We start from the raw sequence: 56364 nt of genomic DNA, 5'->3' as shown, positions 1-56364 counted from the left end.
CAGCAGCACGTCTTCACCTTCATGGCAGGACGGGCGCCCGAAGCAGATCAAGCAATCTCGGCGGCGGCCACCTGGATGCGGCCTCACCTCGGGTTGTCCTGAACCCGACGCTGCCGCACCGCCTCGTCCGCACCCGAACGAAGGAGCCTCTCCGTGTCCGACCCAGAATCCACGTCCGTGGACACCGACGCCGTCGTGGTCGGCGCGGGGTTCGCCGGCATCCGCATGCTCATCGAGCTCCAGAAGCTCGGCCTCTCGGCCGTGGCCCTCGAGGCCGGCTCCGACCTGGGCGGGACCTGGTACTGGAACCGCTACCCGGGCGCTCGCACCGACAGCGAGAGCTGGTCGTACTGCTTCCCGTTCCCGGAGATCGAGCAGGCCTGGAACTGGGTCGAGCGCTACCCCGGTCAGGAGGAGGTCCAGCGCTACATCGGCTTCGTCGCCGACCGCTTCGACGTCCGCCGCAACGTCCGCTTCGGCCAGCGGGTCACCTCCGCGCGCTACGACGACGCCGACACGCAGTGGGTCATCACCACCGAGGACGGCTCGTGCTTCACCTGCACGTACTTCTTCACCGCGCTCGGGCACCTCTCCGTGCCCCAGGAGCCTGCCTTCCCCGGGCGTGACTCCTTCCAGGGCGAGGTGTACCAGACCTCCCAGTGGCCGAAGGAGAAGGTCGACTTCACCGGCAAGCGCGTGGCCGTCATCGGCACGGGAGCGTCAGGTATCCAGGCGATCCCCCACATCGCCGAGGCGGCCGGGCACCTGACGGTCTTCCAGCGCACCCCGAACTACGTCATGCCGGCGCAGAACCACGACCTCGACGACGACTTCCGGCGCACCATCAAGGACTCCTACCCCGAAGTCTGGTCGATGGCACGCAACCACGTGTTCGGCTTCCCGATGGGCCCGGCCGGACGCACGTACGACGACGTGGCCGACGACGCCGAGCGCGACCGCATCTTCGAGGAGGGTTGGCAGGCCGGCGGGTTCCACTTCGTGTTCGAGACCTTCGACGACCTGATCCTCGACCAGCGGTCGAACGACGCTGCCGCCGAGTTCATCCGGAAGAAGATCCGCGAGACCGTCCACGACCCCGCCACCGCTGAGCTGTTGAGCCCGCGCGGCTACCCCTACGTCTCGAAGCGGCCCCCGTCGGGCACGAACTACTACGAGACCTTCAACCGCGACAACGTGTCACTGGTCGACATCAGCCAGAACGCGATCGAGACCCTCACCGAGACCGGATTGCGGACCGGGGGCCAGGACCACGAGTTCGACGTCATCGTGTTCGCAACGGGCTTCGACGCCGTCACCGGGGCGATCTCGAAGATCGACATCCGCGGCGAGCACGGCGTCGAGCTCAAGGAGCAGTGGAGCGGCGGTCCGGAGACGTTCCTGGGGATCGGCAGCGCCGGTTTCCCCAACATGTTCACGATCTGTGGACCGCAGAGCGCCTACGCGAACATCCCGGTCATCATCGAGAAGGTCGTGGAATGGTTGTCGCGGGCCATCGAGCACATGCGTGAGCACGGCTACCGGTCCATGCAGCCGACCCCGCAGGCGGTCGAGGGGTGGACCAAGCTCGTCGCGGACATCTTCGGCATGACCTTGCTGCCCGCGGGCGAGTCGGCGCACTCCTGGTACCTCGGTGCCAACACCCCGGGGAAGCCTCGACGCGTCCTCTTCTACTTCGGTGGGGCAGCCGGCTACTTCCAGGAACTCGACAAGGTCGCCGACGCCGATTTCGAGGGGTTCGAGTTCTCCCGGGCCCCCGCCGTCGCGGCCCGCTGACGCTTCTCGGCAGAACGAGGTCCGATGTTCGTCGTCGTCAGCACCTATCACCGCGCGTCGGGCCCGCGGCGACACAATCGAGGGAACGACATCATGACCGACCTCGCCGCGCCCCGCGGCTCCGCGACCCTCGCGTCGACCACGCTGCCGGAGCTGCTGTCCCACGCAGCCCGGGACGGCGAGGTCCCCTTCCTCCGTTGTCCGGAGCGGACCTGGACCTACACGGAGTTCGCGCACGTCGTCGACCGGTTCGCGAGCGGCCTGCGCGAGCTCGGGATCACCCAGGGGGATCGTGTCGCGATCGCCGCCCCCAACTCGGCGGAGTGGCTGATCACCTGGTTCGCGACGGTCAAGGTCGGGGCGGTCCTGGTGACGCTGAACGTGGCCTACCGGGAGCGCGAGTTCGACTTCATGCTGAACCAGTCCGGCTCGGTGATGCTGCTGACCAGCGCGCAGGACGGGGACTTCGACTTCGTCTCCTTCCTCGACCGTCTCCGTCCGCGGATACCCACCGTCCGACACTTCGTGTTCCTCGGCGGTGCGGGCTTCGCGGGCAGCCACCGGTGGGAGGACCTCCGCGTCCCCGGCGAAGGCCCGGTGGCCGACCCGGACACCGGTCCCGCGGCCCCCGAGGACCCTGCGGTCATCCTCTACACGTCGGGGACCACCGGCGAGCCCAAGGGCGCGACGCTCACCCATGCCAGCATCATCGCGTCCGCCCGCGCGCAGGCCGAGCACCTCGCCCAGACGTCCGGCGACGTCGCGATCGGACACATGCCGCTCAACCACGTCGGTGGGCTGACCTGCACGGTCACCGCCTCGATGGTGGTCCAGGGCAGTGTGGCGCTCCTGCCCCGCTACAGCCCGGCGCAGGCGCTGGACAGCATCGGGCGACACGGCGTCACCATCTTCATCGGCGTCCCGACGATGTACGCGAAGATGATGGAACTGCCCGAGTTCGCCGGTGTGGACGTCTCGTCGGTCCGCACGTGCGTCATCGGTGGGTCGAACGTCGAGCCGGCCATGGGCCGGCGCATCATCGACAGCTTTGACGGCGCGCGCCTGGCCAACCTGTACGGGCTGTCGGAGACGTCGGGTGGCTGCATCATCTCCGCTGCGGACGACGACCTGGACACCCTGGTGGAGACCCTCGGCGTCCCCATCGGGGACTTCGAGGTCCGCATCGCCGACGACGACAACCACCCCCTGCCGCCCGACGCCGACGGCGAGCTCCAGGTTCGGGGCGGCTGCGTCTCCCCCGGCTACTGGGACCTGGGAGCACCGTCGACCTTCCTCCCGGACGGCTGGCTCGCCACCGGCGACATGGCGCTGCGACGCCCGGACGGACGCGTGGCCCTGCGCGGCCGGAAGAAGGAGATGTACATCCGCGGCGGCTACAACGTCTACCCCGCCGAGGTCGAGAACGTCATCGCGGGCGAACCCTCGATCGCCATGTGCGCGGTCATCGGCGTGCCCGACGTGGTCAACGGCGAGGTCGGGCACGCCTACGTCGTCCCGGCGACAGGAGCCACCGCCGATCCGGAGGCGCTGCTCGACCTCTGCCGGACGAAGCTGGCCCGGTACAAGGTCCCCGCCCGGATCCTCGTCGTCGATTCGTTGCCGCTCACCCCTTCCGGAAAGATCAAGAAGGTGGCGCTACGGGACGCGATGGTCGCGCCGTAGCCGGTCGAGCAGCCTCGGCCGACTCCCTGAATCTCCCCGACCCGATCGTTCTCCCCGACACCCACCAGGAGGAATCGTGTCCACGGACAAGAACAAGGAAATCGTACGGAACGCCTGCCAGTACATCAGTGACCGGAACTTCCCCGCGTTGTTCGACCTCATCGACGAGGACGGCACCTGGACACTCCCGAACCGGCCGGAGCGATTCGAGTACGGGGGGCGCTACGACAAGCCGGGCTGGAGGAATCTCCTCGAGGGCTTCCTCAGCCCGTTCGACGAGTTCCGCTTCGACGTGCACACCCTCACGGCGGAAGAGGATCGAGTCGTCGTCGAGGCGACCACCGCGGGAGTCGGACCGGGCGAGGCCGAGTACAACAACAACTACCTGCTGATGTTCAAGCTGCGCGACGGGAAGATCCACGAAGTGACGGAGTCGCTCGACCCGTTCCAGGTCCTCGCCTATGTCGAGCAGATTCCGACCTCGTCGTAGGTCCTCGGTCGAGCTGCTGGGCCCACCGGGCGGCACGGAGGAGGACCCGGCGGCGGCCGGCCCGCGCCCGCGGTCGCCCTGACCGATACCGCCGACCGACACCGCCGACCGACACCGCCGACCGACAACGTGAGGATGTGGAGCAGTGAGTGCAGGACGCGTCCCGCCTCGCCCGCGGGTCCAGCGGACGCCGGACGAGAGCACGCGCACAGCGAGGTGGCCGACGTGGCTGTCCTGACCTCGACGCTCGAACCGACCTCCGATCGCTTCCGGATCGACCGCAGCGCGATGCTGGCGGCACTGGCGGACCTCGAGGTGCTGGCCGCACGGGTCCTTACGGCCGGTGGCGACCGAGCGGTGGCGAAGCACCGGGCTCGCGGCAGCCTGCTGGCTCGTGAACGGGTCGACCTGCTGGTCGACCAGGACGCGCCGTTCCTCGAGCTGTCGATGTTCGCCGGCGCCCACGAGCCGGACGAGCAACCGGGCGGACGCCTGATCACCGGGATCGGGCCGGTGCGCGGCGTCGAGTGCATGATCATCGCGAACGAGCCCACGGTGAAGGGCGGATCGCTCAACCCGTCCTCGGTGGCGCGCCAGCTGCGCGCGCTCGACATCGCCGAGCACAACCGGCTGCCCGTGATCAGCCTGGTGCAGTCGGGCGGAGCCGATCTGCCCCGCCAAGAAGAGATCTTCGTCAACGGGGGGCGGACCTTCCGCGAGCTCACCCGGCTCTCCGCGGCAGGGATCCCCACCATCGCGCTGGTGTTCGGCAGCTCGACAGCCGGCGGCGCCTACGTGCCGGGCATGAGCGAGTACACGGTGTTCGTCAAGGAGCAGGCGGCGGTCTACCTCGGTGGGCCGCCGCTGGTGAAGATGGCCACCGGGGAGGACGTCGACGACGAGTCGCTGGGCGGGGCCGAGATGCACGCCCGCGAATCGGGGCTCGCCGACTACCTGGCTGCCGACGAGCGGGACGCCCTGCGCATCGGACGGCAGATCGTCGCCGACCTCGGGTGGCGCAAGCACGGCCCGGGCCCGTCCCTGCCGGCCGACGAGCCGCTCTTCCCGGCCGAGGAGCTCCTGTCCTGTGCCGCGGCCGAGGCGCGACGGTCGGTCGAGGTCCGCGACGTCCTCGCCCGCGTCCTCGACGGGTCCCGGTTCGACGAGTTCAAGCCCCTCTACGGCACCCAGCTCGTCTGCGGGTGGGGCTCGCTCCACGGCTTCCCGGTCGGGGTCCTCGCGAACAACGGGATCCTGTTCTCCGAGGAGTCCCAGAAGGGCGCGCACTTCATCCAGCTCGCCAACGCGCGGGACATCCCGTTGCTCTTCGTCCAGAACATCACCGGGTTCATGGTGGGATCCGCGGTCGAGCGGGGCGGCATCATCAAGGACGGCGCCAAGCTGATCAACGCCGTCTCCAACTCCGCCGTCCCGCACCTCACGTTGATGGTCGGCGCGTCGTACGGCGCCGGGAACTACGGGATGTCGGGGCGCGCCTTCGATCCCCGGTTCGTGTTCACCTGGCCCAACCACCGCATCGCGGTCATGGGCGGGACCCAGCTCGCCGGTGTCATGTCGATCATCCGGAGAGCTGCCGCCGAGCGAGCCGCGAACCCCTACGACGAGGCCACCGACGCAGCGGTCAGAGCCGAGACCGAGGCGATGATCGAGGCGCAATCGAGCGCGTTGAACGCGACCGGGCACCTGTGGGACGACGGGGTCATCGACCCGCGCCACACCCGCACGGTCCTCGGGCTCGCGCTCTCCGCGGTGCATTCCGGCCCGGTCGAGGGCACCACCCGATTCGCGCCCTTCCGGATGTGAGGCACTGGTGACCACGATCCGCAGCCTGCTCGTCGCGAACCGGGGCGAGATCGCTCGACGCGTCTTCCGCACCGCCCGCGCGCTCGGGATCCGGACGGTCGCAGTGTTCTCCGATCCCGACGCGGACGCCCCCCACGTGCGGGACGCCGACGTGGCCGTCCCGCTCGGTGGCTCGACCAGCACCGAGACGTACCTCGATCTCGAGAAGGTGCTCGACGCCGCACGCCGGTCCGGAGCCGACGCGATCCACCCGGGCTACGGGTTCCTCTCGGAGAACGCCGAGTTCGCCATGGCGTGCTCCGAGGCCGGTGTCCTCTTCGTCGGGCCCGCCCCCGACTCCATGACGGAGATGGGGCTCAAGGACCGGGCGAAGGAGATCGCCCGCAAGGCCGGGGTCCCGGTCCTGCCCGACGCCGTCATCGAGGGCGACGACGAGACCTCGTGGCGCGAGGCCGGCGACCAGGTCGGCTACCCCCTGCTGGTCAAGGCGACCGCGGGTGGTGGGGGCAAGGGCATGCGCCGCGTGGACCGGCCGGCCGACCTGGTCGAGGCGATCCGGGGCGCCCGCCGCGAGGCAGGGTCGTCGTTCGGCAACACCACGGTGTTCTGCGAACGGTATCTGGCTGTCGCGCGACACATCGAGATCCAGGTGTTCGGCGACGCCCACGGCAACGCGATCCACCTCGGTGAGCGGGAATGCTCCGTACAGCGACGACACCAGAAGGTCCTGGAGGAGGCGCCGTCCCCCGTCGTCGACGCGGACCTGCGTGGACGCATGGGGGCAACGGCCGTGTCGCTCGTCCGCGAGCTCGGCTACCTCGGCGCGGGCACCGTGGAGTACCTGCTCGACGACAGGACGGGCGAGTTCTCCTTCCTTGAGATGAACACCCGCCTCCAGGTCGAGCACCCGGTCACCGAGGAGGTCACCGGCCTCGACCTGGTCCGTCTGCAGCTCGACGTCGCGCAGGGCAAGCCCCTCGGCCTCACACAGCGGGACGTGCACCAGCGGGGTCACGCCCTCGAGGTCCGGCTCTATGCGGAGGACACCACCCGCGGCTTCCTCCCCACGCCGGGGCCGCTGTACCGCTACTCGCACCCCGACCTCCCGGGCATCCGCTTCGAGGACGGCGTCGCGGCTCCGGGAGAGATCTCGGCCTACTACGACCCGATGCTCGCGAAGGTCGTCGCCCACGGGGACACCCGCACGGAGGCCGCGGCGAAGTTGGCCGCAGCCCTCGACGCCACGCAGGTCCACGGCACGGTCACCAACCGCGAGTCCCTGGTCGCGCTGCTGCGTGACCCGGACTTCCTCGCCGGCGAAACCCACACCGACTTCCTCGACCGGCACCCCGACCTCCTGCGCCCGCGGCGCACGACCCCCGATGTCGTGCACCTCGCCGCCGCGGTCTCGGTCGGCACCGCTCGCCGACGCGCCGCCGCTCCCGTCGCCATCCGTGTCGAGCCCGGCTTCCGGCTGATCCCCGGCCGCCCGCTCACGCCGGCGACGTGGACGGCTGCGGACGGCCCCGAGATCGCGGTCGCCTACTCGCTCGATGCGGCGAGCGGTGACACCGCCCTCACGCTCGAGGTGGACGGTGAACGCCACGAGCTCGGGCTGCGCGGCCTCGGTACCGACGAGGTCCGGGTGACGTTCGCGGGCCTCGAGCACCGCTGCACGGTCGTCGACTACGCCGACGGGTCGGTCTGGGTGAACTCCCCCGGGGCCCAGACGTCCTGGCGGCAGGAGCCGCGGCTCCCGGACCCCGACGCCGTCACCGCCGGGGGCGGTCCCGTCGCCCAGATGTCGGGGACCGTCGTGCACGTCGGAGTCGAGCCCGGTGACGTGGTGGAGGCCGGCCAGACGCTGGTCGTCCTCGAGGCGATGAAGATGGAGCATCCGGCCCTGGCGGCAGGCGCGGGCGTGGTCGACGCCGTCCTCGTCGAGGTCGGACAGTACGTCGAGGCCAAGACGACTCTCGTCACCGTGGCCCCGCGGGAGGACCCATGACCACGACACCGCTGCGGGTCGCCAACTGCTCCGGCTTCTTCGGCGACCGTCTCTCGGCGGCGCGGGAGATGGTCGACGACGGCCCGATCGATGTCCTCACCGGTGACTGGCTGGCCGAGCTCACCATGGGTGTGCTGCTCAAGCAGCGCCACCGCGACCCGGCGGCCGGCTACGCGCGGACCTTCCTCACGCAGCTCGAGGACGTGCTGGCGGACTGCCTGGAGCGCGGGATCCGCATCGTGTCCAACGCCGGCGGCCTCAACCCGCGCGCCTGCGCGGCGAAGGTCGAACAGATCGCCTCGGACCTCGGGCGCACCGTGCGGGTCGCGGTCGTGGACGGCGACGACGCCACCGAGCTCGTTCGCCGCGCCCGCGACGACGGTTGGACCGCTCCCCACCTCGACACGGGAGAGCCGTTCGACGAGCTCGCCGTCGAGGTCGAGGTCGCGTCCGCCTACCTCGGGTGTTGGGGGATCGCCGAGGCGCTCCAGGAGGGCGCCGACATCGTCATCACCGGACGGGTGAGCGACGCGTCGGTCATCGTGGGTCCGGCCGCCTGGCACTTCGGGTGGGTGAGAGATGAGTGGGACGCGCTCGCGGGAGCCGTCGCCGCGGGCCACGTCATCGAGTGCGGAGCCCAGGCCACCGGCGGGAACTTCTCCTTCTTCTCCGAGGTCCCGGCGCTCGAACGCCCCGGCTTCCCGCTGGCCGAGATCGCGGCCGACGGGTCCGCCGTGATCACCAAGCACCCGGGTACCGGCGGCGCGGTCACCGTGGAGACGGTCACGGCCCAGCTGCTCTACGAGATCGACGGACCCCGCTACCTCAACCCCGACGTCATCGCACGATTCGACACGCTGACCCTCGAGCAGGAGGGACCGGATCGGGTCCGGATCTCGGGAACGCGGGGCGAGCCGGCCCCGGACACGCTGAAGGTCGGTCTGATCACGACGCCGGGCCACCGAAACAGCGTCACGTTCGTGATCACGGGCGACGAGGTGCCCGCGAAGGCGGACCTCGCCCAGCGTGCCCTCTGGGCGGCCATCCCCGGCGGGGACAAGGCTTTCGACGAGGTGCATGTCCGCCTCCTGCGCGCCGACCGCCCCGACCCCGGGGCGCCCGACGAGGCCACGGCGTTGCTGACGGTCAGCGTCTCCAGCCGTGACCGTTCCTCCGTGGCGCAGCTGGCCCGCGCGGCCGTCGAGACCGGGCTGAGCAGTTACCCCGGCTTCCACCTCACCGCGCCACCGTCCGGCGGGTCGGCGTACACGGTGTTCTGGCCGACCCTGCTGCCCCACGCAGACTCCTCCCAGACCGTCTCGTTCGAGGGCCGCGAGTGGACGGCGGCACCCCCGCCCACCCGGCCCGCCCCACCCGCTCCACCCACCGCTGCGCCCTCGTCGGTCCGGTCCCCCGCGGGACCCACCGTCCGCTCGTCCTTGGGCACCGTCCTGGGCTCCCGGTCGGGCGACAAGGGCGGCAACGCCACGCTCGGGGTGTGGGCGCGCGACGACCGCACCTACGACTGGCTGACCGGCTGGCTCACGGAGGACCGCTGGCGCGAGCTGCTCCCCCAGGCCGGCGGACTGGCCCTGCGGCCGTGGTGGATGCCGAACCTCCGCGCCGCCGGGGTGACCGTCGTGGGTCTCCTCGGCCGGGGCGTGGGAGCGAACCTGCACCTCGACTCGCAGGGCAAGGGGCTCGGCGAGTACCTACGTGCGCGGCACGTCGAGCTTCCGGCCGCGCTCCTCGAGACACCCGGGGCCGTCTGAGGATCGAGCAGCACCCCGCACCGCTGGTGTCAACGAGCGCCCTGCACCAGACGCCCCGACTCGTCGAGCCGCATCCCGATGGCCTGGGCCCAGAGCCTGGTCAGGGTCTCGACAGCCAGCTCCTCGTCGTACGGGACGCCGTGGAAGAACCACAACAACGTGAAGTGCTCGATCATCCCGCCCAGCATCGACGCCGCCATCGCGGCATCGAGGTTCGGGTCGGCGAGCCCCTGCTCCTGGAGCCGTCGGATCCCGGCCTCGTTGCGGAGGAGGAACGGCTCGCGGATGCGGAGCTTCAGTTCGCGGAACTGGGGGTCGCGGTAGGCGAGCTCCTCGATCATCGCGATCAGCTGCGCATTGCGTGCCGCCACGACGAGGTACTGGCGGTTGCTCGCCCGGATCTTGTCGACCACGTCCCCGTCGGACTTCGAGCGCGCCTGGGACGCGTTGTACATGTCCCCGGTGACGGAGGTGAACAGCTCGTCGAGCACCGACTCCTTGGAGTCGAAGTAGTGGTAGAAGACCCCGTAGGACGTGCCGGCGCGCTTCGCGATGTCCGAGATGCGGGCATCGCGGAAACCCAGCTCCTCGAACACCTCGCGGGCGGCGTTGATCAGGGCCGCCCGGGTCCGCCGACCTCGCGTCGTCGTCGGGATCGACGACCCGCCGGACAGGAACGCCCCGGCCTGACTCGGCCCGGACCCACCGCGTGGGCGTCTCGGTGGGCCGGCCTCCGGTCGGGCCATGGGTTCCTCCCTCGCTCGCTCCGGTGATCCTACCGCGATGCCGTCGGCGCGACCCCTTCAACCGACAGCTGTGTTGACATCCGTGTCGACCCAGGGCGGGCCGAACGAGCAGGTGAGCGCGGACCGTCGGGGGGCGACTCGCGGGACAGTGACTCTCGAGTCGATCCGCAGCGGCCTACGTTGCCCTCTCCGCCCGGGGCGCGACGCATCGGTTGCGCTGGCGCCCGAGGCCGGTGATCTCGGCGGCGATGACGTCGCCGGGGACGAGCCAGCGGTTGCCGTGGTGGCCGGCATTGCCCGCGGGTGAGCCGGTGAGGAGGAGGTCGCCGGGGCGGAGGACGGCGGCGTGGGAGGCGTAGCTGACGAGCTCCTCGATGCCGTAGATGATGTCGTCGACCGTGTCGTCCTGCATCACCTGGCCGTTGACCGACAGGCGCAGTCGGAGCTGCCGTGGATCGGGGACGCACTCGCGTGGGACCAGGTAGGGGCCGGTCGGGAAGAACGTCGGGCGGCTCTTGCTCATGATGAAGTCGGTCATGGGCAGGTCGGGGCGCGCCATCACGTCGCGGGTGCTGATGTCGTTGCCGATGACGTAGCCGGCCAAGACGTCCACGGCCTCGCCGGGTGCGATGCGGTGGGCGGGGCGGCCGATGACCACACCGAGCTCGAGCTCCCAGTCGTGCTGGACGCCCGGACCCCAGAGGACGACGTCGTCCTCCGGCCCGGTGACGGCGCTGGGCAGGCCGGGGAACAGGAAGGGCGTGCCGGACGCGGCGCGGGCGTGGGCAATCCGGTCGGCCTCGGCCTGCAGGTCGTCCTCGCTCCGCTCGTCCCCGCCGTTGCGCAGCGTGCTGGCGACGATCTGGCGGACGTGGCGGAAGTAGTTGGCTCCCGCGCACAGGAGCTGCGTCGGCCGGAACGGGGCGAGGAGGCGCAGGTCGGCGAGGGCCGTCGACGGCAGGTCGCCGGCCTCCTCGGCGAGGTCGTGCAGGACCGCGAGCGTGGCGTCCCAGTCCTGCAGCAGGCCCTCGACGGTGACTCCGTCACCGAGGTGCGGGCGCAGGTCGACAACGGCGTCGTCGACGACGAGCCCCGGGAAGGTCGTCCCGTCGGCGGTGAAGGTGCCGAGCGCGAACCACATCACCGCGCCACCTTTCGCCCGGCGTCGAGTGCGGCGCCACCGGCGTAGTCGGCGGCGTCGCCGAGCTGGGACTCGAGCTGCAGGAGCCGGTTCCACTTGGCGGTGCGCTCCGAGCGGGTGGTGGAGCCGACCTTGATCTGGCCGGTGCACCATCCGACGGCGAGGTCGGCGAGCCAGTCGTCCTCGGTCTCCCCGGAGCGAGCGGAGAGCACGGTGGTGTAGACGGCGTCGTCCGCGCGGCGCACGACCGAGCGGGCGTCGCTGAGGGTGCCGATCTGGTTGGGCTTGACGAGGACGGCGTTGGCCACGCCCTCCGCGATGCCGCGCTCGAGGCGGGCCACGTTGGTGACGAACAGGTCGTCGCCGAGCAGTTGCCGGCCTGCCGGGCGGCGGCCCGGTGAGGTGGGCCGTCGACGTCGAGCGGGGACGGTGAGCGGTGAAGCTCGGGCAGATGGACCTCAACCTCCTCGTGGTTCTCGACGCCCTGCATCGGGGACCAGCCCGGCCTGCGCCAGCAGCAACACATCGACGCCGCCGCGCTCGGCCCCGCGTCGTCGGCGTTGAACCACGCGCAGATCGCCGAGATCGGGCCGCTGCTCACCGACCTCGACCTGCGGCTCGCCGCGATGGACCGGGCCGGGGTGGACATCCAGGCCGTCTCCCCGATGCCGCTCCCCCACGCGTGGGCGGATCGGGACCTCGCCGGGCGGATCGTCGCGGCCACCGACGAGGGCGTCGTCGCCTTCTGCGACCGGGCTGCGTCGCGGCTGCTGCCGATCGGGGCCGTGTCGCTGCAGCACCCCGACCTGGCCACCGCGCAGCTCACCAATGCCGTGCGCGAGCTGGGCATGCGCGGGGTACAGATCTCCACCACCGCCGGACCGGGCGTCGAGCTGGACGACCCGGCGCTGACCGGATTCTGGGCCACGGCCGAGGAGCTGGAAGCGGCGATCCTGATTCACCCGTGGGGCTGCTCGCTGGGCTCCCGCCTCGGCGACTACTACCTGTTCAACACGGTCGGCAACCCCACCGAGACCGCGCTCGCGCTGTCCCGGCTGGTGTTCTCCGGGCTGCTCGAACGCCACTCCGGGCTGCGGGTGTGGTCCGCCCACGGCGGGGGCTACCTGCCCAGCTACGTCGTGCGCGCCGATCACGCCTGGCACGCCCGCAGCGACGCGCGGACCACCGAGCTCCGGCCCAGCTCCGGCGGACCTTCGTCGACTCACTCGTCTACACGCCCGACCAGCTCCGGCACCTGATCTCGGTGATGGGCGCGGGCCAGGTGACCCTCGGCAGCGACTACCCCTTCGACATGGGCGTCGAGGACCCCGTCGACCGGCTGCTCGCCGCCGACCTCGCACCCGAGACCATCACCGCCATCCGCGGCGGCAACGCCGAACGCCTGCTCGGCCCTCTGCCCGCCGTGCTCGCCTGAGGAGGACCCGTGCGACTCGCCACGGTCGAGTACGAGGGCAGCGCTCGTACCGGCGTCGTCAGGGACGACGCGGTGCACCTGCTGCTGCCCGGCACCACGATCACCGGCCTGCTGGCCGGGGGCCCGGCGGCGCTCCAGCATGCCGACCGGGACGCGGCGTCAGCGCCGACCGTGCCGCTCGGGCAGGCGCGGCTGCTGTCGCCGCTCGCTCCGCCGACGGTGCGGGACTTCGTGGCCTTCGAGGAGCACGTCGAGGGCGTGCGGAAGTCGGTGTCCGACGAGGCCGGCGTACCCGACGCCTGGTACGACCCCTGCGCGACAGGGTCACCTACAACGGCGGCCGGCCCTTGACCCTGTCTCGCCTGAGGCCGGACCGGCGGGACTCCCTGGCACCCCGACGGCAGACGACGTCGGACGCTGCCGCCTGGTGGAGTGGGCGTCGTCGCCTCACGCACCTCGGGGTGGGCCGTCGCTGCCACTGCGTCGACCGGGGATCAGGAGGCCACATCCCGGTCGCACCGTGCTCGAACCGGGGCCGCGGCCCGTCGCCAGTTCATGCGCGACCAGGGCAGGGTGAGCTCGTCGAGGCGGGTGGCCGCACGCGGGCTGAGACTCGGGAACGGCTCGGCCTCACGGTGGCGAGCGAAGACGCTGTCGACGTAGCGGGTGCCGGTGTCCGCGCCGATCACGATCAGGGTGGTGTCGGCGGCGAGCCGTCGTTCCCAGCAGGCGGCGAGGTAGCCGGCGCCGGTGGAGAGTCCGGCGAAGACGGCGTGGCGGCGCAGCAGTTCGATGCTGCCGGACTGGGCGGCGGCGAACCCGATCCAGTGGATCGTGTCGTAGAGGGTGTGGTCGACGTTGCCGAACGGGATCGAGCTGCCGATCCCGGCGATGATGATGTCGGGGTCGGCGACGTGGTCGCTGCCGAAGGTCACGCTGCCGAACGGCTGGACACCGACCAGCGTGGTGGGGCGGCCCCACCCACGCAGGTACGTCGCGAGGGCGCCGGTGGACGCCCCGGAGCCGACCCCGCCCACGAGGGTCAGCGGTCCGTCGACCTCCTCGGCGATGAGACGGGCGACCGCCCGGTAGCCGAGACGGTGGACGTCGTCGTGGTACTGGCGCATCCAGTGGTGTCGCGGGTTCGCCGCGAGGAGCTCGCGGACGCGCGCCACGCGCCGGTTCTGGTCGAGTCCGAGGTCGGACGACGGCGGCATCTGTTCGAGACGGGCGCCGAGGAGCTCCAGCTGGATCGCCGTCGTCCGGTCGATGGTGGTCGAGCCGACGATGTGGCAGGTCAGGCCGTGGCGGTGGCATGCGAGGGCCAGGGCGATGGCGTAGATGCCGCTCGACGAGTCGACGACGGTGTCGCCGGGGCGTACGACACCCCGTTTCAGGAGCTGCTCGACCGCGGCGTCGGCCGAGAGCACCTTCATGGTCTCGAAGCGCAGGCAGATCAGCCGGCTGCCGAGCCGGACCAGGTCGGGTCGTCCGATGGCCTGGCTGACGTGGTCGTCCATGCTCGTTCTCCCTTCGGCTCCGGCCCGGGGGCGACGCTGAACGTCGTGGTGGGCCCGAGTCCGTGCTCGGTCAGGACGGCCGTCGCGCGGTCGAGGCGCCAGGGGGTGTCCGGGCGGCGCGGGTCGAAGACCAGGCCGGCCACGTTCCCGCTGTGGGCGATCTGGACGCCGTGCGCGCCGAGGTCCGCGGCGAGCTCGAGGAGCAGCTCGAGCTCCGGTGTTGCGCGGAGCCGTTGGTGTCGACGTGTGCTCGCGGTCGCGACCCGGCCGAGCAGGCCGCTGTCCCGGCGGGCGATCGCCTCGCGGAGCAGCCCGCGCAGGTGCTCGTAGGCGCGCAGGTCCTCCTCGGTGTGCTCGTCGTCGACCGCGGTCGCCACCGTGTCGACCGGACGGCCCCCGTCCGTCACGCACCCGGCCACCACGAGGGGCGGGAGTCGCGCTCCGAGGCGCTCCAGGACACGACCGCGGCGTTGGTCGAACAGGAGCGGTCGATCGTCGAACATCGTGGGGTCCGACGCCCACTCCGCACGAGCGGCGAGCCGAGCCACGTCGGTCGGGTCCAGCGGCACGCCGACCCCGGTGGCGACGGCGCGGATGGCGGCGACGACGTCGCTGGTCGAGGAGCCGAGGCCCAGGCCGACCGGGATGTCGCTCGCGAGCTCGAGGTGACCACCGACTGGCGGGATGCCCGCGGCCGCAGAGCAGTGCGCCAGGGTCAGCAGGGCGGCACGGCGGGCCTTCTCGCGATCGGCCGGCGCCGCGGTGACCTCGCTGTCCGAGACACTCGGGGTGAAGAAGGCGCGGGTGCCGTGGTGACGCATCGGCAGGGTGACCAGCCCGTGGCGCGCCCGTCCGTGCTCGTCGCGGAACACCCCCTGGAGCAGTTCGCCGTGATGGCCGGGAGCCGCGGCGGTACCCGTCCTCACGAGTCGGCGGCGCGGTAGCGGTAGAGCCGGGTCTCGTCGGCGCTGAACTGGGAGAAGGGGAACGGTTCCGCGCAGACGGCGGCGACGCCGTCGCCGAGGAAGGCGCGGGCGACCGCGCTGCCGGTCTGCGCGTAGATCGTGAGGGGGATCGCGCGCGCCCGGCACCGCGCCACGATGCCGTCGAAGGTGTCGTTCGACAGGGTCATCCCGGTGACGACGACGGCGTCGGCGGCGTCGATCACCTCGTCGCTGTCGCGCCGGACCTCGTCGCCCCACTGCGTGCGCGACAACGTCAGGTCGCACGGCAGGCACTCCGCGCCGCGCTCCCGGATCGCGGCCACCAGGGGATTGACCACCCCGATGAGCGCGACCGTGCTGCCGTGGTCCACCTCGAGCAGCCCGGCGATGGCGGCGTCGCGGGCGACGGCCCGGTCCTCCGGGGTCCCTGCCGGGAGGGTGACGGGTTCGGCGCGGGGGTCGTCCCGGTGGGGCGACGTCTCGGCGAGGTAGGCGTCGAGGGCGGCTACGCGCAGGCCGGGCGGAGTGTCGGGGGTGAGCAGGCTCGCGACGCTGCTGCCGGAGGCCGCCGCGACCTCGGGCCCGAGCTCCGGACCGTCGGGGCCGGCAGCCACCGCGCACGCGCCGAAGGAGCGCCCGACCCGCACCAGGACGTACTGGTTGCGGTAGGTGACGTCGCCGCCCGCGAGCCGTGTCCCGTGGCCGAGCCAGAAGACGCTGGTCGCGACGATCTCGTCGGGGACCGGTCCGCGACGGCCCGCGACCACGTCGGCGACGAGGCCCTCGACGGTGAGCGCGGCGTCGACCCCGGTCATCGCCGGGCCTCTGGCCTGAAGCGCAGCAGGTAGGTCAGCACGCCGTCCTGCCAGTCGTGGCGGTGGGCGACCTCGACGGTGAAGCCCGCGTCGAGACCGTGCCCGGCGATCGCACGCAGGTCCGCGGTGTTCGAGGCGATGACGAAGACCTCGCCGGACGGGGCGAGCACCTCGCGCTCGGCGAGCTGGGCGAACAGCTGCCGCAGCAGCTCGCTGCCGGTGCAGACGTTGCGGACGACGTCGGGGTCGTCGCTGACGGGCTGGCTCACCGCGGGCGGGTTGAACGTCACGACGTCGACCACCGTCCCCTCCGGCAGCCCGCCCAGGAGGTCGCCGGTCGCGGGCACCACCTCCGTGGGCGTTCCGGGCACGAGGCGCCGGACGTGGTCGAGGGTGGCCTGGACGCTGGGCTCGTGGACGTCGGCCGCGTAGACCCGCGCCGCCCCCGCCACGACGGCGGCGACGACCTCGGCGCCGATCCCGCACCCCATGGCGAGGTAGCGGCGTCCGCGGACGTCGATCCGGCCGTTCAGGACCCGGTCGTAGACCATCCGGCTCGTGGCGCCGGGCATGAACACCCCGGGAGGCACGTCGAAGGTCCACTCGTTCCACGTGCAGGTCCGGTGGGTGTCCAGGCCTCCGCGTGGCCGGTTGAGCGACACGATCTGCTCGGCGGGCAGGGGCGGCGGCAGCTCGTCCAGCAACCGTCGATCGGCCGCGGCGGCCGTGGTCTCGGCGTTCATAGCGAAAACGGTAATCGTTTTCACTTACAAAGAGAACCTCGCGCGGACTGTGACGACTGTCCGCTTCGTACCCCTCGCGTCCACGGCGGGTGGTGTGGTCTCATCCCGCCGGTAATGACAACCATTTCCGACAGCGAGGTGGACGCGGACATGCCCGGAACGGGCGAGCCGGACACGACGGACCGGTCCGTCCTACGGGAGCCGGCGTTCGTGCGGCTCTGGATCGGCACCACCGCGTCCGGGCTCGCGACCTGGGCGCTCCCGTTCGTGCTCGGCCTCGGCGTGGTGGAGGGCGTCGTCGGCGTGGGAGCCCTCGGCGTCGTCCTCGCCGCCCGCACGGTCGGGTTCCTCGTGGCCGTCCCGATCAGTGGGGTGATCGCCGACCGGTGGTCACGGCGCGCGGTGATCTGGTCGGCGGGGCTCGTGTCCGCGGTCGCCAGCGTCGGCATCGCCGTCGGACTGGGGTGGTCGCCGGCGCTCATGATCGTGGCCGCGGGGGTCTCGGGCGCCGGGCAGGGCGCGTGCCGGCCGGCGTTCCAGGCCCTGACCGCCGAGGTCGTCGACGCCGTGCGCCGCCAGCAGGCGAACGCCGCCCTGACCCTCGCGGTGCGCGGGACGACGCTCGTCGCGCCCGGCGGGACCGCGCTGCTCGGCGCCCTGGTCGGTGTCCGGTCGCTGCTTCTCGTGGTCGGGCTGCTCTGGCTGGTCGCAGCCGTCCTCCCGCCGTCCGGAGGTCCCGTGCGCACCGCGTCCGCCCCCGGACCGCGGGCGCTCGTCGGGGAGTTCGTCGAGGGACTGCGCGAGGCCCGCCGGCACCCCTGGTTCCTCGCCGGGCTCGGCGCGCTGACCACGGTCATCGCCACCGGCTACTCGGCGACGGGTGTCGCGCTCCCGCTGGTGAGCCGGGAGCAGTTCGGCAGCGAGGTCGTCCTCGCGGGAGCGCTGACCGGGTACACGCTCGGCGCGCTGCTGGGTGCGTTGCTCGTCGCCCGCTGGCGGCCGCGGTCGGCGGGGTGGGCCGCGCTGGCCGGGCTCGCCGTCTACGGGTTCGCCCCCCTGGCGCTGATGCTGCCCGTGCCCGTCGCGGTGATCGTCGCGGCGTACGTCGTGGCCGGGATCGGGATCGAGCTGTTCAACGTGCCGTGGTTCACCGCGACCCAGCGGGAGGTCGAGCCCCGGCTCCTCGCCCGGGTGTCGTCGCTGGACTTCCTGTTCTCCTACGGCCTGGCCCCGCTCGGTCTCGCCCTCATCGCACCGGCGATCGTCACGTTCGGCGTCACGCCGGTCCTCGGGGTCTGCGCCGTGCTCTGCTTCGCCGCTCCGGCCGTGGCCGCCCTGGTCCCCAGCTCCCGGCACTTCGCGGTCCGTCGGTCCGAGGTCCGGACCTCCGCCGAGGGGCGGTGACCGTGGTCGCCGGGAGAGAGCTCGCGCCGCCGCACGTCGCCGACGCCGCCGACACGCCGGCCGGACGGGGACCGCGCGTCGGGGTGATGGCGGCCGGCCTCGTGCTGCTCCTCGCCGCGTCGGTCCTGGTCGCGATCGGGCTGGGCGCCGCGTCGGTGTCACCGCTCGACACGGCCTCGTTCCTGTGGGCGTCCGTGTCCGGCGGCGAGATCGACGCCGAGCAGGTCTCGCGCTACCAGATCGTCTGGCACATCCGGACCCCGCGCGTCCTGCTCGCGGCCCTGGTCGGCGCCGGCCTGAGCACCGTCGGAGTGGTCATCCAGGCGCTCGTCCGCAACGCACTCGCCGACCCGTTCGTCCTCGGCGTCTCGTCGGGCGCCTCGGTCGGGGCGGTCGCGGTCATCGTCACCGGTGGCCTCGCCGTCGCCGGCATCCACGCGGTGTCGCTCGGCGCGTTCCTCGGGGCGCTCGTGGCGTCGGTGGCGGTCTACGGCCTGTCCCGCGGCCGCGCCGGCACCAGTCCCCTGCGCCTCGTGCTCGTCGGGGTCGCCCTGGCCTACGGGTTCCAGGCGGCGATGGGGCTCCTGGTCTACCTCGTCCCGCAGGGCGAGGCGACCGGCACCGTCCTCTTCTGGACCCTCGGCAGTTTCGGCGCCGCGATGTGGGCGTCGCTGCCGCTCGTGGCCGTCGCGGTGCTCGTGTGCCTGGCCTGGTCCTGGCGCCGGGCCCGGTCGCTCGACCTGCTCGCCCTCGGCGACGAGACCGCCATGAGCACCGGCGTCGACCCGTCCGCGCTGCGCCGGGAGCTGTTCGTCCTCACCGCCGTCGCGACCGGGGCGATGGTGGCGGTGAGCGGGGCGATCGGGTTCATCGGCCTCGTGATGCCGCACCTGGTCCGGCTCGTGGTGGGGGTCGGTCACGCCCGGGTGCTGCTCGTGGCGCCGCTGGCCGGCGCGGTGTTCACCGTGTGGGTCGACCTCCTCGCCCGCACCGTCGTGGCCCCGCGCGACCTGCCCCTCGGGGTGATCACCGCGCTCGTCGGGGTTCCGGTGTTCGTCCTCCTGATCCGCCGTCGCGGCTACGTCTACGGGAGCCGCTGACGTGGACCTGCGCATCGCCGATCTCTCGGTCACCCTCGCGGGCCGCGAGATCGTCCGGAGCCTCTCGCTCGAGGTCGGCTCGGGCACCGTCGTCGGCCTCGTCGGCCCCAACGGCAGCGGCAAGTCCACCGTCCTGCGCACCGTGTACCGCGCCCTGCGCCCCGACGCCGGCACCATCCGACTCGACGACACCGACCTGGCCACGCTCTCGCGGCGGGACGGCGCGCGCCGGATCGCCGCGATGCCCCAGGACGCCGGCGCCGACCTCGACTTCACCGTCGCCGAGCTCGTCGCCCTGGGCCGTGCCCCGCACCTCACGGGCAACCGGGCCCTCGGACCCGAGGACCGGGAGGTGTGCCGGCGCGCCATGGCCCGGCTCGACGTCCTGGACCTCGCCGATCGCGGCGTGCTGTCCCTCTCCGGCGGCGAGCGCCAGCGCGTCGTCGCGGCCCGGGCCCTGGCGCAGGACCCCGAGCTGCTGGTGCTCGACGAGCCCACCAACCACCTCGACGTCGCCCACCAGCTCGGCCTGCTCGCCGTCCTGCGCGACAGCGGCGCCACGGTGCTGGTCGTCCTGCACGACCTCAACCTCGCCGCGGCGGTCTGCGACCGGATCGGGGTGCTCGACGAGGGCCGGCTCGTGGCCGCCGGCACTCCCGCCGACGTCCTCACCGAGGGCCTCGTCGCCCAGGTGTTCGGCGTCGACACCCGCGTCGTGACCCATCCCGAGACCGGCGCGGTCCAGCTGCTGTTCACCCTCCCCACCTCTCCGCCCCATCGACGAGGAGCGTCATGAACCCGTCCCGCCACCGTCGCCTCGGTGTCACCGCGATCGCCGGCCTCGTCCTCCTCACGGGCTGCGGCGCGCAGGTCCGGGAGGATCCCGCCGCCGCACCGAGCACCGTCGTCGAACGCTGCGCCGAGCCCGTCCCCTACCCACGGCCCGCCCGCACGGTGACCTACGAGGCCGGCAGCACCGACAAGCTCCTCGTCCTCGGCCTCGCCGACGCCATCCGCGGGTACGTCATGCCCCCGGCCAACCCCCCGGTCACCGAGTCCCCCTACGCCGACCAGTACGCCCGCCTCGAGCTGCTCAGCACCGACCTGCTCAACCGCGAGCTCGTCGTCGACGCCGGCGCGGACATGGTGGTCGCCGGCTGGCGCTCCGGGTTCAGCGACGAACGCGGCATCACCCCCGAGCTGCTCGACGGCCTCGGCATCCAGAGCTTCATGCACACCGAGACCTGCTTCAACTACCCCGGCTTCCCCGAGCAGGTCCCGCCGCTCGAAGCCCTCTACAGCGACCTCGACCGCCTCGGGAGGATCTACGGCGTCCCCGACCGCGCCCGGGACGTGATCGCCTCCTACCGCGCACGCGTCGCGGCGGTCGAGCAGGCCGTACCCGCCGACCGCGCGCGCCCCGGGGTCTTCGTCTACGACTCGGGCACCGACCGCCCGCGCAGCGCCGGTTCCCAGGTCCCGCCCACCGACCTCCTGCGCATCGCCGGCGCCGAGAACATCTTCGGAGACACACCCAGCCGCTGGAACGAGGTCACCTGGGAGGCCGTGGTCGACCGGCAGCCCCAGGCGATCGTCATCGTCGACTACGGCGACCGGAGCGCCGAGGAGAAGATCCAGTTCCTGCGATCGTTGCCCCAGCTCCAGGGCGTGCCCGCGATCCGCGACGACCGGTTCTTCGTCCTCGATTACAACGAGGCGATCAGCGGGCCCCGCAACATCGACGGTGCCGAGAAGCTCGGCGCCTGGGTGCGCTCGCTGCCACCCACGTCCTGAGCTCCGTGGAGATCGTCGACCGCGCACCGACGTCCGGGGAGCACGCCCGGCTCCGGGCCATCGCCGGGATGAGCGGCGTCCCGGCCGGGGCGACCCCGGCCGGGCTGGCCGCCTCGTGGTTCGCCGTGACCGCCCGTACGCCGGAGGGGCGGGTCGTGGGCATGGGCCGGCTCGTCGGGGACGGCGCGCTGTTCCTGCAGGTCGTGGACGTCGCGGTCGAACCCGAGCACCAGGGCCGGGGCGTCGGCTCGCGGCTCCTGGAACGCCTCCTGCAGCACGTCGATCGGTGCGCTCCCGACGCGTACGTCTCGCTCGTCGCCGAGCCGCCCGGCCAGGCGCTCTACCGACGGTTCGGGTTCGTCGACGTCGCGCCCAGCCTCGGGATGAAGCGTGTGCGGTGACCCGACGCCACGTCCGCGGTGCCGCGAAGACCGTGGCGGCTTCACGGAGGTGTGATCGGCCCCGGCCGGGTGTCAGGTGTCAGGTGTCAGGTGTCAGAGCGACTCCCCCCGACACCGGGCCCGGATCAGCAGGCCGATCAGGAGCGGGGCGCCGCACACCGCCGTGACCACCCCGACCGGGACCTCGGCCGGCGCGGCGACACGCCGCGCGGCCAGATCGGACAGGCCCAGGAGCGCCGCACCGCACGCGGCGGAGAGGGCGAGCGACGGTGGGCGCCCGCCCTCGAGGCGACGGGCGACCTGCGGTGCGGCGAGCGCGACGAACGCGATCGGTCCGCCGACGGCGGTCACGGCGGCGGCGAGCAGCGTCGCGACCGCCAGCAGGCCCGCGCGGCTCCGCTCCACCCGGACACCCAGCGCGCCCGCGACGTCGTCACCGAGGTCGAGCAGCCGCAGACGACGCACGCCGGCCGCGACCAGCAGGCTCAGTAGGGGCACTGCCACGACCAGCGGCACGGCGTGGGACCAACTTCGCCCGATGAGGCTGCCGACCAACCACACGGTGGCCTGTTCGGCAACGTAGAGGTCGGCCGTGGTGAGCAGCGAGGACGTGAGCGCCGAGGCGACCGCTCCGACGGCGATGCCGACCAGCACCAGCCGGGGGCCGGTCACGCCGTGACGGGACGACAACCGGTGGACGGCGACGGCCGCCAGCAGCGCCCCACCGGCCGCGCCCACGACGACGCCGGCCGGACCGACGGCGAACACCACCAGGGCGGCGACCGCACCGAGCCCCGCGCCCGCGCTGATACCGATCACGTCGGGACTGGCCAGCGGGTTGCGGGCGAGCCGCTGGAACACCGCGCCCGCGAGCCCCAGCGCGGCCCCGCCCACCGTCGCGGCGAGCGCGCGGGGCAGCCGCAGATCGAGCACGACGTAGCGGATGCGCGGGCTCCCGCTCCCGCCCAGTGCCTCGGCGACCCGTGACACCGCGATCGGGTAGTCGCCGACGACGAGGGCGGCGGCGAGGGTCACCGCAGCCAGACCGAGCACGGCGGGGAGACGCCACCGCGTCACCCGCCGACCCCGAGGCGCCGACGGACGAGCGCGATCAGCACCGGAGCCCCGACCAGAGCGGTGACCAGCCCGGCCTGGACCTCGCGGGGCGCCAGGACGAGGCGCCCGACGGAGTCGGCGAGCAGCACCACCACCGGACCCAGCAGGACGGCCAGCAGGACCTGGCGGCGGTGGGAGACGCCGACCAGCAGGCGCGCCGCGTGCGGGACGGCGAGGCCGACGAACGCGATCGGTCCGGCCAGCGCCACAGCGGTGCCCGCCAGGAGGACCGCGGCGGCCGCCGTGGTCGCCCGGACGAGCCCGAGGTGGGCGCCGAGGCCGGCCGCGACGTCGTCGCCGAGGGCCAGCACGTCGAGGACCGGAGCCACACCGACGGCCAGCGCCAGACCGGCGACCAGGAACGGCAGCGCCCCGCGCAACGCCGCCGGGTCCGCCGTCCCGAGCGCCCCCACGTTCCAGAACCGGAACGCCGCGAACGTCGTCCGGTCCGCCAGCGTCACCGCCGTGGTGATCGCGGCGAGGGCGGCGGAGACGGCCGCGCCGGCAATGGCGATCGACACCGGCGTCGCACCCCGGCCCGCCGACCCGAGCAGGTGCACCACCACGCCCGCGAGCGCCGCCCCGACCAGCGCGCACCAGGCCAGACCCGGCATCCCGGCCACCCCGAGCACGGCGATCCCGACCACGACCGCCAGGGCGGCCCCGGCGTTGATCCCGACGACGCCCGGGTCGGCGAGGGGATTGCGCGTCAGGCCGATGAGCAGCACGCCGGCCACGCCCAACCCCGACCCGGCGAGCACGCCGGTGATCGTGCGGGGCAGGCGCAGGTGACGTAGGACCAGCACGTCGGGGTCCACGCCCGGGTCGTCCAGCTGCAGCAGCGCGGCGGGCGGGACCGACTCGGGCCCGACCAGCAGGGAGCAGAGGACGGCGACCGCGAGCAGCGCCGACGCGAGCGCGAGCGCGCCCGCCGCCGGCACGGCCCGGCCCCTCACAGTCCTTGTGCCCCCGGGTGCAGGATGCGCGCCACGTTCGCCACCGCGTCGGCGTTGCGGACGCCCGGGCTGATCTCGGCGAACGTGATCCCCGCGATGCGGCCGTCGCGCACCGCCGGCACCGACGCCAGCGCCGGATCGGCGAGGAGCCCGTCGATCACCGGCTGCGCCCCCTCCGGGCCCGTGTCGGCCGAGCAGCAGGCCGGCACGAGGATGACGTCGGGGTTGCGCCGCACGATCTCCTCGGCGCCGACCTGGGTCTGGCGCCCGCTCACGTCACCGAACGCCTGCTGGCCGCCCGCGGCCTCGACGATCGTCGTGGCGATGTCGTCCGCCCCGAAGACCCGCAGCCCGGCGCCGCCCGACGCGAGCCGGTTGAGGACCGCGACGCGCGGTCTCGGCAACGGCGCGACGGCCCCCTGGACCTGCGCGATCTCGGTGCGCATCGCGTCGACCCGCTGTGTCGCGAGATCGGGCCGGCCCAGGATCCGACCGAGGTCGGTGATGTCGGTGTAGACCTCGTCGAAGGGCACCGGCGCGGCGACGACGTCGGCCTGGGCGCCGCCGTCGGCGGGCGGGCAGTAGGGGGTGAACAGGTAGCTCCCGATCCCGATGGACGCGAGCTCGGTGCGCGTGCCCAGGCCCTCGGTGGTGAAGCCGCCGGTGAAGCCGCTGACGACGAAGTCCGGGTCGAGCCGGAGCACCTCCTCGCGGCTCGGGTACTCCTCGGGGAAGTACGCGGGCCGCGCCTGGTCGGCGGCGAACTCCGCCAGGATCGGGTTGTCCAGATACGCCGTCCCGACCAGGCGGTCGCCCGCGTCGAGGGCGTGCACCATCTCGATCCCGTTCTGGAACGCCGCGAAGATCCGCTGAGGTGGCGCACCCACGGGGACCGGGCGCCCGCAGTTCTCGACGCCCGCGCCGGCCTCGGGCGGCGGGGCCGGAGCGGCCGGCGGGCCGCCGGCACACGAGGTCAGGACGGCCACGGTCAGCGCCGCGGCACCGGCGGCGGCGAGGGTTCGGACGCGAGACGGCACCGGCGCTCCCATCGGACGATCTTCGACGGGGGCAAGATACGACACCTCATCAGATGATGAGGTATGACGTCACTCATGCGGCGCCGGTGATGATCAAGTTCGACAAGCGGACGGGTCCCGGGCGCGCGTCGTCAGTCCGCGGACCTCCGCGCGGTGACCACCAGGTACTCGGCCGAGGTCTCGACCGGGCCGCCGCCGGGCGAGAACACGGCCTCCACCGCCAGAGGTGGGAGGCACCACTGCGATGCCCGGTCGACCACACGGCGCGAGTCCGCGCAAGAAGAAGTCCAACCCGCTCGTCACGCGAGGGGTCGAGGTCGTGGAGTGGACCGACGTGGCCCTGCTGCGCACCTTCATCTCGGACCGGGGAAAGATCCGATCCCGACGGGTCACCGGACTCACCGGCCGGCAGCAGCAGCAGGTCGCCGCGGCGATCAAGACCGCTCGGGAGATGGCCCTGCTGCCCTACACCTCCAGCGCGAAGTAGGAGCGACCCCGGTGGAAGGGCCGGCAGGGCTGACCAGCAACCACCGGCCACGTCGTCGATGTCCGATACCGTGACAGCCGTGAGCTCGCCACAGATCGACCGGTCAGGGCGCGGCCCCACCCGCTCCACCCGACAGCGCTCGGCGGTCCGCGCGGCGCTCGGGCGCAACCACGGCTTCGTCAGCGCGCAGGAGCTCCACAGCCAGTTGCGACAGGCGGGCGACCCGATCGGCCTCACGACGGTGTACCGGCAGCTCCACCTGCTCGCCGGGCAGGGCGACGCCGACGTCGTGGCGTCCGAGGACGGATCGCTCTACCGCATGTGCCGGGCGGAGGACCATCACCACCACCTCATCTGCCGGTCGTGCGGACGCACGGAGGAGATCGGTGGTCCGGACGTCGAGCGCTGGGCGCGCGAGGTCGGCGAGGCCCACGGGTTCTCCGATCTCGACCACACCGTCGAAATCTTCGGGACCTGCCAGGTGTGTGCGGCCGACACCTCGAAGGACGCATCGGCCTGAGCGACGACCTCGTCGCTCGTCCCGGACAGCCGTCACTCGTCCTCGGTCGCAGCCCACGCATGCGTTCTTGCTGACCTGGCACGAGAACGTGCCCTCGCCGCGAACCGGAGCCACGGTGGCACACGAGGATCACCTGCCACCCCGAAAGAACAACATGGCGTCCGCCGAGCACGACACCGACCCCGACGGGGCCGCCCGCTTCTGGGACGAGCTCTACTCGAGCCGCGAGGTCCCGTGGGGCGAGCGGACCAACCCCCTGCTCGTCGAGGTCGTCGGGCCCCTGACACCGGGAACCGCCCTGGATCTCGGGTCGGGCTCCGGAGGGGACGCTGCGTGGCTGGCCCGCCGCGGCTGGCGTGTCACGGCGGTCGACATCGCGGCGAGCGCGGTCGCCGGAGTGCGGGAGCACGCCGTCGCGTCGGGGCTCGCCGACCGGATCACCGCCGAGCAGCACGACCTCCCGCGCACCTTCCCCGCCGGCGAGTTCGACCTGGTCTCCGCGCAGTACTTCCACTCGATGTTCGAGTTCCCCCGAGCCGAGGTCCTGCGCACCGCCGCCCACGCGCTGCGTCCCGGCGGCCTGCTCCTGGTCGTCGACCACGGCTCCATCGCCCCGTGGTCGTGGAACCAGGACCCCGGCACCCACTTCCCCACCCCGCAGGAGATCGCCGCGGATCTCGCCCTGGATCCGGCGCGGTGGCCCGTCGTCCGCGCCGACATGCCCCGGCGCCGGGCCACCGGCCCGCACGGCGAGACCGCGACGGTCACCGACAACGTCCTGGTCCTGCAGCGCGCCGCCGGCTGACCCCGACTCCCCGGCGCGGGCGCGAGGACGCGAGGCTGAGAACCGCACCGTCGGCACGTTCGCGGAGGACCGATGCGCCTCGGGCTGTTCCTGATCTCGCCCCAGTGGCCGGGACGCACACACGGCGAGGCACTCGCCGAGTCCGTGCGCCTCGCGCACCTGGCCGAGGAGGTGGGCCTCGACGAGGTGTGGCTGGCCGAGCACCACTTCATGTCCTACGGGGTGTGCCCGTCGGCGATCACGCTCGCCGGGCACCTGCTGGGAGCGACCGGGCGGATCGGTGTCGGGACGGCCGTGAGCGTCCTGCCCAGCACGCACCCGGTCGCCCTGGCCGAACAGGCGGCGATGCTCGACCAGCTCACGCCCGGGAGGCTCCGTCTCGGGGTCGGCCGCGGAGGGCCGTGGCGCGAGCTCTCGGTGCTCGGTGGCGGCGAGGACGCCGGGCGACGGCGGTGGGAGCACGGGTTCGCCGAGGAGCTGGACGTGCTGCGCACCGCCCTCCGGGCTCCCGCCGTGCACGGTCCGGGGCCGTTGGTCCCGTTCGACGAGGTGCCCGTCGTGCCCCGTCCGGCCGCTCCCGGCGGTCCGCCGCTGCACGTGGCGGCCACCTCCCCGGCCACCGTGGCCGTCGCGGGTACCCGCCGGCTCCCGCTACTGCTGGGGATGCACGCCGGCGACGACGAGAAGGCCGCCGCCCTCGCGCACTGGACGGAGCATGCCGGCACGGCGGACCCCGACCCGGCCGAGCACGTCGCGGTGGGCATCGCCCACGTGGCGGACACGCGGGTCGAGGCGCAGCGAGCGGTGCGCGAGGCGCTGCCGCGATGGCTCCGCCCCGGCCTGGCCGGCTATGTCCGCGCGGACGGCGCGCCGCGCACCCCGACCGACGTCGACGCCTACACCGATCTCCTGTGCCGCCTGCACGCCGTCGGCACCGTCGACGACGCCCGCGAGCGACTGGAGACGACCCGGGCCCGCACCGGGATCGACCGGATGGCACTGATGGTCCAGACCACCGGCGACCCCGGGCGGACGACCGAGACCGTCACCGCACTCGGGGAGCTCCTCGGCAGCCGCGCAGCTCCGGCGACCGGTTGAGCAGCTGCCCGCGCGGCGAGGCGACCGCCCCCCTCGGGCCATCCCTGCCCGGAGGAGACGGCGTGTGATCAGCGACCTCCGGAGCTCCGACGCGTCGTGAAGTGGAAACGGTTACCATCACCACGAACCTGACCGAGGAGGAGACCCGATGACGATCCCGACCGCCGCGCGCGGTGCCGTGCGTGGGCCCGGAGGCCCGCGCCGGACGTGGATGGCGCCCCTGATGGCCTTGATGCTGGGCGTCGTGGCCGCGTGCGGGTCGGGCGGGGAGGCGCCGCCGGCGCCGAGCGCTGCGCCCGCGCCGTCAGGAGGCGGCGCTCCGCCGACCCGCACTCTGACCGTCGTCGCCTCGACGAACGTCTGGGGGGACATCGCCTCGCGCGTCGCCGGGCCCGGGGTCCAGGTCCGTTCCATCCTCGCCGACCCCAACGCGGACCCGCACTCCTACGAGGGAACCCCGGCCGACGCGGCGGCGATCAGCTCGGCCGACCTCGTCGTCTACAACGGCGGCGGCTATGACGAGTTCGTCACCAGGGCACTCGACGCCAGCCCGGGGGCGCGGGAGAAGTCGATCGAGGCCTACGCGCTGCGCCCCGACCAGGCGGAGGAGAACGAGCACGTCTGGTTCGACCCGACCACCGTCAGCGCGGTCGCACAGCAGGTCGCCGCGCGACTCGGCCAGGCCGAGCCGGCCCAGGCCCCGGAGCTGAGGCAGCGTGCCGACGCCTTCGCCGGCGAGGTCGACCAGATCGGCCGGCAGTTCGCGGCGGTCGGGCAGGCCCGACCGGGTCTCCGGGGCCTGTCGAGCGAACCCGTGCCCTTCTACCTCGAGCGCGCCGCGGGCATCGCCGACGCCACCCCTGAGGAGTTCGCCGAGGCGATCGAGGAGGAGACCGACCCGCCGGCCGCCGCGGTCGCGGAGACCAACCAGCTCCTCACCTCGCGCGGGGTGAACGTGCTGTTCTTCAACCCCCAGACGGAGTCGCCGGTCACGCAGAACCTGCGCACGCTGGCCGACCAGGCCACCATCCCCGTCGTGGAGGTCGGTGAGACGTTGCCCCAGGGCATGGACTATCTGGGATGGCTGGGGAGCCTGCGCTCCGGCATCGCGACCGCCGTGGGGGCGCCGCAGTGATCAGTGGCCACACCGGGTCCTCGACGTCCGGCGCCGCGTCGGCGGCGCCGGCCGTCGACCTGCGTGGCGCCGCCGTCGAGCGTGGGTCGCGCCGGCTCTGGAGCGACCTCGACCTCGACGTCGCGCCCGGGGAGTTCATCGCGATCCTCGGACCCAACGGCTCCGGCAAGACGACGCTGCTCAGCGTGCTCCTGGGCCTGCTCCCCCTCGCCGCGGGCGAGGTCCAGGTCGGCGGCAGGCGCCCGCAGCAGGGGTCGAACCGCGTCGGGTACGTGCCCCAGCAGAAGGCACTCGACGCCTCGGTGCCGCTGCGTGGCCGTGACTTCGTCGGCCTGGGCCTCGACGGTCACCGCTTCGGCCCGGTCTTCGGACGGCGGCGGCGCGAGCGTCGGGAGCACATCGCCGACGCCCTGCACCAGGTGGGCGCCGACGCCTGGTCGGATGCTCCGGTCGGGCGTCTCTCCGGGGGCGAGCAGCAGCGGCTGCGTGTCGCCCAGGCCCTCGTGGGCGACCCGGACCTCCTGCTGTGCGACGAGCCGCTCCTCTCGCTGGACCTCGCTCACCAGCGTGTCGTGGTCGACCTCATCGACCGGCGGCGGCGGGAGCACGAGACGGCGGTGCTGTTCGTGACCCACGAGATCAACCCTGTGCTCCCGGTGGTCGACCGCGTCCTCTACCTCGTCGACGGACGGTTCCGCATCGGCACGCCCGACGAAGTCATGACCTCCGAGACGCTCTCCGAGCTGTACCGGACCCCGGTCGACGTCGTCCGGGTGCGCGACCGGATCCTCGTGGTCGGGCACGAGCACTCCCCGGTGCACCACACCGGGGAGAACGACGAACCGTTGCCCGCCACCTCCACGCTTGCGTCCTGAACCACTCGGAGGCTCCTCGCCGTGGACGATGTCCTCGACCTCTCCCAGACCGCCTTCCTGCTCGAGCAACCCTTCGTGCAGAGCGCTATGGCGGCAGGGGCCGTGCTGGCCCTGCTCGCCGGACTGCTGGGCCCGCTGGTCATCGGGCGCGGCATGGCCTTCGCCGTCCACGGGGTCAGTGAGCTGTCCTTCGCCGGCGCCGCCGGAGCGCTCCTCGTCGCCGGCACGGCGTTCGTCGGTGTCGGGGCCCTGGTCGGTGGCGTCCTCGTCGCGGTCATCTTCGCGATGCTCTCGGCCCGCCGACGCGAGAACGACGCCGTCATCGGCGTGGTGCTGGCCTTCGGCCTGGGACTCGGCGTCCTCTTCCAGTCGCTCTACACGGGCCGGACCTCGAACAAGTTCAGCCTGCTGGTGGGCCAGATCGTCGGCGTCGACTCCACCCAGGTGATCACCCTTGCCGCCGTCGGCGCCGTCGTCGCGCTGGGCCTGCTGGTGGTCTATCGCCCCCTGCTGTTCGCGAGCCTCGACCCCGAGATGGCCACCGCCCGCGGCGTCCCGGTCCGCGCCCTGGCGATCGCCTTCGCGCTCATGCTCGGCACCACCACGGCCCTGGGAATCCAGATCGTCGGCGCCCTGCTCGTCCTCGCGCTGCTCGTCACGCCCGCCGCCGCGGCGACCGCGGTCACCGCCAACCCGGTCGCGGCCACGGCACTCTCGGTGCTCTTCGCCGAGGTCGCCGTGCTCGGAGGGATCGTCCTGTCGCTCTCGCCGGGCCTGCCCATCAGCCCGTACGTGACCTCCATCGGATTCCTGATCTACCTCGTGTGCCGGGCGATCGGCGCGCTCCGCCTGCGACGGACGGGCCGTCGAGCACAGCTCGCCCCCATCGGGTCGGGAGGAGTCGGCGGCGTCGAGACGCCCACCGCGTCGCGCCGGTGAGCCACAGGACCGACCGCTCGACAGGGCGCCCATCACCCCGGACACCCGTCGGAGCCCCCGAACGCAGGCGGGACGCCGCCCGATGCCAGTCTCGTGGCCACCGAGTGGGCGGCGCCGGTCCGCGACATCCAGCAAGAGGTGAGCAGGACGTGACGGTGGCCTTCGCCGGCCCGGGCCGGGCCCGAGCTCGCCGAGCAGGTCGACCCGGACTCCGTCCCGGGGGCACTCACAGGATCGACGTCACGACGACGACGGCACGAAGGAGCATCAGGTGATCTTCGCGGGAGCACTCGGCAAGGTCGCCGCCTCGGTGGCGAGCGGAGTCGTCGGGGTGGCCGTGGTGGAGGGCACGCGCAAGCTCGTCGGTCCACAGAGCGTGCACCGCGCCGCGGTCACCGTCACGGCGGCGGGCCTGCGCGGGGTCCGCGCGGCGGAGACCGGCGCGGAGCGCGCCCGCCTCGCCCTCGGCGACGTCGTCGCGGAGGCGCGTGAACGGAACGGGGAGCAGGCGCCGGAGCCGAGCACCACCGCGGCTCACGACCACGAGCACTGATGCCCTCGAGATCGCCGGAGCACGCTCCCCTGGTCGGTTCGCGGCTCGTCTCGGACGCCGCGGGACGCGTGCGCTACGACTGCCCGTGGCTGCGCGGAGACACGGTTCGCGCGGTGGCCGTCGAGGAGGTCCTCGACGCACTGCCCGGGGTGCGTCAGGCGCACGCCTACCCGCGTACCGGGTCGGTGGTCGTCTGGGCCGAGGCCGCGCCGGGATCGCGGGAACCGTTCGAGAGGGCCCTCGCCGACGCGGCGACCCGTGAGGTCGTCGGACCGTCCCCCCGCGCACCGCGCTCCGCCGATGTCCGCAACCGTGATCTCGTCCGGATCGTGGCCGGCGGTGTGGCGCTGCTGCTGCTCGGGGGTCGGCGCTGGGTGCTGCGTCGTCCCCCGGTCCTGGGCCCGACCAGTCGCACGCTGGCCACCGGCGTCACGATCTTCACCGGGTATCCGTTCCTGCGCGGCGCGCTCCGCTCGTTGGTCGGCGGACGCGGTGCCGGCACCGACGCGCTGGTCTCGACGGCGACGATCGCCAGCCTGGTGCTGCGCGAGAACGTCGTCGCCCTGACCGTCCTGTGGCTGTTGACGATCGGGGAGTACCTCCAGGACCTCACGCTGCGCCGCAGCCGGCGCGCGATCTCGGACCTGTTGACCGGCTCGCGCACCACGACCTGGATGCGGCTGGCGGACGGCACCGAGATCGAGGTCGACATCGCTCGGGTGGCGGTGGGCGACGAAGTCGTCGTCCACGAGCAGGTGGTGCTGCCCGTCGACGGCGTCGTGGTCGAGGGCACCGGGGTCGTCGACCAGGCCGCCATCACCGGCGAGAACCTGCCCATCCAGGTCGAGCCGGGACGACACCTACCGGCGGGCGCGGTGCTGATGCGCGGGCGCATCGTCGTCCGCGCGGTCGCGGTGGGCTCCGACACGGCGATCGGGCGGATCATCGAACGCGTCGAGTCGGCGCAGGCCGACCGTGCGCCGATCCAGACCGTCGGAGAGTCGTTCTCCCGCCGGTTCGTGCCGTTGTCGTTCGCGGTCTCCGCCGTCACGCTCGCTCTGACCGGGGACGTCCGCCGGGCGATGACCATGCTGCTCGTCGCCTGTCCGTGCGCCGTGGGGCTCGCCACGCCGACGGCCATCAGCGCCGCCATCGGCAACGGCGCCCGCCGCGGGATCCTCATCAAGGGCGGCTCGCACCTCGAGGCCGCCGGCCGCGTCGACGCCGTCGTGTTCGACAAGACCGGCACGCTCACCACCGGTCGCCCCGTGGTGACCAACGTCGTCTCCTTCGACGACGCCTGGACCCCCGAGCAGGTCCTCGCCCACGCCGCCAGCTCCGAGATCCACTCGCGTCACCCGCTGGCGCAGGCCGTGATCCGCTCCACCGAGGAACGGCACATCGCCATCCCGCCGCACGAGGAGTGCGAGGTCCTGCTCGGTCAGGGCATGCGGGTGCAGTCCGACGGCCGCACCCTGCTCATCGGCTCGCGCGAGCTGCTCCGCGCCCAGCGCATCCCGGTCTCGCGCAAGGCAGGCGGATGGGTCCGGCGTCTGCAGCGCCAGGCCGAGACCCCGTTGCTGCTGGCCGTCGACGGCGCGCTCGTCGGGCTGATCAGCCTGCGCGACACCGTGCGTCCCGAGTCCGCCCGCGTCCTCGAGCGGCTCCGCGCAGACGGCGTCACCCGCATCGTCATGCTCACCGGGGACCACCCGGAGACCGCGAAGGCGGTCGCCGCCGAGCTCGGTATCGACGAGTGGCGCGCGGAGGTCATGCCCGCCGACAAGCACGATCTCGTGCGGGACCTCAAGGCCGAGGGCCACACCGTGGCCATGATCGGTGACGGCACCAACGACGCCCCGGCGCTCGCCCTCGCCGACATCGGCATCGCCATGGGGGTCTCCGGCACCGACGTCGCCGTCGAGACCGCCGACGTCGCTCTCGCCGGTGACGACCTCACCCGGCTGCTGGATCTGCGCGACCTCGGACAGCACGGCATCGCGCTGATCCGGCAGAACTACAGCATGTCGATCGCCGTCAACGCTGTCGGCCTCCTGGTCTCGGCCGCCGGAGCGCTCTCGCCCGTCGTCGCGGCGATCCTGCACAACGCGTCGTCCGTCGCCGTCGTGGCCAACTCCAGCCGTCTCATCCGGTACCAGCTGGAGGGCACCACCGCCGATCGAAGGCGGTGGACGGCGGCAGCGGCGTCGGGCATCGCGGGGCCCGGAGGCGAGACCCCGGACGCGGTGTCGTGACGATCCGGGGCGTGGAACCGACCCCGCCGGTCGTCGCGCTCGCCGTCGGCGGGCTGATGCTGTGAGAGGACCCCTCGGCGCTGCCGTGCTCGTCGCGCTCGGCGGCGCCGTTGTCGCCGTCACCGTGTCCGGGGACTACCTGGACTACGTCCGCGCGGCACACCGCCCCTGGCTGCTCCTCACCGCGGCCGGGCTGATCGGTCTCGGACTGATCGGTCTCTTCGTGCGCGACGGGCCTGCACCGGCCGAGCCTCGGCGGAGGCTCCACACCCACGGTCCGCTCGCCGTCACACTCGAGGAGCTCTCCGCCGCGCGGCGCGCCGAGCAGCGGCACGACCACCGCCGCATCCCGGCCGTGGGGTGGCTGCTCTGCCTGCCGCTGCTGCTCGTCCTCGTCGTCACCCCACCACCGCTCGGGGCCCTCGCCGCCGGCCGTGCGGACCCGAGCGTGCCGCAGCCGTCGTCCGGCACCCGCTTCTCCCCCCTGCCCGCGGGGGAACCGGTGCCGCTGGCCGTCCACGACTACGCGGTACGCGCCGCCTGGAACGCCGGCCGCACCCTCACCGGACGGACGGTGACGCTGACCGGGTTCGTCACCCCCGACGACGCCGGAGGCTGGTCGGTCTCCCGGGCGATCATGACGTGCTGCGCCCTCGACGCGCGCAGCTACCTCGTCCACGTCGACGGCGACCCCACCCCCCGCGCGGCCGATACGTGGGTCGAGGTCACCGGGCGCCTCACCTCCGTCGCGGGCACCGTCGATCACGTCGCGGCCATCCGGGCCGAGTCCGTGCACCCGGTACCCCGTCCGACGAACCCGTACGAGGAGTAGGCGTCCGCCACGGCCGCGCCGAGGTCGGCACGGCACCACTCCTTGCGCGTCGAGGCCGGCGGCCCGTGCGAGGTCGACCGCGCGGGCGCCCGCGCCGGCGCCGGCAGCACACTGCCACGGATCGCAGGGGCGGTCCGCCGAGCCCCGGATCGGGAGGTCGTGGTTGTCCGCCCGCCGAGCCGCGAACGTCATCGGCACACAGCCACCGACCCACCGGAGCTCCCCGTGCCGAACGACCTCACGCCCACCGCGTCACTGGACCCCACCGCAGCCGCCCCGCTCGACCCGCCGCTGGACGGCCACTCCCACGGGTCGACCGCCGACCACGGGGTCACGACGCTGTCGGCGGCGATGCGCGGCAGCCTGGCCCGCTCCGGGGGCGTCGCGGGCATCCTCGTTGCCGCCGCACCCGCCGTCGCCTTCGTCGTCGCCGACGCCCTCGGCGGCCTGACCTGGGCGTTCGTCGCCCTCGCCGTCGCCGCGCCGGTGGTGTTCGGGGTGCGGCTCGCCCGCCGGGAGTCCCTGCGCGGCGCGCTGATCGGCCTCGCCGTCGCCGGCGTCTGCGCCGCCGTCGCCGCCTTCTCCGGCGAGGCCCGCGCCTTCTTCCTGCTCCCCACCCTGATCCCCGCCGTGCTCGGCGTGGTCTTCCTCGCCTCGGTGCTCGTGCGCCGCCCGGTGACCGGGATGCTGCTCAACCGCCTCGCCGGCGGGCCCGCCGACTGGCAAGACCACGCCCGGCTGCTGCGCGTCTACACCCTCACCACGCTGGCCGGCGTCGTGCTCCACGTCCTCAACCTCGCCCTGCGCGGCGTGGCCTACCTCGCGGACCAGCCCGCCGTCCTGGCCGCCCTCGGCGTCGCCGCCGCGCCGCTGTTCGCCGCCCTCGCCGCCGTCACCCTCGTCGCCGCCCGCCGCGCGATCACAGCCGGCACCCCCACCGCCGCCTGACCGCCCCACACGACCACCGAAACACCTCACGAGCCAGGAGCAACCATGTCCCGCACCCCCGACATCACCGTCCCCGACCTCACCGGCAAGCGCGCCGTGGTCACCGGAGCCAGCGACGGCATCGGGCTCGGGATCGCCCGCAGGCTCGCGGCTGCCGGCGCCGAGGTGATCCTGCCCGTCCGCAACCCGCGCAAGGGCCAGGCCGCGATCGAGGCCGTCCGCGAGCAGATTCCCGAGGCGACCGTGTCGCTGCGGGAGCTCGACCTGTCCAGCCTCGCCTCCGTCGCGACGCTCGGCGCGACCCTGCGGGGCGAAGGCCGCCCGATCCACGTCCTGATCAACAACGCGGGCGTCATGACCCCACCCGAGCGGCTGACCACCGTCGACGGGTTCGAGCTCCAGTTCGGGACCAACCACCTCGGCCACGTCGCCCTCGTCGCGCACCTGCTGCCCCTGCTGCGCGACGGCGGTGCGCGGGTGACCTCCCAGATCAGCATCGCCGCCCGCTTCGGGGCGATCCGATGGAGCGACCTGCAGTGGCAGGACTCCTACGGGCGCGGGATGGCCGCCTACAGCCAGTCGAAGATCGCGTTCGGGCTCTTCGCCCTCGAGCTCGACCGCCGCAGCCGTGCCGCTCGCTGGGTAATCACCAGCAACCTCGCCCACCCGGGGCTCGCGCCGACCAGCCTGCTCGCCCCCCGCGCCGAGCTCGGCCGCGACCAGCCGGCCGGGAACCGGCGGTTGATCGGTGCGCTGTCAGCCCGCGGCATCCTCGTCGGGACCGCCGAGAGCGCCGGGCTCCCCGCCCTCCTCGCCGCCACCTCGCCGGAGGCACACGGTGGGCACTTCTACGGGCCCCGCGGGATCGGGAACGTCGGCGGGGGCCCCGCCGAGCAGCGCCTCTACCGACCTCTGCGCAGCTTCGACGACGCCGAACGCATCTGGCAGATCTCTCAGGAGCTCACCGGGGTCCCGTTCGGCAGCGCCGCCGCCACCACGGCCCACGCTGAGGTGGACGGCGCGCCCGCGCCCCGCCGCGTCCGCCAACACTGAGCCTCACACCGAGCCCACCGCACGTCAGCAGCGGTGCACGGCGTTCGTTCCTCCATCGTCACCAGCACGGGAGAACCCTTGTGGAGACCCGGTCGGGCGTGGTGGGGAGGTCAGTCGCTGGTGTCCTTGTTCTGATCGATGATCGTCTGGCGTTGCGGGGTGATCCAGAGGATGACTCGCTCGGACTTGATGCCCTCGGGTGGGTAGTCGGTGCCGAGGTAGCGGTGGGCCAGCTCGTCGATGTGCTCGCGGGCCTGGTCCCCGGTGGTGGTGCGGGTGACCTTCCCACGGACCTCGGCGTAGCGGTACGGGTCGTTCTCGTCGCGGATCAACACCGTGATCCGCGGGTCGGTCTCGACGTTCTCGAAGCGCTTGCGGTGGGTCTCGGTGTTGAGCACCAGAGCGCCATCCTTGATCCCGACCCACAGCATCTGGTTCTGCAGCAGGCCGCTGGGCAGCACCGTGGCCACCGCCGCGAAGTTCTTACCGGCCGCGAGCTCCTCGGTCACCGGGTGCAGCTCCGGCCCGTTCTTCGTGTCCGCCATCTGGAAGCCTTCCTGGATCGTACGGTGATCTTCGAGGAGAGATTCGGTCCAGGGTGCCCGGCCGGGGCCTGGGGCAAAGTTCGCGGAGTTGGAGCAGCACGGACTCGACGAACCCTCGCGGGTCTCCCGCAGCTCAACGGGGCCCGCGGGTGGAGCCGAGCCCGTCGTCGGCCCACGGGGCCAGGAGGCCTCTCAGTGACTCCCGAGCACCGGTCTTCTTGCTGTGCAGCAGCGCCGCCTCGATGCCGCGACGAAGCTGCTGAGGCGCCTCGGCGTCCACGACGATCCGATGGAACGGGCGCCCCGAGAGATAGACGACCAGGACGTGGGTGCCCCGACGAACGCCCCAGAGCTGTCGGCGTTCACCGATCCCCCAGGAGCCCGCGCGGAGTCTCCGGGGCCACCAGGAGCCGGGGCAGGGGAACCGAGGGCTCGATGCGACGGCGTCGCCCCGCGTCATCACCCGCGTCCCGACGATCCGCTCGAAGGGCACGTCGAGCCCCCGCGAGCCCGCCGCGAGTCGATCGGTGCCCGAGAACCGGACCCGGAGCCCGGTCGGCAGGACGACGAGGTCAATGGCCATCGGCCCTCAGCTCTGTACGAGAGCAGGCAGACCGCCCGCCCTTTCAGCGCCACCCCCGGGGCTGGAGGGCGAACAGGATCGTCACCCTGTCGCCTGCGGACTCCCCGGAGTTACCGGCGTGGAGTCCCCGAGGCACAAGTTCGTTCCTGCGTCGGTGTCTCCCTCGTCAACCGGACGCACCAGTACCTCCGGCTGTCGAGCCGCGAGAAGGCGCCGGAGCAGTCTTCCCTCCGCCTCGAGCTGCCTGCGGCACGGCGTCACGACCATCGAGCCCGAGGATCAGGTACACCGCGATCGCCATGACAGCGTCGGCGCAGCGCCGCGCGCGACGCGTCCGCGGCGAGTACGTCGCGCCCTTCTCGCCGCAGGGCAAGCCCGGAGCACACTTCTGGTGGTCTGCGCGCAGATGCTCACCGATCTGCTGGTGCTCGAGCTACTGAGTTGCGCGATGATCTGTGCCGCACGGCGGGATCGACCTGAACCCGGACGTCCGGCCTGACCAGCACGGACGGCGAACGCAGGAGGCCGGCATGGACGTCCCGGCGGTGACCGTGATCGCCGCGGCGGTCTTCGTGTGGGGGATCGTCTCGGCCCGGCTCGAACGGGCGGACCTCACCGCGCCGATCGTCTTCGTCGCGGTCGGCGTGGCCCTCGCCGCGCTGGGGACGATCGACACGCCCTCGGCGCCGGAGAGTCTCAAGCCGTTGGTCGAGGTGACCCTCGTGTGGGTCCTCTTCTCCGACGCTGCTCGCATCCGTGTGTCCGACCTGCGGCAGGACCTCGGCCGCTGTGTCCGGCTGCTCGGCGTCGGCCTCCCCCTCACGATCCTGCTGGGGTGGGCCCTGGCGGTGTGGCTCCTCCCCGGGCTCGACCTCTGGCTCGCCCTTCTCGTCGCCGCGGCGTTGGCGCCCACCGATGCGGCGCTGGGCGTTCCGGTGGTGACGAACAGGGCGGTGCCGTCCCGGATACGTCGGCTGATCACGGTGGAGAGCGGCCTCAACGACGGGATCGCCACCCCCGTCGTCGTCCTCGCGATCGCCGGCGCGGCCTCGGTCGAGGGACTGGGCGGCGTCGGCCCGGGGCAGGCGCTGCTCGAGCTGGCGATCGGGGTGGTCGTCGGCGTCGCGGTGGGCGCCGGGGGAGGTGGCCTGCTGCGGTGGGCGCGTCGCGAGGGGTGGGCTGCCGAGGGGTTCGCCGGCATCGCGGTCCTCGCCCTCGCCCTGGCCGCCTACTCCGGCGCACTCCTCGTGCACGGGAACGGATTCGTCGCCGCGTTCTGTGGCGGGCTGGCGTTCGCGGCCGCGGCGGGTCCGCGAGGGCCCGCCGAGGTCGGCTTCCTGGAGCAGGCCAGTGGACTGGTCTCCCTGCTCGTGTGGCTGGCGTTCGGGGCCGTGGCCGTGCCGATCATGCTCGAGAGCATCGACCTGGCCGTGGTGCTCTACGCCGTGCTGAGCCTGACCGTGGTCCGCATGCTCCCGGTCGCGCTCGTCATGATCGGTGCCGGGGTCGACCGGGCCACGGTGCTGTTCGTGGGCTGGTTCGGCCCGCGCGGGCTCGCCTCGCTCGTGTTCGCCCTGCTCGCGCTGGAGGATCTCGGTCCGGGCGCCGACCACGCCGTGGCCGCCATCGCGGTGACCGTGCTGTTGAGCGTCGTCGCGCACGGCGCCAGCGCCGCTCCCCTCGCTGCTCGGTACGGCGCGTCCCGAACCGGCGAGACCGAGCCCGGAGTGCCCGACGCGCCCGATGTACCCGTTCGCGGACTCCCGGGCCGTCGCAACCCGGAGCCGCCGTGCGACGACGGCTCCGGGAAGGCCGATCAGTAGGCCGTGGCGGCGGGCGGCCTACGCGGTGGCGAAGGCGCCGAGGGTGGCGTTCGGGCGGACGCCGGCGAACGAGCGGTGCCAGGTCCGGTAGTAGGCGATCTCCTCGTCGCTGCGCAGCTCCCAGCCGTGCTCGACCGTCGGCGCCTCCGCGTCCTGCGCGTCCTCCTTGGCCTTCTCCTTCTCCACGAGCTTGGCGAGCACGTCACCGGCGCCGGAACCGTCACCGAACTGCTCCTTGCCGCGCCAGATGATGTCGTAGGGCACCATCCCGTCGAACGCCTCGCGCAGCAGCTGCTTCTCGGTCCGCTCGTGGATCTTGAGCTTCCACTCCGCGGGCAGCGCGAGCATCTCGCGCATCACCGTGGCGTCGAGGAACGGCACCCGCGCCTCCAGCCCGTAGTTCATCGTGGCGCGGTCGCAGCGCTGCAGGTTGAGCTCGTGGAGGCTCTCGATGGAACGCACCAGCTCGGCCTGCAGGGTGTCCGGGGTCGAGAACTCGTCGCTGTGCACGTACTCGTAGCCGGCGAACAGCTCGTCGGCGCCCTCCCCGGTGAGCACCACCTTGACGTGGCGCACGGCCTCGCGGGCCAGCAGCAGGTTGGGCACCGCGGAACGCACCAGCGCCGGGTCGAAGTGCTCGATCACCGTGACCGCCTCGTCGAGGGCCTCCTCGAGGTCCTCGGGGGTCGGGACGATCTCATGGTGCTCGGTGCCCAGGTACTCGGCCACCGCGCGGGCCGCCAGCAGGTCGGCCGAACCCTCGGTGCCCACGGCGAAGGTCGGCAGCCGCTCGCCCTTCTCCCCGGCGACCTTCGCCGCGATCGCCGCGACGATCGCGGAGTCCAGACCGCCGGAGAGGAACACCCCCACCGGCACGTCGCTCATCATGTGACGGCGGATCGAGTCCGAGAGCACGTCGCGGATGTGCCCGAGATCCTCCTCGGTCCACTGCTTGTCCGGCGCGAGCCGCGCCGGGCGGACCTCGACCGGCACCGCGTCGGCGAACCGGACCATCGCGCCCTCGGCGACGTCGTGGCCGGCGATGCCCGGGGTCCACACGTGTCCGGGCGGGAACGCCTCCACATACGGCTGGTCCTCCGGGTCGAACGCGCGCAGCTCACTGGCGAAGATCGTCGTCCCGCCCAGGCGCGCCCAGTACAGCGGCTTGATCCCGATCGGGTCGCGCGCCACCGCGCCGCGCCCGTCGGTGTGGGCCATGGCCAGCGCGAACATCCCGCGCACCTCGTGCAGCGCCGCCGAGCCGTCGCGCAGCACCAGCCGGAACGCCGACTCCGTGTCCGAGTCGGTGGCGAAGCGGACCTCCGAGAGCACGTCCCGGATGTCCTCGTGGTTGTAGATCTCGCCGTTGCCGACCACGTACGCCGAGTCCGTGTCATCGGCGATCGGCTGCTTGCCGCCCGTCACATCCATGATCGACAGACGCTGGTGGCCCAGCCACGCGTTCTCCAACTGGATCCGGCCGGTGTCGTCAGGCCCTCGGTGGTGGATTCGAGCGAGCATCCGCTCGCACTTCTCCGGGTCGGTGGTTCCGAACGCCACGACAATTCCGCACACGAGGCGGGTTCACATCCTTGATCGGGATTCCGGATCGCGGTCGGGACACGTCGTCCGTCGAGCCTTGCGATCGATCAGCTATCCGATGAGCTGAGATTCAATGGTCCCACGAATCGTGACGTGGTGACTGGGGGTTCAGTCACACGCCCCAGGTGCCGCTCATCGGGCGTCGGTGGAGCTGGGCCTGGAGCACATCAGCGCCTACCTCATCGCATCGGTCGCGGTGAACACCATGACCGCGGCGTCGTCCCCCAGTCCGGAACCGAGCGAGGCCAGGACCTCGGCCAGCGTGTCGACGACCTCCTGTGGTCTCCCCGGGGACAGCCCCGCGACCAGCCCGGGAAGGTCCTCGTCGAGCATGCTGCCGTCCGGACGGCGGGCCTCGGTCAGCCCGTCGGTGTGGAGCAGCAGCCCGTCGCCCGGCCGCAGCGTCCTCGTGGTGGCGCGGAAGCGAGGCCGGGCCAGGAGCCCGACGGGCTGTCCACCCATGGTGTCGACGGCCTCGACGCCGCCGTCCCGGAGGAGCGCCAGAGCGGGCGGGTGCCCGCCGCTGGCCAGGGTCAGGGTGAATCCTGGGTCCGCCGGGACGAGCACGCCGTAGATCAGCGTGCACCAGCCCGTGGACGACGCCCCGTGCTCCTGCCGGAGGCTGGTGTTGAGGGTGGTCAGGACCGAGACGGGGTCGCTGTCGTAGACCGCGGCCGCCCGCAGGGTGTAGCGGATCAGCGAGGTGAGGACGGCCGCACCGGGTCCCTTGCCGCACACGTCACCGAGGAAGAACCCCCATCGGTCGTGCGCGAGCGGGAAGAGGTCGTAGAAGTCTCCGCCGATCTCCTCCATCGACGCGCTGAGGTAGTAGGCGGCGATGTCGAGCCCGGGCACGCCCGGGAGGGCCGGCGGCAGCAGCGTGCGCTGGAGGGTGGTGGCCAGCTCCTGCAGGCGATCCCTCTCGTAGTCCGCCTGTCGCCGGGCACGCAGCAGTTCCTCCTCGTACGCGCGGCGATCGGCGGCGTCGACGACCATGATCCGCACCAGCGAGGGTGTGTCGTCGGGCGCGTTCTTCACCACGGCGTCCACGAGCACCGGGAGGCGGCGACGGTCCGCGGTACGGATCTCGAGCGCCACCGAGTGCACGGAGCCCTGGAGCAGCAGTAGGGGCGCGAAGTGGGTCTCGTGGTACATCTTGCCGCCGACGGTGAGCAGATCGGCGAACCGCAGACGGCCGACGACCTCGTCGTGCTCGTAACCGAGCCACCTCAGGAGCGTGGCGTTGATCCGCACGATGTGGCCGTCGGGGGTGGTCGAGAGATAGCCGCACGGGGCGTTGTCGTAGAGGTCCTCGGCGGTCTCGCTCAGCTCGGCGCGGAGCAGGCGCTCCCCGCTCGCGGCGCCGGTCCCGTCGCCCGGACCCACCTCAGGCGACCGCCGGCGCCGGCAGCCACTCGCGGAGGGCCGCAACGACCTGATCCGGTGCGCTGAGGTTGGGGCAGTGACCCGTCGAGTCGAGGACGACCAGGGTGCTCCCGGGAATCCGAGCATGCACGAACTCGCCCACCTCGAGCGGGGCGATGACGTCCTCGCGGGACTGGAGGATCAGGCAGGGCACGCCGACGCGGGCGAGGTCGTCCCGGTTGTCGGAGGTGAAGGTGACCCGGGCGAAGTGCCGCGCGATCGTGGGGTCCGTGCGGCAGAAGCTGTTGGTCAGCTCCTCGCCGAGCTCCGGCCGCTCCGGGTTGCCGATGATCGCCGGCGCCATCGCCGCCGACCAGCCCAGGTAGTTGCTGTCGAGCGAATCGAGCAGCTCCTCGATGTCCTCCGCCTGGAAGCCGCCGCGGTACGGCGCATCGTCGACGTAGCGCGGTGACGGCCCGACCAGGACCAACCCCGCGAAGCGATCCGGCTCCCGTGCGGCGGCCAGCACCCCGATCATCGCGCTCACCGAGTGCCCGACGAACACGACGTCGCGCAGGTCGAGCTCCTCGCAGATCTCCAGGACGTCGCGTGCGTACCCGTCGAGCGAGGCATAGCGCGTGGGGCTCCAGGCCGAGAGGTCGGAGCCGCCGGCCCCGACGTGGTCGAAGAGGACCACCTGGTGGTCGGGCTCGAACGCCGGGGTGACCAGCCGCCACATCGACTGATCGCAGCCGAATCCGTGGGCGAACACGAGCGTGGGGCCACCGGCGCGACCGGCCACGGTCACGCGGTTCCGGGTCCTGACATCCACCCGGCGAGTATTGCAGCGTGTCCGTGCGCCACCAATCAGCTCGTGCATCTCGGCTCGTGCGTCGGTCCACGCCTCGAACCCGCCCGGATTGAGGCGCCGGGCACATGACGGTTGCCGGCATCGTCCTCGTGGCATCCAAAACGTTGGCCCTCGCCGGCAAGCGTCGGTAGCGCCCACGACGAGGAGGACTGGTCGACATCACGGCCATTCGAATAGGTACCGCCGTTGCCGGCGGAGGCCCGAGCTGCGACTGCCGCCTCGGGTCGGAACTGGCTTCGTCCGAGGGACTCCGGCTCCGAGAGGCCGCGCTCCCGGGGGCCGTGCGGTCGCTGCGGCGGTCGTTCCGCCGGTGGGCTGCGGCGAGCGGAGCCGACGAGGACACCGTGGACGCGATGGTCCTGTTGACCGACGAGGCCGTCACCAACGTCGTCGAGCACGCCGCGCGCGAGCAGCCGTGCACCGTCGAGCTCCTCGCCGGTGCGAGGGGTTGCAGCGACGGCCTGACCGTCACGGTGCAGGACGACGGACGGTGGCGCCCACCGCCCGAGGATCCCGGCTACCGCGGCCGCGGGACCACCCTGATCGCGCGCCTGGCCGACCGCTCCACCATCACGACGTCCCCGCACGGCACCACGGTCCGGATGTGCTGGAGCACCCGGCGGCCCGGAGCCGACGCAGCCTGAGCTGCCTGCCGAACTCCCCGTCGCCGTCCTCAGCGATCGTCACCGACCCACGCCCGGACGTAGCGGCGGACCCGGCGGAGCTCCAGGACGTTGTCCGCGTCGTCGAGGTGGACCCGATAGGTGGCCATGAAGTCGGTGGACTCCGGGACCCGCCGCAGGTCGACGACCTCGACGTCCAGCACCCACACCTCGCCGTCCCGACGCAGGGCCACGACCTTCTCGACGTCCTTGCCGGTCAGCTCGGCGACCTCGGCCAGCGCAGTCCGCGACACGGCGTGCACACGCTCACGGGAGAGGGCCATCCCGCCATGCTCCTCGCTCGAGCGCGCGTCGGATCGCGCAGGTGACGGTCGCCCCCACCCGGAACGGTCGCCGGCCTACGATCCGGTGCCCCCGCCGCCGGCCCGCTCGGCGCGCAGTCGGGCCTCCTCGCGCTGCACCTCGGCGCGGAGGCTGCGCTCGCGGCGCAGCCACTCCGGCTGTTCTTCCTTGAGCGCCGTGATCTGGGCGGTGGTCAGCGGCTCGGTGATCTCGGCCCGGGCCAGACCGGAGATCGACACACCGAGCCGGTCAGCGACGACGGGGCGCGGGTGCGGGCCGTCGCGACGCAGCTCGCGCAGCCACGCGGGCGGGTCGGCCTGGAGAGCGTCGAGCTCGTCGCGGGAGACCACGCCGTCGCGGAACTCCGCGGGCGTGGCGTCGAGGTGCACGCCCAGCTTCTTCGCCGCCGTCGCGGGCTTCATCGTCTGCGTCGCCCTCTGCCGCGTCATCGGCCCAGATTATCGGGCCCCACCGGCCGCTAGCCTGAGCCCGTGACCGAGCCGGGCGAGACCGCGTCCTTTCGGCTCGGCTATGTCCCGGGAGTCACGCCGGGCAAGTGGGCGCGGATCTGGGCCGAGCGTCGTCCCGACGTCCCCCTCGAGCTCCTCGGCGCGGCCACGGACGACGTGGTGGACCGGATCCGGGCCGGCTCCATGGACGCCGGCGTGGTCCGGCTGCCGATCGACCGGTCCGGGCTGCACGCGATCCCGCTCTACACCGAGACCACCGTGGCCGTCGCGCCGAAGGACCACGTGCTCACAGCGGTCGACGAGGCAGGGCTCGACGATCTGGACGACGAGATCGTCCTCCGTCCCCGGGACGACACCCTCCCCTGGCCCGACGACCTCCCGGGCCATCCCCCGGCGTTCGAGGCCACGACGACGGCCGAGGCGATCGAGCTCGTCGCCGCGGGTGTCGGCCTGCTGGTCCTCCCCCAGTCGCTGGCGCGCCTGCACCACCGCCGGGACCTCGCCCACCGGCCGGTGACCGACGCGCCGCAGTCCAGCGTCGTCCTCACCTGGCCGGACGCGGAGAACAGCGAGCTGATGGAGGAGTTCATCGGGATCGTCCGCGGGCGCACCGCCCACAGTTCCCGCACCCCCCGCCGTCAGGACGACCCGGCGCCCGGCGCCAGACCCGCGAAGAGGGGACCCACCCGGCGACGGGCCGCCCGTCGTCGGTGACCACCGGCGCCTCTGGTGACCGATGCTCTCCGAGCACTACGGTCCGGCCATGTTCGACGGTGACGAGATCGTGCTGGGTCCCCTCCCCAAGGGCATCGTGCGCGCCGGGGAGGGTCAGCACCGGCGGGTGTGGAACGTGCTCGGCCACACCTACTGGGCGCGGGCCGTCAGCGAGTCCAGCTTCGCCTTCGAGACCCTCGACCCGCCCGGCACCGGAGTGCCGCCCCACGTCCACCCCACCCAGGACGAGCACATCCACGTCCTCGACGGGGTCTTCACGCTCTACCTCGACGGGGAGTGGGAGAAGGCGGGCCCCGGCGACACGGTGCTGATGCCGCGCGGCCTCCCGCACGCCTACTACAACCGCACCGAGGCCGACTCCCGAGCCCTGTTCTGGGTGAGTCCCACCGGGAAGCTGGCCCACCTGTTCGACCAGCTGCACGACCTCTCCGACCCCGCCGAGGTCGTGCGGCAGTCCGCGCTGCACGACGTCGAGTTCCTCCCGCCCGGATCGGTACCGGGCGCCTGATCGCCGTTCCTGCGGACCTCACGGGATCACGGGCGCCGCGAGGTGTCCCAGCTCGCGACGTGCACCTCGGCGACCTCGTTGGGGCCGACCTTCCAGCTCGGGTGCCGGTCGAACACCAGCGTGTCGTGACCGGGGACGATCCGGTCGACCTCGCCGTCGAGGTAGTCGTGGATCTGGCCGTAGGTCATCAGCATCGAGTAGGTGTTCCCGTTGGTGTAGCCGCTCGGCCACATCTCCTCGACGTTCGAGTACCACATCACCGCGTCGCCGGCGACGACGTAGCGCCCGCCGGAGGTCTCCACCGAGATCCATTGGGTGCCGAAGGTGTGACCGTCCTTCGACAGGTGACCGCGGATTCCGGGGGCGAGCTCGTGGTCGTCGCCGACGAACTTCAGACGCTGATCCCGGGCGAGCTCGCCGAAGACACGGGCGTCGTCGCGGTCGAACGACGAGGTGATCCAGCTCTCCTCGCCCAGCGGGGTGTAGAGGTCCGGGAGGGCCAGGGCCTTCAGCCAGCCCTGGTACTCCTCCCACTGCACGTGGACGTCGGCGTTCACGAACGCCCCGACGTTGTTGGCGTGATCGAAGTGCATGTGGGTCAGGAAGACGTTCTCGATCTGTTCCGGGCGCACCCCGACCTTGTCCAGGACCGCCTCCGGGGACTCCCAGTCGTAGAACCCGAACCGATGGATCCACTTGTCGGCGTGGAAGCCCGCGTCGACGAGGTGGTGGTGCACCACGCCGGTCGCATCCTGCCCGCTGATCAGCACGTAGATCATCGGCGAGGAGGAGACACCCTCCCCGCTGTGGATCGGTACCCCTCCGAAGAACTCACGCGGCAGGTCGACGTGGGAGAAGCACAGAGGGCGGATCGAGTAGTCCATGGCGGCCTCCACCGGTGATCGGACGCCCCCCGGTCGACTCCGGCATCCCACCGCGCGCGGCGACGCCCGGTCGAGCGCGGTGTCCGGCGGTGCGGGACACGCCCTGCGGCGTCGAGCCGCGGCCCGGGCGCGGAGGTCTGCCGAGGGTGACCGGGTGGCACCGGGGCCTGCGGCGTTCTTCTCGTTCCGTGAGCACGACCTCGACGGGCGTGGGACGTCGACGAGCACCTGCAGTGGCCCGCGGGACACCCCGCCGGCCTGACGGCAGCCGACATGGGGCGCGTGAGCGGGGCCTGGCAACGCCCCGACGAGGCGCCCCTCCCGTCAGCCGTTCGCTTCAGCCGTTCGCAGCATCAACGGCCTCGATCACGCTGAGGTCGTCGCGGACCGCCCAGTGCTCCGTGAGGTGCTCGCCGTCGGTGGCGAAGACGTGGAGCTGCTTCCAGGCGACCTGCGCGCCGCTCGGCGCCCGGTCCCCCAGCCAGGGCATCCCGCGGCCGACGTGTCGACCGTGCAGGGTCACCCACACCGCGATCCGCCCGTCGTCGAGCCTGCCCCAGCCGTGGAGCTCCGCGCGACGCTCGTCGAAGCTCGCCTCGATCCAGCTCCAGACCACGTCCCAGGTCTCCGGCCCGCGTCGTCCACTGACGTGGTCGTGCAGATCGCGCCGCATCATCGCCTGGAACCCGGGCTCGCCGTGCGCGATCCAACCGGCGTAGGCCTGCGCGACCTGCTCTGCGTCGAGCACGGACCCACTCTGGCACGGGTCGCCGCCCTGGTCACCGTCGCGACCGAGCCAGCGCGAGCTCACCGCCGATCGGAGTCTTGCCACGGCGGCAGCCTGGGTTTTTAATCGAGTGCGCAATTAACAATGTTGTTTGGTACGTCCCGGGGGTGCCGTGGCCACCGACCAGCTCAGCCTGACCTTCGCCGCGCTCGCCGACCCCACCCGACGCGCCATCCTGACCCTGCTCGCCGACGACGAGGCAACGGTCAACGAGGTCGCCGCGCAGTTCCCCATCAGCGTCCCGGCGGTCTCACGACACCTCAAAGTGCTCGAACGCGCCGGATTGATCGTGCGCAGCCGGGAGGCCCAGTGGCGGCGCAGCCGCCTGCAGGCCGAGCCGTTCGACGACGCCGTGGCGTGGATGCAGTCGCGGACACGGACATGGCAGGCCCGCATGGACCGACTCGAGGCGCACCTGCGCCGCCAAGGAGCCCACGATGAGCGAACAGACCCCGACGACGTCTGACCAGCACATCCTGATCACCCACGTGTTCGACGCGCCCCGCGAGCGGGTGTTCCGGGCCTGGACCGACCCCGACGCGCTCGCTGCGTGGTACGGCCCGGCGCACGTCGAGACGCCACGCGAACGCATCCGGATCGACCTACGGGTCGGCGGACGCTACGAGCTGACGATGCTGATGCCCGGCGGAGGCGAGTTCGCCATCGGCTACGAGGTCGTCGAACTCGTCGAGCCCGAACTCCTCGTGCTGCGCTCCGATCCCATGCCCGAGATGGGCATGCACGAACCCACCGTGCTGCGGTTGGAGTTCCACGACCACGGCCCCAAGACCCGGATGACCCTCAGCGACGGGCCCTACCCCGCCCACGGCCGCGGCGGCGCCGAGGCCGGCTGGACAGCCGCCTTCGAGAAGCTCGAGGCGCAGCTGGCCGAGTGAGCAACAGAGGACCACGCCGTCCTCGTGCTGTGGGCAGCGACCGGTCGGGGCAGCCCCCGTCCGCCTGCCTGAGCCGACCACATCCCCACCCAGAGGACGCACCCACCGCGACCCGACTGAGCGCCATCCCGCGTGTCCTGCTCGATGCACCGGTCTCGGCGACGCCTCCACGACGGTGACCCCGGCGTCACGCACGCAGGTCGGTGGGGCACCATGCCGGGCGGTTGACTCAAGCAGCCGCACTACGACGGCCCCGCGACGGCAGGTGGCTCTTCCCGAGCGGGGTCGTCGCTGCGACGCAGATCAGCGCACTCCGAGCAGGTGCTCGAGGGCGAGGCGCTGCACGTGGGCGAAGCCGTAGCCCTGGGTGCGGGCGCGGTCGATGTCGAAGTCCTCGTACGCGCTGCGATCCGCCAGCAGGCCGGCGTAGCCCTCCCCCTCGCCGAGGGTGGGCCGGGCGAGCTCGGGGACCCCCGCGGCCGCGAGCGCCTCCTGCACCTCCGGGTCCGCGCGGAACGCCCGCGCCTTCGCCCGCAGAGCGAGGTAGGTCTCCATGTTCGCCAGCGCCGACTCCCAGACCCCCTCCATGCTCTCGGTGCGCAGCGGCTTGTAGTCGAAGTGGCGGGGGCCGTCGTAGCCCGGCCCGCCGCCCGGGGAGCCGTTGTCCAGCAGGTCGACGGTGGAGAACGCCTGCAGAAGGTCGCCGTAGCCGAAGACGAGGTCCTGGTCGTAGCGCGGGCCCTTCTGCCCGTTGAGGTCGATGTGGAACAGCTTCCCGGCCCACAGCGCCTGCGCGATGCCGTGGGTGTAGTTGAGGGTCGCCATCTGCTCGTGCCCGGTCTCGGGATTGATCCCGACCATGTCGGCGTGCTCGAGCTCGTGGATGAACGCCAGCGCGTGCCCGATCGTGGGGAGCAGGATGTCGCCGCGGGGCTCGTTGGGTTTGGGCTCGAGCGCGAACCGCATCCCGTAGTCGTTGTCGATCACGTACTGCGCGAGGGTGTCGATCGCCTCGCGGTAGCGGTCCAGTGCGGCGCGGACGTCCTTGCCGAAGTCGACCTCCGAGCCCTCGCGCCCACCCCAGAACACGTAGGTGTGGGCGCCGAACTCGGCGGCCAGGTCGAGGTTGCGCATGACCTTGCGGATCGCGTACCGGCGGACGCTGCGGTCGTTGCTGGTGAACCCGCCGTCCTTGAACACCGGGTCGCCGAACAGGTTCGTCGTGGCCATCGGCACCACGAGACCGGTCTCGTCGAGCGCGCCCCGGAACTCCCGGACGACCTTCGCCCGCTCCTCGGGGCTGCTGCCCGGCGGGATGAGGTCGTCGTCGTGGAAGGTGATGCCGTAGGCGCCGAGATCGCTGAGGCGGTGCACCGCTTCCACGGCGGCGAGCACCGGGCGGGTGGCCTCGCCGAACAGGTCGCGAGCCTGCCAGCCCACTGTCCACAGGCCGAAGCTGAACTTGTCCTCGCGGGTCGGCGTGGCCATGGGCCATCCCCTCTCTCGGCGTCCGGGGCAGGATCTCGTCGGGACGCCGACCCGGCAACCAGCAGACCGCACACCACCGTCCCGCACACCACCGAGGAGCAGCCTGATGAGCACCGGATATCTCTGGCACGAGGTCTTCGGCTGGCACGACACCGGGACGGGGACGCTGTTCCCCGCCGACCCCGCCGCCGGTCACCAGCCGATCAGCCACCACGTCGCCCACCCCGACACCAAACGACGGATGCACGAGCTGATCTGTGTCTCGGGACTGATCGACCACCTGACCCGCATCACCGGTCGGGAGGCGACGCGCGAGGAGATCACGCGCGTCCACACCCCCGCCCATGTCGACCGCATCGCGGCCGAGAGCGCGCAGCCCAAGGGCGGCGACGCCGGCGACGGCATCTCCCCCTTCGGCAAGGGCGCGTACCGCATCGCCGCCCTCGGAGCCGGCAGCGCCATCGCCATGACCGAGGCCGTCGTGCGCGGCGAGATCGACAACGGCTACGCCCTGGTCAACCCGGCCGGCCACCACGCCCTGCCCGAGACCGGCCTCGGGTTCTGCATCTTCAACAACGTCGCCATCGCCGCGAAGCACGCGCAGGCGGTGCTCGGGATCGAGCGGCTCGCGATCGTCGACTGGGACGTCCACCACGGCAACGGCGCGCAGGCGATCTTCGCCGGCGACCCGTCGGTCCTGACCGTCTCGCTGCACCAGGACCGTTGCTTCCCGCCGAACTCCGGGCTCGTCGAGGAGCGCGGCACGGGTGCCGGCGAGGGCTACAACGTCAACATCCCGATGCCCGTCGGCTGCGGCGACGGCGCCTATCAGTACGCCGCCGAGACCGTCATCGGCCCGGCACTCGACGCGTTCCGACCCGAGCTGATCCTCGTCGCGTCCGGCTTCGACCCCAACGCCATGGACCCGCTGGCCCGCCAGCTCGTGACCACCCGCGGCTTCACCACCCTGACCCGCACGGTCATGGACGCCGCCGAGCGGCACTCCCAGGGGCGCCTGGTCCTCACCCAGGAGGGTGGCTACAGCCCGGTCTACGTGCCCTTCTGCGGTCTCGCGACCATCGAGACCCTCGCCGGGGTCCACGTCCTCGACGACGCCATCCTGCCCGTCGTCGGCGGCATGGGCGGCCACGACCTCGAACCCCACCAGCAAGCCCTGGTCGACCGCGTGGCCACCCACATCGGCGACATCGGGTCCCCGGCGTCGGCCTGACCCGACTCCGGCTCTCAGGCGTGCTGGCGGTTCACCGCGAGGTCGTGGAGGCGGCTCAGGCACTCGGTGTTGCGCACACGGACGGCGGGAGCCTGCAGGGCCGCCGGCATGAACCAGCCGGGGCCGCTGTCCGCGTACTCGTACATGGTCACCTCGCACCGATCATCGCCGAGCGGGTCCACGGTGATCTCCACCCGCGCCGAGCCGATCACGAACGCACGGGCCTGGAGGACCAGCCGGCTCCCCGGGTCGACCTCGAGCACCTCGGTGTCGTCACTGATCTGCAGAGGCCAGACGCCGGCGCTGTGGTGCAGCTTGGTGCCGACCTGCGGCCATCCCTCGTCCACCGCGCGCATGTGGGTCGCCCCGACCACCCACAACGGATAGAGCCAGCCGTCGGCCAGGACCGCCCACACCTGCTCGCGGCCACACGGCATCACCATGCAGGCTTCCGGTCGGAACACGAGGACCTCCCCCGGCGCCGTCCGGCACCGTGACGCGGATGTGGCCCGACAGGTACCTGAACCACGAGCAGGAGAAACGTCGTGGCGGCGATCGGTGGTCGTGAGCGGGTTTGCCGTCCGGCCTCGGCCGTTCATCCTCCGGGCCACGCCGGAGGAGAGGCCCGCGGCGTGGGCGGAGGAGGACCGATGACCGACCTCGACCAACGGCAACATTCGAGATCGGTGGACGGCAGTCGCCGCACCCTCGTGGTGGGCCTGCTCGCCGACCCGGACACACCCGCCGAGGTCGCCGCGAAGCTGGTCGACACCCTGCCCGACATCCTCGGCGCCCGCGTCGACAGCGAGGTCACCTGGGACGTCCGCACCATGACCCACTCGGTCACCGCCTCGGTGCAGGACCCCGAAGAGGTCCTCGGCGCCGTCGCCGAACAGACCGCCCACACCGAGTGGGACATCGGGGTCTATCTCACCGACCTGCCCATGCAGCACGGCGAGCGCCCGATCCTGGCCGACCTCGACCACGACCGCCGTGTCGCCGGGCTCTCCCTGCCCGGCTTCGGCCCGTTCCTGCAGCACCACGAGGTCCGCAACGCCATCGTCCGCCTGGTCTCCGACCTCACCGGCACCGCCGACGCCGGCCTCGAGGCCGGAAAGCACCACCCCAGCCGCCTCGGGCGGGCCGTGGCGCGGACCCTGCAGCCGGTCCACCTCGTCCACGACGACGGCCGACACACCCGCCGCTACGTCACCACCCCCTGGCGCGGGCGGGCCCGGCTGCTCGCCGGCATGGTGCGCACCAACCAACCCTGGCGCCTCGTCGTCGGCATGCGCAGCGCGCTCGCCGCCGTCCTGGGCACCAGCGCCTACCTGACCCTCACCTCCACCACGACCTGGCTGCTCGCCACCCGCCTCGGCGCCGGCAAACTCACCCTCACCCTGCTGGTGGCGGTCGCCCTCATGGTCGCCTGGATCATCGGCGCCCACCACCTCTGGGAACGCGCTCGCGACCCCGGTGAACGGGAGGAGACCATCCTGTTCAACGCCTCCACCGTGATCACCCTGAGCATCGGCGTGTTGACCATGGCCGTCGCGGTGTACGTGCTCACCCTGCTCGGGTCGCTGTTCTTCCTCGAGCCCTCGGTCCTCGGCTCGAGCCTGGGCCGCCCACCCACCCTCGGCGACCACCTCGCCCTGGCCTGGCTCGCCACCGGCCTGGCCACCATCGCCGGCGCCCTCGGCTCCGGGCTCGACAGCGAGGACGCCGTCCGCCGCGCCGCCTACGGCTACCGCGAGCGCCAGCGCCGCGAGGAGATCGGTCAGGACGAGGAGGACAGCGGGGGCTCGTCGTCGTCCTGACCGGCGCCGGAGGGTACCGCGACTGCAGGGGACGCGAGATGTCGCCGGCGGCTCGGAGGACGAACGAGCCGCGAAGCATCTGGCCGAATACGGACGACCTCTCGCGGACGAAACTTGACCCGAGACCAGTGAGAGAGAACCGTAACGGTGCCTGGCTCGTCGAGAGCACCGACCGTTGCCCCCGGCTCCGGTCGGTGCAGGAGCCGAGTGGGGGCGGCCCAGACCCCGTCATCCCCCCGACGTTGGTCTGGGCTGCCTTCCCGCGTCGTCCCGCGCGACGTCGCGGCCCCGGGCTCTGCCGTGCGGCAGCACCCAGCCCGGTCAGGCGGTCGCGCGCGCGGCCTCCCCGATCAGGTCCGCGACGGCATCGGGCTGCGAGACGGTGACGGCGTGGGACGCCGTGATCTCCACGGTGTGCGCCCCCGCCCGCTCGCCCATGAACCGCATGGAGGCGGCCGGGATGGCGAGGTCCTCGGTGGTGACCAGGTTCCAGGACGGGATGGCCTTCCAGGCGGCCCTCGTGGCCGGCTCGTCCAGCGCGGCCGAGGTGATCGGTCGTTGGGTGGCCGCCATCAGGTCCGTGACCTCCTCCGGGACGTCGGCGGCGAACACCTTCCGGAACTCCTCCTGCCTGATGTAGAGATCGTTGCCGGTACCCCCGTCGGGGAGAGGGAACGGCACGGCGTCGAGAGCGGCACCCAGCCGGGCGCCGGGGAACTTCCCGGCCAGCTCCGACGTGCTCTCCCCTTCCTCCAGGATGAAGCTGGCGACGTACACGAGCGCCCGGACGGCCGGGTGACCGTCGGCGGCCTCACTCATCACCGACCCTCCGTAGGAGTGGCCGGCCAGCACGACCGGGCCGGCCACGCCGTCCAGGACGCTCCGCACGTACTCGGCGTCGGTGTGCAGGCCGCGCAGCGGGTTGGCGACGGCGACGACGTGGTGTCCGTGCCCCTCGAGGTTCCGGATCACGCCGTTCCAGCTGGAGGAGTCGGCGAACGCCCCGTGGACCAGCACCACCGTCGGCCTGACGTCCGATGGAGGCTGCTCGTCCGAGGAGCTCCGGGTGCCCTCACTCCGATCATCTGTACTCATGACCTCACGGTCGGGTCTCCCCCGGGGAGAGGGTCAAGGAGGCGGACGACAGGCCGGCGCCCGCTCAGCCGCCCGCGGACCGGTCGAGCGGCACCGTGCTCTGCACCAGCACCTCGGGATCGCGCACACGCCGCACGAAGCTCGGCCGCCCCGACAGCACCACCGCGCCGACGACGACCCACTCGAGGATCACCGCGATGAGCGGCAACGTGTCGTCCCCGCTCGTCGCCGTCAGGGGAAGGGCGAAGACGTTCATGCTCGCGTGCAGGAGCACGGCGATCAGGACGCTGCCGCGGGTGCGCAGGAAGACCCACGTGAAGATCATCGCCTTGGCCATGAGGTCCGCGACGAGCAACCAGAGGGGTCGTTGGTGGAGCGCCGCGCCGGGCGTCCACACGAGCGGCAGGTGCCACGCCGCCCACACCGCGCCCAGCACGAGACTCGCGACCAGGGGCGTCTGACGCGACAGCAACCGGGGCAGGGCGAAGCCCCGCCAGCCGAGCTCCTCCCCCAGCCCGTCCGTGAGGGCCGCGACGAGGAGGAAGACCGGCAGCGCCGCCCAGTCGCCGCCCGTGAACACGAGCGGGCCCTCGTCCCACGCAGCGCCGAGCACCGTGCCCAGGCCGGCGACGAGGGCGGCGAACACCGCGGGACCGAGCAGGACGACGGCGTACCAGCGCCAGCCGACGCGCCACCGCACCACGCGGGAGAGCAGGTCGCGGAGCGCGCCCCGACCCCCGGTCACCAGCGCCACGAGGATCGCGACCAGGGAGACGGTCCACGTCCAGAGCAGACCGACGGCACCCACCGGAGCGCCGAGTGCCCGGGGTATCCACACGGCCCAGGTCGCGCCCACGGCGAGGACGACGAAGGTGACCAGGGGATACCGGCGGAGAATCCTCATGCCGGTCCGGTGACGGCCCGCGCCGTCCCCCTCGGGAGAGGAGCCGGCGTCGTCATGACCGCACCCTGCGCCCGAGGACGTCGCCGCACCAGCAGGCCAGCCCTCGTCCGCGCGAGGGTTGTCCCCGTGGTCACGAACGCCGACGGCGCCCCAGTGCGAGTGAGGCTCCGAGCACGGCCAGGCAGATCGAGGCCGAGAGGAGGTTGACCTCGACACCCATGACGGTGTTCGCCGGCGAGTCGCTGAACTCGTCGTCGCTCAGCGCCGTGCCCGGGAAGGCAGCGGCGCCGAACATGCCCACGTGCGGTACGGACACGATCGCGGTGGCGATGACCCGATTGTGGTCCGGATCGCCGTGCGGTGAGCTCAGCAGCCTCAGGCCGACACCACCGAGCAGGGCGCTCATGACGATGTACTGCGCGTTGTGGAACTTGGCGTGCGCGGGCCAGCGGGGATTGCGCATGTGCTGTCGGGCCGTTTCCGGCAGGAGGGCGTCCACGACCAGGGCCCCGGCGGCCGTCCCCGCCGCCACCACGCCGACCATCGCACGTGACACCGTCTTCGTCGCACTCATGGGAGTTACCTCGCTCGTGATCGTGGCCCCGCCGGGGACGGCCCCGACGGATCGGCCGGCAGGAGGGTCCGGAGGAGGGCCATCGCGGCGTCGGTGAGTTCCCTCAGATCGGCGCCGTCCCCCTCGACCCATCGGGCGTACGCAGTGGCGAACACCTGCATCCCGGCGCGCGTCGCGAGTCGGGCCGCAGCCTCCTCGATTCCGCGCCGTTGCAGGGCCTGGATGAACTCGATCGCGATGTCGTTCTGCTTGATCAGCTCGCGTTCCAGCAGTCCCGGGTTGGCCGCGATCACGGCGTGACGCCGGCGGTGGACCTCCCTGCCGGGACCGGTCCAGTCGAACTCCGTCAGGGCGGTGATGACCACTTGGAGCGGCTCCGTGATCTCGGGGGCATCGAGGATCGCCCGGACGAGCGCCGCGCGGATGCGATCCGACTCGGCGAACAAGACCTCGCGCTTGTCCGGGAAGTACCGGAAGAACGTGCGTGTGGTGACACGCGCGCGGTCGGCGATCTCGACGACGCTCGTGTCCTCGAACCCTTGTTCCTCGAACAGCTCCAGGGCGGCCTTCGTGAGTCGGTCCGCGCTGCCCTGTTCCCAGCGGGGCATGGCCTCCCCCTCGCGCTGTCCACGTCACCGCGACTCCGATGTCGCGGTGTGACATCGAATGTAGCACATGATGTCACACCATGACATCAGGTCGTTCTCGGCGAGGCTCCGGAGTGCTGCGACGGCGGGAGGCCGTCCTCCCGAGGAGCCTGCTCCCCTACCGCCGCCGTGCGGGGACGCTGACCACGGTGAGGACCGCGGCGAGGAGGTAGCCGGCGGCGCCGATGGCCATGAACGTGGTGACGCCGACGGGCAGCCCGGCCGCGGCGACCAGCGACCCGGCGATCGCGACACCCGCGGCCGACCCTGTCTGCCGGGCTGTGTTGAGGGTCGCCGACGCCGTGCCGGCGTAGTCGGCCGGGGCGGCGCCCATGACCGTCGACGTGG

Annotated in this window: 59 protein-coding genes and 1 pseudogene (2 of these 60 running past the window's edge); 34 read left to right on the top strand and 26 right to left on the bottom strand. The window is 72.5% G+C overall.

The features are described 5' to 3' along the window. The 7 genes from OG774_RS29100 to OG774_RS29070 form a co-directional block, all read left to right on the top strand. Positions 1 to 102: the 3' end of an alpha/beta hydrolase gene (locus tag OG774_RS29100; protein WP_328305799.1), read on the top strand. It extends 753 nt beyond the left edge of the window; 102 of the gene's 855 nt are visible here — the last part of the coding sequence; its start codon lies off the left edge, out of view; the stop codon is at positions 100 to 102. A gap of 75 nt (positions 103 to 177) precedes the next feature. Continuing rightward, on the top strand, positions 178 to 1794 hold the full coding sequence (locus tag OG774_RS29095) for a flavin-containing monooxygenase (RefSeq protein ID WP_328305798.1): 1617 nt from the start codon (positions 178 to 180) through the stop codon (positions 1792 to 1794). 93 nt (positions 1795 to 1887) lie between these two features. Continuing rightward, positions 1888 to 3477: a class I adenylate-forming enzyme family protein gene (locus OG774_RS29090; RefSeq protein WP_328305797.1), complete on the top strand. Its 1590-nt coding sequence runs from the start codon at positions 1888 to 1890 to the stop codon at positions 3475 to 3477. A 76-nt stretch (positions 3478 to 3553) separates the two neighbouring features. After that, positions 3554 to 3967 carry a nuclear transport factor 2 family protein gene (locus OG774_RS29085; protein WP_328305796.1) on the top strand — a complete coding sequence of 138 codons (414 nt, stop codon included), beginning with the start codon at positions 3554 to 3556 and terminating at the stop codon, positions 3965 to 3967. Between the two features lie 225 nt (positions 3968 to 4192). After that, entirely contained in the window at positions 4193 to 5791 is a 1599-nt protein-coding gene (locus OG774_RS29080) for an acyl-CoA carboxylase subunit beta (RefSeq protein WP_328305795.1), read from the top strand. A 7-nt stretch (positions 5792 to 5798) separates the two neighbouring features. Further along, entirely contained in the window at positions 5799 to 7799 is a 2001-nt protein-coding gene (locus tag OG774_RS29075; RefSeq protein WP_328305794.1) for an ATP-binding protein, read from the top strand. Further along, positions 7796 to 9571 carry an acyclic terpene utilization AtuA family protein gene (locus OG774_RS29070; protein WP_328305793.1) on the top strand — a complete coding sequence of 592 codons (1776 nt, stop codon included), beginning with the start codon at positions 7796 to 7798 and terminating at the stop codon, positions 9569 to 9571. The genes OG774_RS29075 and OG774_RS29070 overlap by 4 nt, the downstream gene beginning before the upstream one ends. A 29-nt stretch (positions 9572 to 9600) precedes the next feature. Here OG774_RS29070 and OG774_RS29065 read toward each other — a convergent pair whose 3' ends face one another. The 3 genes from OG774_RS29065 to OG774_RS29055 all read right to left on the bottom strand — a co-directional run bounded on the left by OG774_RS29065 (position 9601) and on the right by OG774_RS29055 (position 11829). After that, positions 9601 to 10317 (bottom strand): TetR/AcrR family transcriptional regulator, encoded by a 717-nt coding sequence (locus tag OG774_RS29065; protein ID WP_328305792.1) that lies wholly within the window; start codon positions 10315 to 10317, stop codon positions 9601 to 9603. Between the two features lie 175 nt (positions 10318 to 10492). Continuing rightward, positions 10493 to 11458, bottom strand: a complete 966-nt coding sequence (locus OG774_RS29060; protein WP_328311207.1) for a fumarylacetoacetate hydrolase family protein — start codon at positions 11456 to 11458, stop codon at positions 10493 to 10495. Beyond that, the gene (locus OG774_RS29055; RefSeq protein ID WP_328311205.1) at positions 11458 to 11829 is read right to left on the bottom strand and encodes a hypothetical protein; all 372 of its coding nucleotides are present in this window, start codon (positions 11827 to 11829) and stop codon (positions 11458 to 11460) included. Before OG774_RS29055 ends, OG774_RS29060 begins: the two co-directional genes overlap by 1 nt. 255 nt (positions 11830 to 12084) lie before the next feature. Between OG774_RS29055 and OG774_RS29050 the strand changes: the two are divergent. Continuing rightward, a pseudogene (locus OG774_RS29050) lies at positions 12085 to 12893 on the top strand (amidohydrolase family protein). A gap of 9 nt (positions 12894 to 12902) precedes the next feature. Next, positions 12903 to 13244, top strand: a complete 342-nt coding sequence (locus tag OG774_RS29040) for a hypothetical protein (protein WP_328305790.1) — start codon at positions 12903 to 12905, stop codon at positions 13242 to 13244. 143 nt (positions 13245 to 13387) lie between these two features. Here OG774_RS29040 and OG774_RS29035 read toward each other — a convergent pair whose 3' ends face one another. From OG774_RS29035 to OG774_RS29020, 4 genes are read right to left on the bottom strand one after another with little or no spacing between them, the layout of a single operon-like run. Beyond that, on the bottom strand, positions 13388 to 14413 hold the full coding sequence (locus OG774_RS29035) for a pyridoxal-phosphate dependent enzyme (RefSeq protein ID WP_328305789.1): 1026 nt from the start codon (positions 14411 to 14413) through the stop codon (positions 13388 to 13390). Then, positions 14350 to 15339 (bottom strand): GHMP family kinase ATP-binding protein, encoded by a 990-nt coding sequence (locus OG774_RS29030; protein ID WP_328305788.1) that lies wholly within the window; start codon positions 15337 to 15339, stop codon positions 14350 to 14352. The genes OG774_RS29035 and OG774_RS29030 overlap by 64 nt, the downstream gene beginning before the upstream one ends. Next, positions 15336 to 16172 (bottom strand): Rossmann-like domain-containing protein, encoded by an 837-nt coding sequence (locus OG774_RS29025; RefSeq protein ID WP_328305787.1) that lies wholly within the window; start codon positions 16170 to 16172, stop codon positions 15336 to 15338. Before OG774_RS29025 ends, OG774_RS29030 begins: the two co-directional genes overlap by 4 nt. Beyond that, positions 16169 to 16915: a methyltransferase gene (locus OG774_RS29020; RefSeq protein WP_328305786.1), complete on the bottom strand. Its 747-nt coding sequence runs from the start codon at positions 16913 to 16915 to the stop codon at positions 16169 to 16171. Before OG774_RS29020 ends, OG774_RS29025 begins: the two co-directional genes overlap by 4 nt. A gap of 150 nt (positions 16916 to 17065) precedes the next feature. Here OG774_RS29020 and OG774_RS29015 point away from each other — a divergent pair, with 150 nt between their 5' ends. The 5 genes from OG774_RS29015 (at position 17066) to OG774_RS28995 (ending at position 21614) form a co-directional block, all read left to right on the top strand. Continuing rightward, a complete protein-coding gene (locus OG774_RS29015) occupies positions 17066 to 18319 on the top strand; it encodes an MFS transporter (RefSeq protein ID WP_328305785.1) in 1254 nt (417 codons plus the stop codon). 86 nt (positions 18320 to 18405) lie between these two features. Then, the gene (locus OG774_RS29010; protein ID WP_328311202.1) at positions 18406 to 19419 is read left to right on the top strand and encodes a FecCD family ABC transporter permease; all 1014 of its coding nucleotides are present in this window, start codon (positions 18406 to 18408) and stop codon (positions 19417 to 19419) included. Between the two features lies 1 nt (position 19420). Continuing rightward, positions 19421 to 20215, top strand: coding sequence for an ABC transporter ATP-binding protein (locus OG774_RS29005; protein ID WP_328305784.1), 795 nt, complete (start codon positions 19421 to 19423; stop codon positions 20213 to 20215). Beyond that, a complete protein-coding gene (locus OG774_RS29000) occupies positions 20212 to 21213 on the top strand; it encodes an ABC transporter substrate-binding protein (RefSeq protein ID WP_328305783.1) in 1002 nt (333 codons plus the stop codon). The genes OG774_RS29005 and OG774_RS29000 overlap by 4 nt, the downstream gene beginning before the upstream one ends. A 5-nt stretch (positions 21214 to 21218) precedes the next feature. Continuing rightward, the gene (locus OG774_RS28995; RefSeq protein ID WP_328305782.1) at positions 21219 to 21614 is read left to right on the top strand and encodes a GNAT family N-acetyltransferase; all 396 of its coding nucleotides are present in this window, start codon (positions 21219 to 21221) and stop codon (positions 21612 to 21614) included. A 93-nt stretch (positions 21615 to 21707) separates the two neighbouring features. On the opposite strand, the gene OG774_RS28990 is transcribed toward OG774_RS28995, so the two are convergent. The 3 genes from OG774_RS28990 to OG774_RS28980 are packed head-to-tail and all read right to left on the bottom strand — an operon-like array spanning position 21708 to position 24723. Then, entirely contained in the window at positions 21708 to 22691 is a 984-nt protein-coding gene (locus OG774_RS28990) for a FecCD family ABC transporter permease (protein WP_328305781.1), read from the bottom strand. Then, positions 22688 to 23671 carry a FecCD family ABC transporter permease gene (locus OG774_RS28985; RefSeq protein ID WP_328305780.1) on the bottom strand — a complete coding sequence of 328 codons (984 nt, stop codon included), beginning with the start codon at positions 23669 to 23671 and terminating at the stop codon, positions 22688 to 22690. The genes OG774_RS28990 and OG774_RS28985 overlap by 4 nt, the downstream gene beginning before the upstream one ends. 11 nt (positions 23672 to 23682) lie before the next feature. Next, a complete protein-coding gene (locus OG774_RS28980; RefSeq protein WP_328305779.1) occupies positions 23683 to 24723 on the bottom strand; it encodes an ABC transporter substrate-binding protein in 1041 nt (346 codons plus the stop codon). A 244-nt stretch (positions 24724 to 24967) separates the two neighbouring features. Between OG774_RS28980 and rpsR the strand changes: the two genes are divergently transcribed. The 12 genes from rpsR to OG774_RS28920 all read left to right on the top strand — a co-directional run bounded on the left by rpsR (position 24968) and on the right by OG774_RS28920 (position 36223). Continuing rightward, positions 24968 to 25210 (top strand): 30S ribosomal protein S18, encoded by a 243-nt coding sequence (gene rpsR, locus OG774_RS28975; protein WP_328305778.1) that lies wholly within the window; start codon positions 24968 to 24970, stop codon positions 25208 to 25210. 58 nt (positions 25211 to 25268) lie between these two features. Continuing rightward, positions 25269 to 25730: a Fur family transcriptional regulator gene (locus OG774_RS28970; RefSeq protein WP_442873921.1), complete on the top strand. Its 462-nt coding sequence runs from the start codon at positions 25269 to 25271 to the stop codon at positions 25728 to 25730. A 115-nt stretch (positions 25731 to 25845) separates the two neighbouring features. Then, positions 25846 to 26535, top strand: a complete 690-nt coding sequence (locus OG774_RS28965) for an SAM-dependent methyltransferase (RefSeq protein WP_328305776.1) — start codon at positions 25846 to 25848, stop codon at positions 26533 to 26535. Between the two features lie 72 nt (positions 26536 to 26607). Beyond that, entirely contained in the window at positions 26608 to 27633 is a 1026-nt protein-coding gene (locus OG774_RS28960) for an LLM class flavin-dependent oxidoreductase (RefSeq protein ID WP_328305775.1), read from the top strand. Positions 27634 to 27781: 148 nt separating this feature from the next. After that, positions 27782 to 28768: a metal ABC transporter solute-binding protein, Zn/Mn family gene (locus OG774_RS28955; RefSeq protein WP_328305774.1), complete on the top strand. Its 987-nt coding sequence runs from the start codon at positions 27782 to 27784 to the stop codon at positions 28766 to 28768. Next, positions 28768 to 29643, top strand: a complete 876-nt coding sequence (locus OG774_RS28950) for a metal ABC transporter ATP-binding protein (protein WP_442874020.1) — start codon at positions 28768 to 28770, stop codon at positions 29641 to 29643. Before OG774_RS28955 ends, OG774_RS28950 begins: the two co-directional genes overlap by 1 nt. 21 nt (positions 29644 to 29664) lie before the next feature. Next, positions 29665 to 30582 carry a metal ABC transporter permease gene (locus OG774_RS28945; protein ID WP_328305772.1) on the top strand — a complete coding sequence of 306 codons (918 nt, stop codon included), beginning with the start codon at positions 29665 to 29667 and terminating at the stop codon, positions 30580 to 30582. Between the two features lie 271 nt (positions 30583 to 30853). Then, entirely contained in the window at positions 30854 to 31135 is a 282-nt protein-coding gene (locus tag OG774_RS28940) for a DUF1490 family protein (RefSeq protein WP_328305771.1), read from the top strand. Then, entirely contained in the window at positions 31135 to 33390 is a 2256-nt protein-coding gene (locus tag OG774_RS28935; protein ID WP_328305770.1) for a heavy metal translocating P-type ATPase, read from the top strand. Before OG774_RS28940 ends, OG774_RS28935 begins: the two co-directional genes overlap by 1 nt. Before the next feature lie 85 nt (positions 33391 to 33475). Next, on the top strand, positions 33476 to 34222 hold the full coding sequence (locus OG774_RS28930) for a TIGR03943 family putative permease subunit (protein WP_328305769.1): 747 nt from the start codon (positions 33476 to 33478) through the stop codon (positions 34220 to 34222). Between the two features lie 225 nt (positions 34223 to 34447). Then, positions 34448 to 35170, top strand: coding sequence for a DUF3159 domain-containing protein (locus tag OG774_RS28925; RefSeq protein ID WP_328305768.1), 723 nt, complete (start codon positions 34448 to 34450; stop codon positions 35168 to 35170). A gap of 45 nt (positions 35171 to 35215) precedes the next feature. Next, positions 35216 to 36223, top strand: coding sequence for an SDR family oxidoreductase (locus OG774_RS28920; protein ID WP_328305767.1), 1008 nt, complete (start codon positions 35216 to 35218; stop codon positions 36221 to 36223). A 110-nt stretch (positions 36224 to 36333) separates the two neighbouring features. Here OG774_RS28920 and OG774_RS28915 read toward each other — a convergent pair whose 3' ends face one another. Continuing rightward, positions 36334 to 36768: a TIGR03618 family F420-dependent PPOX class oxidoreductase gene (locus tag OG774_RS28915; protein WP_328305766.1), complete on the bottom strand. Its 435-nt coding sequence runs from the start codon at positions 36766 to 36768 to the stop codon at positions 36334 to 36336. 133 nt (positions 36769 to 36901) lie between these two features. After that, the gene (locus tag OG774_RS28910) at positions 36902 to 37351 is read right to left on the bottom strand and encodes a hypothetical protein (RefSeq protein WP_328305765.1); all 450 of its coding nucleotides are present in this window, start codon (positions 37349 to 37351) and stop codon (positions 36902 to 36904) included. 530 nt (positions 37352 to 37881) lie between these two features. On the opposite strand from OG774_RS28910, the gene OG774_RS28905 reads away from it, so the two are divergent. Next, complete coding sequence (locus tag OG774_RS28905) at positions 37882 to 39174, top strand: cation:proton antiporter domain-containing protein (protein WP_328305764.1); 1293 nt, start codon at positions 37882 to 37884, stop codon at positions 39172 to 39174. 18 nt (positions 39175 to 39192) lie between these two features. Here the strand turns inward: OG774_RS28905 and asnB are convergent, their stop codons facing one another. The 3 genes from asnB to OG774_RS28890 all read right to left on the bottom strand — a co-directional run bounded on the left by asnB (position 39193) and on the right by OG774_RS28890 (position 43021). Beyond that, on the bottom strand, positions 39193 to 40734 hold the full coding sequence (gene asnB, locus OG774_RS28900; RefSeq protein ID WP_328305763.1) for an asparagine synthase (glutamine-hydrolyzing): 1542 nt from the start codon (positions 40732 to 40734) through the stop codon (positions 39193 to 39195). Between the two features lie 216 nt (positions 40735 to 40950). After that, on the bottom strand, positions 40951 to 42162 hold the full coding sequence (locus OG774_RS28895) for a PP2C family protein-serine/threonine phosphatase (RefSeq protein ID WP_328305762.1): 1212 nt from the start codon (positions 42160 to 42162) through the stop codon (positions 40951 to 40953). 1 nt (position 42163) lies between these two features. Continuing rightward, positions 42164 to 43021: an alpha/beta fold hydrolase gene (locus tag OG774_RS28890; protein ID WP_328305761.1), complete on the bottom strand. Its 858-nt coding sequence runs from the start codon at positions 43019 to 43021 to the stop codon at positions 42164 to 42166. A 140-nt stretch (positions 43022 to 43161) separates the two neighbouring features. Between OG774_RS28890 and OG774_RS28885 the strand changes: the two genes are divergently transcribed. Next, positions 43162 to 43656, top strand: coding sequence for an ATP-binding protein (locus OG774_RS28885; RefSeq protein WP_328311201.1), 495 nt, complete (start codon positions 43162 to 43164; stop codon positions 43654 to 43656). A 29-nt stretch (positions 43657 to 43685) separates the two neighbouring features. Here OG774_RS28885 and gvpO read toward each other — a convergent pair whose 3' ends face one another. Both gvpO and OG774_RS28875 read right to left on the bottom strand, forming a co-directional pair. Continuing rightward, a complete protein-coding gene (gene gvpO / locus OG774_RS28880; protein WP_328305759.1) occupies positions 43686 to 43958 on the bottom strand; it encodes a gas vesicle protein GvpO in 273 nt (90 codons plus the stop codon). A 75-nt stretch (positions 43959 to 44033) separates the two neighbouring features. After that, the gene (locus OG774_RS28875) at positions 44034 to 44426 is read right to left on the bottom strand and encodes a DUF5997 family protein (RefSeq protein ID WP_274196643.1); all 393 of its coding nucleotides are present in this window, start codon (positions 44424 to 44426) and stop codon (positions 44034 to 44036) included. A 42-nt stretch (positions 44427 to 44468) separates the two neighbouring features. Here OG774_RS28875 and OG774_RS28870 point away from each other — a divergent pair, with 42 nt between their 5' ends. Both OG774_RS28870 and OG774_RS28865 read left to right on the top strand, forming a co-directional pair. Then, positions 44469 to 45161 carry a LysR family substrate-binding domain-containing protein gene (locus tag OG774_RS28870; protein WP_328305758.1) on the top strand — a complete coding sequence of 231 codons (693 nt, stop codon included), beginning with the start codon at positions 44469 to 44471 and terminating at the stop codon, positions 45159 to 45161. A gap of 49 nt (positions 45162 to 45210) precedes the next feature. Then, entirely contained in the window at positions 45211 to 45690 is a 480-nt protein-coding gene (locus tag OG774_RS28865) for a cupin domain-containing protein (RefSeq protein WP_328305757.1), read from the top strand. A gap of 26 nt (positions 45691 to 45716) precedes the next feature. Here the strand turns inward: OG774_RS28865 and OG774_RS28860 are convergent, their stop codons facing one another. Both OG774_RS28860 and OG774_RS28855 read right to left on the bottom strand, forming a co-directional pair. Beyond that, positions 45717 to 46574 carry an MBL fold metallo-hydrolase gene (locus OG774_RS28860; RefSeq protein WP_328305756.1) on the bottom strand — a complete coding sequence of 286 codons (858 nt, stop codon included), beginning with the start codon at positions 46572 to 46574 and terminating at the stop codon, positions 45717 to 45719. Positions 46575 to 46911: 337 nt separating this feature from the next. Beyond that, positions 46912 to 47322 (bottom strand): hypothetical protein, encoded by a 411-nt coding sequence (locus OG774_RS28855; protein ID WP_328305755.1) that lies wholly within the window; start codon positions 47320 to 47322, stop codon positions 46912 to 46914. A 151-nt stretch (positions 47323 to 47473) separates the two neighbouring features. On the opposite strand from OG774_RS28855, the gene OG774_RS28850 reads away from it, so the two are divergent. Together OG774_RS28850 and OG774_RS28845 are read left to right on the top strand one after the other, a co-directional pair. Then, on the top strand, positions 47474 to 47827 hold the full coding sequence (locus OG774_RS28850; protein WP_328305754.1) for an ArsR/SmtB family transcription factor: 354 nt from the start codon (positions 47474 to 47476) through the stop codon (positions 47825 to 47827). Continuing rightward, positions 47799 to 48257, top strand: a complete 459-nt coding sequence (locus OG774_RS28845; RefSeq protein WP_328305753.1) for an SRPBCC family protein — start codon at positions 47799 to 47801, stop codon at positions 48255 to 48257. The genes OG774_RS28850 and OG774_RS28845 overlap by 29 nt, the downstream gene beginning before the upstream one ends. Before the next feature lie 303 nt (positions 48258 to 48560). Here OG774_RS28845 and xylA read toward each other — a convergent pair whose 3' ends face one another. Further along, entirely contained in the window at positions 48561 to 49745 is a 1185-nt protein-coding gene (xylA, locus tag OG774_RS28840) for a xylose isomerase (RefSeq protein ID WP_328305752.1), read from the bottom strand. A gap of 106 nt (positions 49746 to 49851) precedes the next feature. Here xylA and OG774_RS28835 point away from each other — a divergent pair, with 106 nt between their 5' ends. Continuing rightward, positions 49852 to 50976 (top strand): class II histone deacetylase, encoded by a 1125-nt coding sequence (locus tag OG774_RS28835; RefSeq protein ID WP_328305751.1) that lies wholly within the window; start codon positions 49852 to 49854, stop codon positions 50974 to 50976. Between the two features lie 14 nt (positions 50977 to 50990). Here OG774_RS28835 and OG774_RS28830 read toward each other — a convergent pair whose 3' ends face one another. Beyond that, complete coding sequence (locus OG774_RS28830; protein ID WP_328305750.1) at positions 50991 to 51440, bottom strand: SRPBCC family protein; 450 nt, start codon at positions 51438 to 51440, stop codon at positions 50991 to 50993. A 222-nt stretch (positions 51441 to 51662) separates the two neighbouring features. Here OG774_RS28830 and OG774_RS28825 point away from each other — a divergent pair, with 222 nt between their 5' ends. After that, complete coding sequence (locus tag OG774_RS28825) at positions 51663 to 52796, top strand: hypothetical protein (protein ID WP_328305749.1); 1134 nt, start codon at positions 51663 to 51665, stop codon at positions 52794 to 52796. Between the two features lie 321 nt (positions 52797 to 53117). Here the strand turns inward: OG774_RS28825 and OG774_RS28820 are convergent, their stop codons facing one another. The 5 genes from OG774_RS28820 to OG774_RS28800 form a co-directional block, all read right to left on the bottom strand. Beyond that, positions 53118 to 53813 (bottom strand): alpha/beta fold hydrolase, encoded by a 696-nt coding sequence (locus OG774_RS28820; RefSeq protein WP_328311200.1) that lies wholly within the window; start codon positions 53811 to 53813, stop codon positions 53118 to 53120. A gap of 142 nt (positions 53814 to 53955) precedes the next feature. Then, positions 53956 to 54795 (bottom strand): CPBP family intramembrane glutamic endopeptidase, encoded by an 840-nt coding sequence (locus OG774_RS28815; RefSeq protein ID WP_328305748.1) that lies wholly within the window; start codon positions 54793 to 54795, stop codon positions 53956 to 53958. 130 nt (positions 54796 to 54925) lie between these two features. After that, positions 54926 to 55339: a DUF6640 family protein gene (locus tag OG774_RS28810; protein WP_328305747.1), complete on the bottom strand. Its 414-nt coding sequence runs from the start codon at positions 55337 to 55339 to the stop codon at positions 54926 to 54928. 35 nt (positions 55340 to 55374) lie between these two features. After that, the gene (locus OG774_RS28805; RefSeq protein ID WP_328305746.1) at positions 55375 to 55977 is read right to left on the bottom strand and encodes a TetR family transcriptional regulator; all 603 of its coding nucleotides are present in this window, start codon (positions 55975 to 55977) and stop codon (positions 55375 to 55377) included. 157 nt (positions 55978 to 56134) lie between these two features. Then, positions 56135 to 56364, bottom strand: the final stretch of a protein-coding gene (locus OG774_RS28800) for an MFS transporter (protein WP_328305745.1). The gene runs 1159 nt beyond the window's last position; the window shows 230 of its 1389 coding nt (coding positions 1160–1389); the start codon falls outside the window, past its right edge — the gene reads right to left on this strand; the stop codon is at positions 56135 to 56137.

The organism is Actinomycetospora sp. NBC_00405 (assembly GCF_036044095.1).
Taxonomy (GTDB): domain Bacteria; phylum Actinomycetota; class Actinomycetes; order Mycobacteriales; family Pseudonocardiaceae; genus Actinomycetospora; species Actinomycetospora callitridis.
The sequence above is the reverse complement of the archived record's forward strand: the minus strand, read 5'-3'. Positions and strand labels throughout refer to the sequence as shown.

Bases quoted from the DNA above. Each gene is read 5' to 3' on its own strand.
- OG774_RS28860 (WP_328305756.1), bottom strand. From the start codon at position 46,574: ATGGACTACTCGATCCGCCCTCTGTGCTTCTCCCACGTCGACCTGCCG.
- OG774_RS28920 (WP_328305767.1), top strand. From the start codon at position 35,216: ATGTCCCGCACCCCCGACATCACCGTCCCCGACCTCACCGGCAAGCGC.
- OG774_RS29035 (WP_328305789.1), bottom strand. From the start codon at position 14,413: ATGGACGACCACGTCAGCCAGGCCATCGGACGACCCGACCTGGTCCGG.
- rpsR (WP_328305778.1), top strand. From the start codon at position 24,968: ATGCCCGGTCGACCACACGGCGCGAGTCCGCGCAAGAAGAAGTCCAAC.
- OG774_RS29060 (WP_328311207.1), bottom strand. From the start codon at position 11,458: ATGTGGTTCGCGCTCGGCACCTTCACCGCCGACGGGACGACCTTCCCG.
- OG774_RS28970 (WP_442873921.1), top strand. From the start codon at position 25,269: ATGTCCGATACCGTGACAGCCGTGAGCTCGCCACAGATCGACCGGTCA.
- OG774_RS28905 (WP_328305764.1), top strand. From the start codon at position 37,882: ATGGACGTCCCGGCGGTGACCGTGATCGCCGCGGCGGTCTTCGTGTGG.
- OG774_RS28865 (WP_328305757.1), top strand. From the start codon at position 45,211: ATGTTCGACGGTGACGAGATCGTGCTGGGTCCCCTCCCCAAGGGCATC.
- OG774_RS29020 (WP_328305786.1), bottom strand. From the start codon at position 16,915: ATGAACGCCGAGACCACGGCCGCCGCGGCCGATCGACGGTTGCTGGAC.
- gvpO (WP_328305759.1), bottom strand. From the start codon at position 43,958: ATGGCCCTCTCCCGTGAGCGTGTGCACGCCGTGTCGCGGACTGCGCTG.
- OG774_RS28815 (WP_328305748.1), bottom strand. From the start codon at position 54,795: ATGAGGATTCTCCGCCGGTATCCCCTGGTCACCTTCGTCGTCCTCGCC.
- xylA (WP_328305752.1), bottom strand. From the start codon at position 49,745: ATGGCCACGCCGACCCGCGAGGACAAGTTCAGCTTCGGCCTGTGGACA.
- OG774_RS29070 (WP_328305793.1), top strand. From the start codon at position 7,796: ATGACCACGACACCGCTGCGGGTCGCCAACTGCTCCGGCTTCTTCGGC.
- OG774_RS28890 (WP_328305761.1), bottom strand. From the start codon at position 43,021: ATGCACGAGCTGATTGGTGGCGCACGGACACGCTGCAATACTCGCCGG.
- OG774_RS28935 (WP_328305770.1), top strand. From the start codon at position 31,135: ATGCCCTCGAGATCGCCGGAGCACGCTCCCCTGGTCGGTTCGCGGCTC.
- OG774_RS28810 (WP_328305747.1), bottom strand. From the start codon at position 55,339: ATGGTCGGCGTGGTGGCGGCGGGGACGGCCGCCGGGGCCCTGGTCGTG.
- OG774_RS29090 (WP_328305797.1), top strand. From the start codon at position 1,888: ATGACCGACCTCGCCGCGCCCCGCGGCTCCGCGACCCTCGCGTCGACC.
- OG774_RS28915 (WP_328305766.1), bottom strand. From the start codon at position 36,768: ATGGCGGACACGAAGAACGGGCCGGAGCTGCACCCGGTGACCGAGGAG.
- OG774_RS28875 (WP_274196643.1), bottom strand. From the start codon at position 44,426: ATGACGCGGCAGAGGGCGACGCAGACGATGAAGCCCGCGACGGCGGCG.
- OG774_RS29015 (WP_328305785.1), top strand. From the start codon at position 17,066: ATGCCCGGAACGGGCGAGCCGGACACGACGGACCGGTCCGTCCTACGG.
- OG774_RS28960 (WP_328305775.1), top strand. From the start codon at position 26,608: ATGCGCCTCGGGCTGTTCCTGATCTCGCCCCAGTGGCCGGGACGCACA.
- OG774_RS28955 (WP_328305774.1), top strand. From the start codon at position 27,782: ATGACGATCCCGACCGCCGCGCGCGGTGCCGTGCGTGGGCCCGGAGGC.
- OG774_RS28910 (WP_328305765.1), bottom strand. From the start codon at position 37,351: ATGGCCATTGACCTCGTCGTCCTGCCGACCGGGCTCCGGGTCCGGTTC.
- OG774_RS28845 (WP_328305753.1), top strand. From the start codon at position 47,799: ATGAGCGAACAGACCCCGACGACGTCTGACCAGCACATCCTGATCACC.
- OG774_RS29010 (WP_328311202.1), top strand. From the start codon at position 18,406: ATGGCGGCCGGCCTCGTGCTGCTCCTCGCCGCGTCGGTCCTGGTCGCG.
- OG774_RS29065 (WP_328305792.1), bottom strand. From the start codon at position 10,317: ATGGCCCGACCGGAGGCCGGCCCACCGAGACGCCCACGCGGTGGGTCC.
- OG774_RS28835 (WP_328305751.1), top strand. From the start codon at position 49,852: ATGAGCACCGGATATCTCTGGCACGAGGTCTTCGGCTGGCACGACACC.
- OG774_RS28805 (WP_328305746.1), bottom strand. From the start codon at position 55,977: ATGCCCCGCTGGGAACAGGGCAGCGCGGACCGACTCACGAAGGCCGCC.
- OG774_RS29000 (WP_328305783.1), top strand. From the start codon at position 20,212: ATGAACCCGTCCCGCCACCGTCGCCTCGGTGTCACCGCGATCGCCGGC.
- OG774_RS29025 (WP_328305787.1), bottom strand. From the start codon at position 16,172: ATGACCGGGGTCGACGCCGCGCTCACCGTCGAGGGCCTCGTCGCCGAC.